This is a genomic window from Aequorivita vladivostokensis, assembly GCF_000952855.1.
Classification (GTDB): domain Bacteria; phylum Bacteroidota; class Bacteroidia; order Flavobacteriales; family Flavobacteriaceae; genus Aequorivita; species Aequorivita vladivostokensis.
Genome location: NZ_JSVU01000009.1, coordinates 1 through 57,671 on the forward strand (window position 1 = coordinate 1; position 57,671 = coordinate 57,671).

Consider the following 57,671-nt stretch of genomic DNA (forward strand, 5'->3'; position numbering starts at 1 on the left):
TACAGAGGGGCGATTAAGGAACAGTATGTGTGTGAACGTCTATGAGAATCCCCATGCGGAGCGGATCAATGGCACTATAAAGAACAACTATCTGAAAGGATATAACCCCATAGGTTTTGAAGGATTAGTAAGAAGTTTAAATAAAGCAGTATATATGTACAACCATGAAAAACCCCATAGTTCAATCAACCATAAAACTCCCGTACAATTTGAAAAGGAAATAAAAATGAAAAAAGAATTAGTAACTTTAAATTAAATAACCAACTTCAAAAAAGGTCAACCTTATTTAGTACTCTACACTCTACAAACCACAAACCTGCAACCTGCAACCATCAACCTGCAACCTACACCCTACAACCCTCAAACCTCAAACCTCAAGCCTCAAACCTAAAACCTGAAACCTGAAACCTACACCCTACAACCTACACCCTACCACCTGCAACCTGAAACCTGAAACCTGAAACCTGAAACCTACAACTTGCAACCACAAACCACAAATCACAAACCTGCAACCTGCAACCATCAACCTGCAACCTACACCCTACAACCCTCAAACCTCAAACCTCAAGCCTCAAACCTAAAACCTGAAACCTACACCCTACAACCTACACCCTACCACCTGCAACCTGAAACCTGAAACCTGAAACCTGAAACCTACAACTTGCAACCACAAACCACAAATCACAAACCTGCAACCTGCAACCTGCAACCTGCAACCTACACCCTACAACCCTCAAACCTCAAACCTCAAACCTCAAACCTAAAACCTAAAACCTGCAACCTACAACCTGCAACCTGCAACCACAAACAATCAACCCCCAACCCCCAAAACCTCCACCCCAAAAGCATTCGCACTCTTAAATAAATAATAAGTATTCTCCACCTCCTGGTAAAACTTCAACCCCAAAACCGCCAAAGCAAGTCCACCCACCTCAGGTAGGCCAGTATTCATATCAAAGGAAGTTGCACTGTAGTGCTTATCCATATAAAGCGGTGTGCTATTTTTTAAACTGAACTCCAAAGTATCAAAATCAAAGTGCAGACGCCCAACAGTAAGTGCCATATGTGTCGCTCCAGCAGGAAAACCAACATTCTTTATATCAAAATTTGTAACACTAAGTGTTTGGGTATCAAAATCATAGTTTAAGGAACAAGCCAATACTTCTGTAATAATACAAGAAGGGGTAAAAGCAAAATCCCTTAGTAACTGCTTACCCTTAGATGTGTCCAATCCACGCCCCACCCTCCTTTCACCTCGCTTATTCACAGCGTCCAAATCCTTCAACTTGGTAAACAATTGAACCATCCGTCCATGAAGTTCTCCATCCTTGCGAACACATAAAAAAGGAGCAAGTGCATTTTTAAAAACCCGCTTTGTAGTACTACAACGGCCAAACTCCGTAGCATTTTCCATAGTTCGTACCATACTTTCCTTGTGCATGCCTCCTTTCTGAAACCCACCCCCAGCTGCACGCGCCAAATGTCCTCCATTTTTGGATTTGTAATAATTGATATCCCCAATAGTTCCCTTTAACTTAATAGTACCTGTTTGCTTTGCCATAATACCTGAGTGTCAATCACTAAGATAATCAAAATTACTAAATAAGAACACTATAAAGTATATTTGTAGTATATATAAAGTATATATATAGTAACTTTATAGTATGTTTAAACCGTACAAAAGTTAAATAAACCAGTATACAATAAGCCAAAGCACCGCATATCATCTCGGTGACCGAATGAATTTCAAAGAGCAAAGCGAAGTGAAATTAGACTGTTGGCTTTGATATAGAGGTTGGGAGGTTGAGATATTGATTTATTACAAAGGCTAAATTACTTTTTGATTTTTGTTACTATCTGAAAACCTGGGATCTGGGATAGGTGGAATTTTTATTAATTGTGATGTTATAATGGAATAATAACCCAAATCTTCAGCAACGGTGCCTTTAATCCAGTAAATACCTATTCCAGAAATAGGATATTGTTCCTTAATCTTTGGAAATTGTACCGAATCAAAACATTCCCCGTTTTTATCCAGAAACGTTGAGAACGCCATAAAATCGCCTTTTGAGGTTTGTGTACTTTTTGAAGTAACCAGTTTTCCAATTATGGTAAATTCCTTGTTTACAAATGATTTTAAATCGGCTGCCACGTATTTAGGATAATTTCCGGGTTTAATAAGCTGGAAATCATCTTGGAGGGTAAAGCCCAATAGTTCCAGATTATCATAAGCATCAATAAGGTTATTCCCATTTAATGCCGGCAATGTATAATTGGTTCTTTTGGGTTTAAAAAGTTGCGGATGGGGATTGGGGGTTTTTTGTTTATTTCCGTTTATATGGGCATACCACATTAAGTTGTGTTTATTGGGTTCAAAAGTTCTAAAGACATTGAGGCGAATAAGCAGTAAAATCTGTTCCAAACCTAGTTTGCAACGATCTAAAAAGTCATTAAAATTTTTAAACTTTCCATAGAGTTGTCTTTCATTTAAAATTTTCTGTATGCTGCGGTGCTCTAAATCCTTTATCATTCCAAAACCTAAGTACACGGTTTTGCCTTTTATGCAATTAGCGTGGTCGCTATTGTTTATGCAGGGATTTACAACCGTTCCCCCACATCTAAAAATTTCATTGATATAGGTGTCCAGGTTATAAAAGCCACCGCCATTATTTAAAACCGCTGTCATAAACTCCAGGGGGAAGTATTTTTTGAGATAGAGGCTTTGGTAGCTTTCCACCGCATAGGATGCGGAATGCCCTTTGGCAAAAGCATAGCCTGCGAATGCCTTAATCTGTTCCCATACCTCAGCAATTACCTTAGGGGTGTACCCTTTTTTGGTACAATTGGAATGGAATTTTTTTTCGAGGGCATCAAACTGTTCCTTGGAACGGCCTTTACCGCTCATACCTCTTCTGAGCACATCAGCCTCTGAAAGGGTAAGACCCGCAAAATGATGGGCTACCTTTAAAACATCTTCCTGATATACCATAACCCCATAGGTTTCAGGCATTATTTCCATAAGTACGGGGTGAGAATCCTTTCGTTTTTCGGAGAAACGATGACGCTCTATGTAAGCGTTTTTCATACCGCCATTGGTAACGCCGGGACGAATTATGGAACTTGCAGCCACTAGCCCAAGATAATCCTGCGTCTGTAATCGGGTCATCAATGTTCTCATTGCAGGGGATTCCACATAGAAAACACCCATGCAATCCCCTACTTTTAATAAATCGTTTATAGCAGGATCGTTTTTAAAGGGTTCGGTATCATCAATATCCTTTAGATGGGCTTGGGGTTGGTTTTCCTTAATGAGCTCAATGGCGTCCTTGATTTTTGAAAGTCCGCGTTGGGCAAGGATATCAAACTTAAAGATGCCCACGGATTCGGCAATGTGCATATCGATTTGGAGGGTTTGAAAACCTTTAGGAGGCATAAAGGTGGCGCAATATGATTGTATTGGATTTTTAAGTATTACAATACCTCCAGAATGCACACTTAGGTAATTGGGAAACCCGTGAATAAGTTTACCATACTTCATTACCAATTTGAAATAATGGTCGTTTTTTTTGTTTTGCACATTCCCTTTTAAAAAATCATCTATCTCGGATTTTGGAAGGCCGAAAACCTTGGCAAGCTCACGGACCACTGCACGATATTTAAAAGTTACATAAGTACCCATTAATGCGGTGTTGGGAAATCTTTTAAAAATGTAATGCGTAACATCATCCCTATCCTTCCAAGAGAAGTCAATATCAAAATCAGGTGGAGAGGAGCGATAGAGGTTTATAAAACGTTCAAAATATAAGTCAAGTTCAATAGGGTCTACATTGGTAATGCCCAGAATATAAGCCACCACGCTATTTGCTCCACTACCCCTACCAATATATGGGTATTCATTTTTAATTGCATACTGGATAATATCATAATTTATAAGAAAGTAGGAGACAAAATCCATTTGCCGAATTGCCTGTAGTTCTTTTTCAATGCGGGTTTTAATAATTTGGTCAACGATTCTATATCTTTTGCTTATTCTTTCATAAACCAACTTTTCCAAATATTTATAATCCTCTTCCTTATTGGAAAAGTAAGTAGCTTGGTTTTGGTTAATCCGCACATCATCAAACGCAAAAGAAATTTTACAATCATCCAATAGGGATTGGGTGTTTGAAATTATATGCTCAAAACCTTCAAAACGCTCTCTTATTTCGCTTTGCGAATACATTCTATCCTTTTGGCTTCCCTGTTCCAATTCGGGCAATTTACTGAGTACTATATTGAGGTCTATGCAACGAAGGAGGCGGTGTATATTTAGGTGTGACTGACTGGAAAAGGTTACTGGTTGCAAGAGCACCAATTTTGAAGTATGGGACTTTAAATGGGAGAACTTTAATTTGTTGAGGTCTGCTACGGAAATACCGATGTGCCAATCTTCTGCAAAAGATTCCATTTCAAATTCAAGTACCTTTTCAAAGGGAAAAATTGTTATGACATTTGAAAATTGGGGTGGTATTTCTGGAAAGTCCTTTTGTGGGTGTAGGTGTTGGGTAAGGAATTGATTAATTTCCAGATAGCCCTTATTGTTCTTTGCCAAACATACATAACATCTATTGCTGCCATTGCGAATATCTGCGCCCACAATTGGTTTTATATTTTTTTTGGTAGCTTCCCTAATAAATTCAAGACAGGCCGAGGTATTATTAATATCGGTAAGTGCAAAAGCTGTGAGGTTATTTTTAAGTGCCAATTCCAATAATTGCGGTACGGAAAGTACCCCATAGCGGAGAGAATAATATGAATGGCAATTGATATACATTATTGATTTCTATGTGCGAGTAAAACCGGGGGTTCCCCATCAAATGGATTACGCCCGGAAATAACAGTGCGGACATCAAGCGTTGAGGCCTTTAAGACACTAGCTGCACCAAAACGATTGCGGATATGGTCCAGCGATTTGTAAAGGTTGAGGGTTTTCTCATTGTCATCAAAGAGGTTTATTTGATAATGCCCACCGACCAAATGGGAAAATTTTACCCCAATCAAGCGTACCAATACTCTGCGATCATACAGCTTATTGAAAAGCTCCATTACGGCGGGAACAAGGATATGGTCTGCGCTTGTATATGGAATACGGACTTGCTTGTTATAAGTCTGAAAATCTGAATACCTAATTTTGACGGAAACACAGCCCGTCATTTTTTTGCCCAACCTAAGTTGATAACAGAGGGTGTCTGCCATAGCAGTAAGGGTGTCTCGCAATTTTTGGACATCTATGGTATCTAAATGGAATGTGCGCTCATTGGAAATTGATTTGCGCTCGGAATAGGGAATAACGGGAGTATTGTCGATTCCATTTGCACGGTTCCAGATGGTCTGTCCGTTTTTACCCATTACGGATGTAAGCATTTCCACTGGCATATCCTGTATTAATTTAACCTTATCTATGCCAAGATGTATTAAAGTTTGGGCTGTTGCCTTTCCAATCATTGGGATTTTGCGGATGGGAAGGGGTGCCAAAAAGGATTTTTCAAAACCCTGGTCAATTTTCAATTGGTTATTGGGTTTTGCCTCTCCGGTTGCAACCTTACTGACAATCTTATTTTGGGAAAGCCCAAAAGATATGGGTAGACCTGATTCATTTATAATCCTTTTGCGAAGTTCGGTTGCAAATTTATAATTGCCAAAAAACCTGTCCATACCCGTAAGGTCCACATAAAACTCATCTACACTGGTTTTTTCAAAAAGGGGAACGGAATCGCGGATGATGTCAGTAATAAGACTTGAATATTTCATATAAGTTCCCGCATTCCCCCTTATGACTATTGCCTGTGGGCATAATTGCCTTGCCATTTTCATTGAAATGCCAGAGCGGATACCATATCTTCTGGTTTCGTAACTACAAGCTGCCACTACCCCACGATTGCCCGTGCCACCTACCAAAACAGGTTTTTTAAGCAACTCGCTATTAAGCAAGCGCTCTACGGAAACGAAAAAGGTGTCGAGATCGAGATGTAGGATTGATTTGTTCATCAATACAAAATTATGGAATATTTCCTATAATATGGAAATATTCCATTTAATTAATTAATTTTATTTGGAAAGGGAGAGGTGTGAGGCGTAATAGTAGCAGGTGAGGGTGAGCGCAGTGGGACTCGTTTAACCATAAAAACCAAGTTGTTAGTTAAGGCTCTTCAGCTCCGCTCAGGCAGGCTACTTAGGATGTATTGTTCAGGGTTACGATTATGCTCCTACTAGGGCCTATTTATTCAGATTTTTTTGATTTTATAAAAACCCAAAAACAAAAAAGCCTCTCCATTCGGAAAAGCTTCTCATCGGTTATTGTAAATGCAAAGAATTAATTCTTTATAATCTTTTTTATTACCAATTTTTCTTTTGTCTTGAATTTTAAAAAGTAAATACCACTCTTTAACATAGAAATATCTATTGTCTGATAATTGTTATGTTTGGTAATTACTAATTCACCCAATGTGTTGTATATCTGAAGTGTTTCAACTTTTAATTCGGAATTGTATTCCAAATGTAATATTCCATTTTCAACTGGATTTGGGTAAAAAGAAATCGAATCGTATGTATAATTATTCGTGCCGAGTATACAATTTTCACTGTAATTTGCCCAAGAATCTATACACCATCCATTATAAAATGGAGGACTAATGTCACAAATTTGTGCATTTGCATATTGTACATCGTCCACATTCACACAAAATAAATTGGGATTGTTAATTGCAATCATTTCCGTCATAATTTGATTATTACCATTTCTAATATTCAAGTTTGTCAATAAATTTTCTGAACAGAATAATGCAGTTAAATTTGAAAGGTTGCTTACATCTAAGTTTATTATTTGATTATCTCTACAATCCAAAAGTCCTAAATTATGATTTTGCGAAACATCTAAACTAGTAAGGTTGTTATAAATTAATCTAAGTTCAGTAAGGTTTGGACTTTGAGATATATCTAAACTTGTTAATTGATTATTTAAGGCAGATAATATTTCTAGATTTGGATTTAATAATTCCAAATTTGTCAATTGGTTTGATTCACAATATAAAAACTCCAAAAGAGGATTTTCAGAAACATCTAAACTTGTTAATTGATTGGAGACACAGGATAAAACTTTTAGATTAGGATTTTGGGTTAAATCTATACTCGTAATTTGATTGTAAGAAAACCATAAAATTTCTAAATTAATATTATGGGATATGTCGAGGCTGCTTAATTCATTACTTCCACAATCCAATTCAATAAGATTGGGACTTTGGGGTATTAAAAGACTCGTAATATTATTAAAATAACAATCTAAAATCGTAAGATTGGTGTTTTGTGATAAATCTAGATCAGTAAGTTGGTTGACTTCACAGTTTAAATATTCAAGATTTGAAAAACTCTGAATTCCCTCCAGGGAATGTATTGCTTTATAAGAAACATTCAACCCGATTACAGCCTCAGCTTCGGCTTGTTGAATCTCTCCATCATTATTGCTGTCAGCATCAATATCACCATTTCCATCACCGTTAATATCTACGCAATTAGAATTAACCAACGTATTTTTAAAATTTGCATCTGGTATACTTACAATTTGAGCCTGTGAAAAACAAAAGGTCATGAGTGTAAGAACGATAAAGTATAGATTTTTCATAAAGAGTCGGATAAATATTAAGATGGATTAAATATACCCAAAAACAAAAAAAGCCCATCCATATGGATAAGCTTCTCATCGGTCTAATTACTTAAACCACAAAGTATTAAACTAAATTTAATACTTCAACACAACATCTTGTTGCGGTCTGGACGAGACTCGAACTCGCGACCCCCTGCGTGACAGGCAGGTATTCTAACCAACTGAACTACCAGACCAAGTTTTCAACCTTTCTTGCGAAAGATCCCAACAACAGTTGGGCAAAGTGAAAAATTGTTACCATACTTTTTGGGATTGCTCCCTTGCTGTATTAAGCGGTGGCAAATATACCACTCCATTTCATTTTCGCAAACTATTTTTTTAAAAAATAATAAATTTTATCCAAACTTCTGACGTTCCACTAGATATGTAGTCAAAATCTTGTTGAAACTTTCATTTATATCGGTTAAAACATACTTTATTCTATATTGGGCACATCGCAATTGTAGCTCGTGGAAGTATTCCTGCACAGCTTCTTCATATTGCTCCTTAATATTATCGGCATACAGATTTATATGTTCACCTGTTTCAACATCCACAAATCTCTTGGGGCGGTTGCTGAAATCGAAATTTACTTCGCGTTTTTTATCGAAAGTGTGAAAAAGGATTACCTCGTGCTTGTTGTATTTTAAATGCTGAAGCGCTTCAAAAAGTTTTTCCGCCTCTGTATCGCTTTGGAACATATCTGTAAACAGAAAGACCAAGGATCGGCGTTTTAGCTTTTCAGCAATTAAATGGAGGTGCTCATAGGTTCTGGTCTGCGATTTTTCTTCGGAAGAAAGCAAGGCCTCATTCAACTTTTGAAGTAGCATTTGGTGGTGGCGCTCACTGCCTTTTTCCGAAGCGTAAAATTCATATTCGCCACTGTAAACACTAAGCCCAACAGCGTCGCGCTGCCGCTTCATCAAATTCATAATTGCGGCGGAAGCCAAGACCGAAAACCCAATTTTGTTCAAAGAATTTATATTGAACTGCTTCAGTTTCGGGTAATGCATCGAGCTACTATTATCCACGATCAAGTGGCACCGAAGGTTCGTTTCCTCTTCGTAACGTTTGGTATAAAGTTTATCGGTTTTGGCGAAAAGTTTCCAGTCTATATGTTTTGTGCTTTCGCCGTTGTTATAGATTTTATGCTCCGCAAATTCCGCTGAAAACCCGTGGAATGGGCTTTTATGAAGTCCAGAAATAAAGCCCTCCACCACTTGTTTTGCAAGCAGCTCCAGATTTTTAAAACCTGTTATCTCATTTATTTCTTTCTCTATATTCAACGGCCAACCTATTATTGAAGCGTTTTTTTCAAAATATAAAATTCCGCTAAGTCGCCTTCTACCATGTTGCCGGAACTGTCGAGCATCCACAGTTGGTTTTCGCCTACCTTATACTGAAGGGTGTCGCTTTCGGATTTTAAAAGTACTTTGGAGCCACTTTCGTCCCAAACAAAATTGCCAGTCTGCACAAATTCATTTTCGCCTTCCATCTTCCCTAAATAAGTTTGGGAAAGGGTGTAGGTTTTGTCGTCTCTCAACTCCAATACAGTTTTAATTCCCTCACAATCGGCGCAGGGCGTTGTTCCTTCATACACGCCCGCCCAATCCAGCGAGTTTTCGGAATTGTGTGAATCTACAACATTGTTGTCCGTCGTTTCCATTGTTTCATCGGAAACATTCTCCTTGTTTTCAACGTTTTTGCAACCAATAAAGATGGTTGTTGCAATTCCAAATGCCAAAAATATTTTTTTCATACTCCCTATTTTAAAATACCATCAACAATTCCATAATCTACAGATTCTTCGGCATTCATCCAATGATCGCGATTGAAATCCTTCATCACTTTTTCGAAAGATTGTCCGCAATTTTCGGCCAAAATACGTGCGCTAATTTCCTTGGTTTTTAAAATTTCCTGCGCCGTAATTTCTATATCGCTCGCTACGCCCCTCGCACCGCCACTGGGCTGGTGGATCATAACACGGGCGTGCGGCTGGATAAACCGTTTTCCTTTTTCGCCAGCGGAAAGCAAAATACTTCCCATGGAAGCTGCCAGGCCGGTACAGATGGTTGAAACCGGACTTTTAATTTCACGCATGGTATCGTAAATGGAAAAACCCGAAGTTACATATCCTCCGGGACTGTTTATATATAATTTAATTTCGTCGTGGTTCAAAGCATCGAGGTACATTAGTCTGTCCACAACGTGTCGCGCACTTTTGTCATCCACCATTCCCCAAAGGAATACTTTGCGTTCCTCCAATAATTTACCATCTATTTTATCCTGTACTTTATTTGTTTTTTCCATAGTCATGCCCGCGAAGGCGGGTATCTTTTTAATTCAAGTTCAAAATTTGTTCGAAAAGACCCCGCTATGTAGCGGGGTTAGTTCAATAAGATAAATCTGCGATTTACTATTTCACTAAAATAACAAAAGGCCCAGCAATGCGCCAAGCCTTTTATTGTTTAATTTTTCTTTTTTGAAATATTTTACAAAAGTGAATCAATCGCTTCCGCATAAACATTCTTTGGAGCAACGCCTACTTGACGGCCCACTACTTCGCCATTTTGGAACACCAAAACAGTCGGAATGTTTCGCACTCCATATTTTGCGGCAAACTCTTGGTTTGCATCCACATCTACTTTTCCTACTACGGCCTTGCCTTCGTATTCTTTGCTTATTTCTTCAATGATGGGCCCTACCATTCGGCAAGGTCCGCACCAGGCTGCCCAAAAGTCAACCAGTACCGGCTTGTCACTTTTTAAAACCGTTTCTTCAAATGTTGCGTCTGTTATTTCTAATGCCATAATCTTTGTTTTTAATGATTGTCAAAAATAGTTAAATTTTATTCGTTTTGCCCTAGCGTTAATATATGTTTAGGAAATGATTGTATTGGTTAATTCTATTATTAATTCAACTTATAATGCAACTGCTCTCTGTCCAGTTCATCCAGCAATTCCTTTGATATGTTTATTTTATGTTTTCTACTGGGCATAGTGAGATGTATCTTTTCCTCATTCTCATAAACCACAAAAAACAGCTGCTTTTCACCTTTGTGGGTTTTTACAAGGTTTTTGAGCGAATCAATCTTTCCTTCCCTTAAGTCATTTAAAGGCATGGTTATGGTTAATTTTTTGCCGTGGGTTTCCATTACATCGTGAAGCAATTGGATGCTGTTGTATTGAAGTCGCGGTTCGCCCTTTTTACCAGTATCACGGTTCGTCCAACCTTCTTTTACAAAAACGCGCCCATAAATAAAGCTATTCGGAACCAAGAAATGGCGCCACTTTAGATACTCTTCCCCAAAAATTTTGAAATCGTAACTGTCCTCATAATCCTCCACGGTGAAAATGGCCCAGCCCTTTCCAGCCTTCGATTCCCTGTGCTGCACATCGCTCACCACGCCGCCGAAACACAGTTCTTTATTGAGGTAATCCTCCAAATGGTTAAAATGCGAAACCTTGCAATTGGTAAAGCTTTCCATCTCTATTCTGAAATCGTCCAGCGGATGGCCCGAAATATAAACGCCCACCACTTCCTTTTCCTGCTTCAGTTTTTTCATGGTGCCCCATTCCTCGCAGGGCGGTACTCCAGGTTCGGGAATTTGCACTTCGCTGGCATCGCCAAAAAGGCTTACCTGTGAAGAATTCTGCGTTTCCTGATATTTTGCCGCATAGCGAAGTACTTTTTCAATAAACATCACTCCGTCGCCATCGTCATGGAGATATTGCGCGCGGTGGGTATCAAAACTGTCGAAACCGCCTGCAAGTGCTAAATTTTCAAAAGCTTTTTTATTTGCGGATCGCAGGTCAATCCGCTTTGCTAAATCAAAAACCGATTTGTATTTTCCGTCCTTTCTGTTTTCAACAATCGTTGCCACGGCACTGCTGCCCACGCCTTTTACGGCGCCCATCCCAAAACGGATGGCGCCTTGGTCGTTTACCGTAAATTTGTGGAAGGATTCGTTGACATCGGGACCCAAAACGGTCAATCCCATCCGCTTGCATTCGTCCATAAAAAAGGTTACCTGTTTTATGTCGCTCATATTATTTGAAAGCACCGCTGCCATATATTCCGCGGGATAATGCGCTTTTAGATAGGCCGTTTGATAGGCAATCCAAGCATAGCAGGTAGAGTGCGATTTATTAAAAGCGTAACTAGCAAAGGCTTCCCAATCCTTCCAGATTTTTTCAAGTTTTTCGGGGTCGTGGCCTTTTTCGGCGGCTTGGGCTACAAACTGCGGCTTCATTTTGTCGAGTACCGCTTTTTGTTTTTTCCCCATCGCCTTTCGCAGAACATCAGCTTCGCCTTTGGTAAAACCTGCCAATTTTTGTGACAAAAGCATCACCTGCTCCTGATAGACCGTGATTCCGTAGGTTTCCTTCAAATATTCCTCCATCGCGGGAAGGTCGTATTCAATTTCCTCCTCACCGTGTTTCCTGCGAACAAAACTTGGAATGTATTCCATCGGGCCCGGACGGTACAGCGCGTTCATTGCAATCAGATCCGCAAAGACCGTTGGCTTCAGTTCCTTCATATATTTCTGCATTCCGGCAGATTCATACTGAAAAATCCCAACGGTATCCCCTCGTTGGAAAAGCTCGTAGGTTTTCTCATCATCGAGCGGAAAGTTATCCGGATCCAGATCAACGTTGTGTTTGTGTTTTACAAGTTTTACCGTGTCCTTAATAAGCGTCAAGGTTTTCAGACCGAGGAAATCCATTTTCAAAAGGCCCGCACTTTCCACCACCGAGTTATCGAATTGCGTTACGTACAGATCGGAATCCTTTGCCGTGGCAACGGGCACAAAATCGGTAATATCACTGGGCGTAATGATTACACCACAGGCGTGGATACCCGTATTGCGGACAGAACCTTCAAGAATTTTTGCCTGGTTTATGGTTTGGGCTTCCAAATCGCTTCCTTCGGAAAGGTTTAAAAGTTCATTTACCTTCGGCAGCTCATCACTTCGGAAACGGCTTCGCAATTCCGCATCGCTCAAACCGAAAATTTTGTTCAGTTTGGTCATATTCGGAATCAATTTTGAAATACGATCGGCTTCATTCAACGGCAAATCCAAAACCCTTGCGGTATCGCGAATGGAGGATTTTGCTGCCATGGTACCATAAGTGATGATCTGCGCCACTTGGTTGCTACCGTATTTGTTGATTACGTAATCCATAACCTTGCTTCGGCCCTCATCGTCAAAATCGATGTCGATATCGGGCATGCTCACACGGTCCGGATTTAGGAAACGCTCAAAAAGCAAATCGTACTTAATCGGGCAAATATTGGTAATTCCCAAACAGTACGCCACGGCGCTTCCCGCCGCCGAACCACGGCCCGGCCCAACGGAAACGCCCATTTTTCGGGCTTCCGCAATAAAATCCTGCACAATCAAAAAGTAACCGGGATAACCAGTGTTCGCAATTACTTCCAGCTCAAAATCGAGACGTTGCTTAATCTCCTTTACGCGCTGCGATGCATTTTCGGGAATTTCAAAATCGGTCAAGGCTTCGTAGGAAACCTCCAATAATTCCGGGTAGCGTTTCTTGGCGCCTTCGTAGGTTAAATGGCGCAGATAGGCATTTTCACCACGCTTGCCGCCATCGATATCCTCGGGGTTCAAAAATTCCTGCGGTATGCCGAAATTGGGCAGCAAAACATCGCGGTGCAAAGAGAAGGGCTGGATTTTTGAAACCACTTCCTCAATATTCAAAATGGCTTCGGGAAGGTCCTTGAACAAGGCCTTCATTTCATCCTGCGATTTGAAATAATATTCCTGGTTTGGCAAACCGTAGCGATAGCCACGGCCACGGCCAATGGGCGTTGCCTGCTTTTCGCCGTCCTTTACGCACAGCAAAATGTCGTGGGCGTTGGCGTCTTCCTTCTTTATATAATAGGTGTTGTTGCAGGCTACGATTTTTACATTGTTACGCCGCGCCATTTCAATAAGCACGTCGTTTACACGCCTTTCATCTTCCTGATTGTGGCGCATAATCTCAACATATAAATCTTCCCCGAACTGTTCCTTCCACCACAACAAAGCTTCCTCGGCCTGGTTTTCGCCAATGTTCAAAATCTTTCCGGGCACTTCGCCGTAGAGGCTTCCCGTGAGAACGATAATGTCCTCTTTGTATTTTTCAACTATATTTTTATCGATTCGCGGCACGTAATAAAAACCCTCGGTGTAAGCGATGGAAGCCATTTTTGCCAAATTGTGGTAGCCGTTTTTATTTTTGGCAAGCATCACGATTTGGTAGCCGTTGTCTTTATGATTTTTGTTTAAATGGTCCTCGCAGACAAAAAATTCACAGCCAACAATTGCTTTTATGGGTTGCGGGGGATTTTCATCCTCTTCATTTTTCGGCAAATCGGCGAGCGATTTGTTGTAATTGGCAACAGCCTGCACAAAGTGGAATGCGCCCATCATATTGCCTGAATCGGTGAGGGCGACGGCAGGCATGTTGTTTTCAACGGCGGCGTTTACCAAATCCATCGTGCTGGAAGTGGATTGCAGAATGGAAAACTGCGAGTGGTTATGAAGATGAACAAAAGGTGCATCCTCCAGCGTGGCGATGTTCTCCTTTATTTCTTCGGAAGAGATTTCCTGTGTGTCAGAATCAGCCTGCATTTGCTTTCGGATGCTGTCCGAAGCCTTTTTCAGATTTATATGCTCCAGCCCAATCAATTCTACGGTCTGCGGATTTGCTTCGGAGAAATTTTCGAAGTAATCCGGCTGCACATCGAGTTCTTCCTTCGTAAAAATCTGACGGCGCACCAATTCCAAAAAGCAGCGAGTGGTTGCTTCAACGTCGGCGGTGGCGTTGTGCGCTTCGGCGAAAGGCTCGTTAAACAAAAACTCGTGAAGCTCAGTAAGAGTGGGCAATTTAAACTTCCCGCCGCGCCCGCCGGGAATTTGGCAGAGCTGGGCGGTGGTTTCGGTACAGGTGTCCAAAACGGGTAATTTGGGCAGTGGGTTTTCAATTCCCAATCGGAAAAATTCCGCGCCCATAATGTTTACGTCAAAATCTACATTTTGGCCGACGATGAACTTGGTTTTTGAAAGTGCGTCCTGAAATTTTTCAGCGACTTCTTCCAAGGAAATTCCTTCGGCCGTGGCCAATTCGGTAGAAATTCCGTGGATTTTTTCGGCATCAAAAGGAATGTTGAAACCATCTGGTTTTACCAAATAATCCTGATGCTCTATCAAATTCCCCATAGCATCGTGCAACTGCCAGGCAATCTGGATACAGCGTGGCCAATTGTCGCTATCGCTTACGGGCGCGTTGTAGCGTTTGGGAAGGCCTGTGGTTTCTGTATCGAAGATTAAATACATTGGGATTGACGATTTTAGATTTACGATTTACGATAGACGATTTACGATTTACGACTAACCATTAACGATTGTTGATTTCAGTATTTTGGGTTAAGAGCCGTGAACACTTAACTCTTAACTCTTAACTCTTCAGCGAGGAAGTAAAAATAGAAAAACCAACAGCTTTTGGGAAGTTAAATTATCACGAGTTGTTCACAATAAAAAAACCGCTTTCGGAAATTCCGAAAACGGTCTTTTGGTCTTCTTTTTCAAATTATTAGGATACTACGGCTTCAAAATTTTTGGCACTTTGCCAAGCGTTTTGAATGGTATCACGCTGCTTGGTCAGGATTTGCTGTGTGGTTGGAGGCAATGTAGTATCTTTAATCACTTCATTGTACTCTTCAACAGCGGCTTTTTCACCTTTTTGCACTTCTTCTAAAATGGTTTCTTCGTTATTTGAAGAAAACGCGGTCTCAATATCCATCCAAGTTCGGTGCAGAGCTCCGGTGGTACTTCCGCCTTTGTCTGGCGTTTCACCGTAGTTTTTGATTTCAGTCTTAATTTCGTGACCGAAGTCATATCTTTTTTGGGCCTGTTCGTTGAAGAATTGCTTCAGTTTAGTGTTATCCACTTTTTCCGCAGCTTTCTTATAACCCTTTTCGGCGTCATAATTCTTCTCTAACAATTCATTTAATTTGTTCGACATTTTTTCAGTAAACTTCATAATCTCTTTCGTTTTAAATTATACAGTTGTTTTTCTTCATCATAATTACTCCTCTAAAGACAACTGTTCAACTTCATTCGGATATATCCTAATATACCATGAATAAAGGGGTTTCGACGAATTATTAACCTAAGTTTAGTGTAAATTAACAAGGTTTAACCTTTCAACGTGGAGAAGACCACGAAATGTTAATTGTAGGTAACGTCAAACTGACCTTCTGTAACTTCCGTTCGATTCGTTATAAAGGAAAATGTGCCTTTTATGGTTTTTTCAGCAGTATTATGCTCAATAATCGTGAGGAGACCGTCTGTTGTATCCTCGGGTCCGGAAAGTCCTTGGAACTTAGCGCCGAAACCACCGCGTGGCAAGGTATATTCTCCCGGTTCCACATTTGCAGTAACAGAAATTACTATTGTTGAATTTACGGTACTCCCAGAAGTTATAATGGTATTCCCCGTATTTCGGGAAGAAACCGTCACCGGTATAAACGGATTGCCATCTACCTTTGCACTAAAAAGACCTGCATTGGTGGGATCTACAATTTCTCCTCCCGCATATGAAACGTTATACAACGTGCCCCGTGAAACATATATGGTATCTATACCTGGCAAAAATGCGTTAAAATTAAATGTGCCCGTTAGTGTTTTATTGGTTTCGTTGAGTTCTGAAATGGTTACTACACCCTCCCCATTCGGATTGGTGGTGTAAACATTTCCACCCATATCCTCGAAAATTGCTTGGTTAGCGGTGCCTTCGCCAATGGCAAAGTTTCCTTCGTCCAACCTAGAAAGTCTTAGCGTTATAGATTCCTCATCATTAAATCCCTGTATGGTTACGGTGCCATCCGCATTGATTGCGGCGCGGGCATCGGTTGACGTATAGAGCCTGTCATCTATCTTTGCTTGTAAGGCCACTTCATTGGTTTGGGTATCTTCACAGGAAATTAGCGACATGATGGCAAAAAGAACAAATAGGAATTTTTTCATTTGGCAAGGGATATTTAGGGTTTTGACAAATGTAAAATAAAAACTTTAATTGGTTGAATTTCAAAAAGAAAATATACTATCTTTGCCGTCCTTAATTATAACCGGGGTCGGGAACCCCAAAAATTAATTTAAATATGCCTGTAAAAATCAGACTACAAAGACACGGAAAGAAAGGGAAACCTTATTTCTGGATCATCGCGGCAGACAGCCGTAGCAAAAGAGATGGTAAATTCCTAGAAAAGATAGGATATTACAATCCTACAACCAACCCTGCACAGATTGACCTTGATGTGGACAGCGCTGTAAAATGGCTTCAAAATGGAGCACAACCTACAGATACTGCCCGCGCTATTCTTTCTTACAAGGGAGCTTTGATGAAAAACCACCTTGCTGGAGGCGTTCGTAAAGGCGCTTTGACCGAGGAGCAAGCCGAGGCAAAATTCAACGAGTGGTTGGAAAGCAAAAAAGGATCTATCGATCACAAAAAAGCAACACTTTCTGAAGCTAAAGAAAAAGAAAAAGCTGAAAAACTTGCTGCTGAAAAAGCCGTAAGCGATAAGCGTGCTGCTGAGGCCGCTGCCGCTGCCGCTCCTGCTGAGGAGGAAGCTGCAGATCCTAACTATGAAGGCGCTGCCGTAACCGAAGAAGGTGAGCCAGAGGCTAACGTAGAAAAAGAAGTGGATGCCGAAACTGCTGAAGAAGCTAAGGCAGAAGAGAAAAAAGATTCAGAAGCATAATATTTATAACGATGCAAAAGGAGAATTGCTTCTACTTGGGCAAAATCGTTAGAAAATACAGCTTTAAGGGGGAACTGCTCATAAAACTTGATACGGACGAACCCGAACTTTTTACTGAAATGGAATCGGTTTTTGTGGAACAACGCAAAAACCTGATTCCATTTTTTATTGAAGAAAGTTCACTTCACAAAAGCGAACTCTTGCGCGTGCGTTTTGAGGAGGTAAAAGCCGAAGCCGAAGCAGATGCCTTGATTGGCGCACATCTTTATCTGCCTTTGGAATTTCTTCCAAAACTTACGGGCAATAAATTCTACTATCACGAAATCGTCGGTTTTACTGCCGAAGACGCAACTTTTGGAAAAATTGGTGAAATTACGGGCGTTAACGATACCACATCACAAGCACTTTTTGAAATTGATCGCAACGGAAAGGAAATCTTGATACCGATGATTGACCATTTCATTAAAAAAGTGGATCGCGAAAAGAAAACCATTCTTTTGGATGTGCCCGAGGGGTTGATTGAAATGTACTTGTAAAGAAATGAGGTATGAGGTTTGAGGAGATTGGAATTCTATAAAATCAATAAAAACTCAACCCGCCACACACCTCATACCTCATACCAAAAATGAACAAGCCTTTTAAATTCAAACAATTCACCATTGAGCAAGACCGTTGCGCCATGAAAATTGGCACGGATGGAGTTTTGCTGGGGGCTTGGGTTTCCATAAAAAACAATCCGTTCTCAATTTTGGATATTGGCGCTGGCACAGGAATTATCGCTTTGCAATTAGCGCAACGCTCCAACGCTGAACTGATTGATGCCCTTGAAATTGACCCAAACGCCTATGAACAGTGCGTGGACAATTTTGAAAACTCTCCTTGGGGCGATCGGCTTTTTTGTTACCACGCTTCTTTGGAAGAGTTTGTTGAAGAAATTGAGGACAAATACGACCTTATTATTTCCAATCCGCCGTTTTTTCAGTCCCCCTCTCCGCCACGGCGGATCTCCCCCGAGGGAGGAGAGCCCATAAATAATACATCAAGAGAATTGGCTCGGTTTAACGATGCGCTTCCTTTTGATGAATTGATTGAAAGTGCTTCCCAATTACTTTCCGATGAAGGGATTTTTGCGGTTATCATTCCGCGGATGGAAGAAGAAAATTTTATAAAAATGGCTTCAGAAGTAAATTTGTTTCCGAATAGAATCTGTAGGGTTCGTGGCAACGAGTTATCTGAGGAAAAACGGAGTATGCTTGAGTTTTCCTTTGAAAATACCTCGCCGAAAATAGAAAATCTTACTATTGAAATTTCACGCCATAATTATACCGAAGCGTATAAAAAACTAGTGGCGGAATTTTACCTGAAAATGTAGGTCTTTATGGTTGTGATTTCTACATTTGTATTCCTTTTAAATACTTATAGATGAAACCAGATTTATTCGAAGCTCCCGATTATTACAATCTTGACGAATTACTTTCAGACGAACACAAATTGGTACGCCAAGCCGCCCGTGATTGGGTAAAGCGCGACGTATCGCCCATTATAGAGGAATACGCCCAAAAAGCTGAATTTCCGGAACAAATAATCAGCGGCCTTGCTGAAATTGGTGCTTTTGGCCCGTATATTCCCGAGGAATATGGGGGGGCGGGGCTCGACCAAATTAGCTACGGATTGATTATGCAGGAAATTGAACGTGGCGATAGCGGCGTTCGCAGTACGGCTTCCGTGCAGTCTTCGCTGGTAATGTATCCTATTTACAAATACGGCACCGAGGAACAACGCAAAAAATACTTGCCAAAACTGGCCTCGGGCGAGTGGATGGGCTGTTTCGGCCTTACCGAGCCGGACCATGGAAGCAATCCGGGCGGGATGACCACCAACTTTAAGGACAAGGGCGACCACTATCTTTTAAATGGCGCCAAAATGTGGATCAGCAATGCTCCTTTTGCACAGGTTGCCGTAGTGTGGGCGAAAAACGAGGAAGGAAGAATACACGGTTTAATTGTGGAACGTGGGATGGAAGGTTTTTCAACTCCTGAAACACACAACAAATGGTCACTCCGTGCATCGGCAACGGGTGAACTTATTTTTGACAACGTAAAAGTGCCGAAGGAAAATTTACTTCCGAATAAATCAGGCTTGGGGGCGCCACTTGGGTGCCTTGATTCCGCACGATACGGAATCGCTTGGGGCGCCATTGGTGCAGCAATGGATTGTTATGATACGGCGCTTCGTTATTCCAAAGAGCGAATGCAATTTGGCAAGCCAATTGGCCAGTTCCAACTTCAGCAGAAAAAACTGGCCGAAATGATTACCGAGATTACCAAGGCCCAACTTTTAGCTTGGCGTTTGGGCGTTTTGCGAAATGATGGCAAGGCAACTTCCGCACAAATTTCAATGGCAAAGAGAAATAATGTTGAGATGGCAATTAACATAGCCAGAGAAGCAAGACAGATATTGGGTGGAATGGGCATTACTGGCGAGTACAGCATTATGCGCCACTCGATGAACCTGGAAAGCGTGATTACCTATGAGGGAACGCACGATATCCATTTATTAATTACTGGGCTTGATATTACTGGTTTAAATGCATTTCAATAAATGAAGAATATCCTAATAGCCCTTTTTGTTCTTTGCGGCATCCCAGGTTTTTCACAAGAAAAAGACATAAAGGATGTGAGCATTGACGGTATGTTGAATGAGACCCAGTTCAGCAGTGATAATCCGAAAATGATGGAGTTTGTTTGGTGGTTGCCTCGTGAATTTTGGGAAGCATCGTATGCACAAGACCCTACATCAAGTGAGGCCGATTACGAGGAACTGAATAAAATGTTTCAGGATTTTGAACTTTTCGGAATCATCCAAGGAGAAATTGGACACTTTGGAGGCATAACTTATTATACCAAAGATACCATCTTAAAAAACTTAAATATTCAATACAAGGGCGAAAATTTGATGGTTGTTTCCGAAGAGGAAATATCAGCAGATTTTTTAAATTTCCTTATGATAATGCAACCCATGCTCGGAAATATGTTAGGACAGATGGGCAATAATATTCACTTTGTACTTCTGAAAAGCATTCGGGGGAATGAGGTATTGCCTATAAATCCTTTAAAGTCAGATGAACTTACCATAAAGCTTGGCGATTTTGAAAAAGTTATAGACCTACCATTAAGCAGTCTATTGATGGAGAAAAAATGTCCAGAAGATGAAAAATTATATTCCGGAAAATGGACGTATTGCCCGATTCACGGAAAAAAATTGATTTCGAAATAAAAACCCAATCTTCTTAGAAAAAGCTTTCCAAATCTTGGAAAGCTTTTTTGTTTCTTCACTTTCCGTAAACTAATTACTAATTGTATATTTAAAGAAAGATTTAAGGAATGTCATCAAAATCCCGCATGTACCGCGCCTATAACACCGCCCGCCGGGTTTCTTTCAATGACGCTTCAAAATTTATAATTTTCAGCGACTGTCACCGTGGCGACAACAGCTTTGCGGATGATTTTGCCAACAACCGAAACATCTATTTCCACGCTTTACAGGATTACTATAAAAACGGTTTTACCTATTGCGAAATTGGTGATGGCGATGAGTTGTGGGAAAACCTATTTTTCAAGGATATTTTTGAAGCACATCAGAATGTGTATGAATTGATGAAACTCTTCTACGCGGAAAACAGACTTTACAGGTTGGTGGGAAACCACGACATGGTCTATATGAACCAAAAATTTGTTGAAAAAACGCTCTATACTTATTTTGATAAAATCACAGGAAAAGACGCACCACTTTTCCCCGGTATTAAATTTACCGAAGGCCTTATTTTGGAGCACGAAAAAACGGGACAGGAAATTTTTATGATGCACGGCCACCAAGCCGATTGGATGAATTATGTGGGCTGGAAATTCAACCGGTTTATGGTTCGGGCGCTGTGGCGACAACTTCAAATTTTCGGCATTGGCGATCCCACGAGTCCCGCAAAAAATTACAAGGAGCTCATAAAAGTTGAAAGACGGACCAAGCGCTGGATTGTGGAGAACAAAAATATTTTTACCATAATTGGCCATACGCACAGACCACGTTTTCCAGAGCCGGGAGATATTGCCTTTTTTAATGATGGCAGTTGCGTCCATCCGCGGAGCATAACCGGCTTGGAAATTGAAAACGGTGAAATATCACTCATAAAATGGCAGATTGCCACTACGGAAGATGGCATTTTAAAAGTGGTAAAAATGCTTTTGGAAGGTCCCCAAAAATTAATTGAATATAAAACTGAGTAGCTCTTTTTATCGTATTTTAAATTACACAGCATTGTTATGACACATCTAAAAATGACCATATTTCTACTCGCGCTTCTTTCCATTTCATGCGGGGTTTCCAAAACACAAAATATTTCCGAAGAAACGCCTTATAAATATCTTGCCCTTGGCGATAGTTACACCATTGGCGAAAGCGTTTGCGATGACTGTAATTATCCAAAGCAACTCACGGATAGTTTAAATAGAAGTTTAAAAGAAAAAACTTCAGTAAAGATAATTGCCAAGACAGGTTGGACCACTGCGGATCTGCTTGCCGCAATAGCCCGTGAAAAGCCTACAAAAGATTATGATTTGGTCACGTTGCTCATAGGTGTAAACAACCAATACCAAGGGAAGCCATTTTCGCTCTACGAAGAAGAATTTCCAAAATTGCTCGATATGGCCATAGCTTTCGCCAAAGGAAAAAAGGAAAATGTAATTGTACTATCCATTCCAGATTATGCCTTTACGCCATTCGGACAAAAATCTGGCAAGGCCGAAAAAATTACTTCGGAACTGAAAAAATATAATGCTTTCGCGGAAAAGATTGCGAGACAAAAAAACGTGCGGTTTACAAATATAACCCCTATAACGCAGCAAGGGTTGGAAAATCCAGCACTGGTCGCTTCAGATGGTTTGCACCCTTCCGAGGTTGCCTATAAAAAGTTTGTAGAAATGCTATTTAACAATGCCTTGAAAATACTCCGCTAAACTTCGGGCGCTAATTCTACCTCTAATCCGTCGAGTTCTTCCCTTATAAAAATCTGGCAACCCAAACGGCTGTTATCTCTTACGTTAAAAGCTTCGGAAAGCATCAAATCCTCATCATAGCTCATTTCGGGGAGCTCGTGATCGCTCAACACATAACATTGGCACGACGCACACATTGCCATACCTCCACATATACCAATGGTTCCTTCGGGAGCCAATTCGTAGGAACGGACAATCTCCATCAAATTCATATTCATATCCGTTGGAGCATCAACATTGTGTTTTACTCCTTCACGGTCAATGATTGTTATTTTGATGTCTTTCATAAAAAAGTCGATGAGTCGATGAGTTTAGTAGACCTAACAGGTTTCTGAAACCTGTTAGGTCTGGAGTGTTTTAATCAATAGATTTAATTACGGCTTTTGGCGCTTCCTTTTTACTACCGTCAAAACCTTCCACACCTCCAACCGTGGTATATTTCATTACATAACGCTTATCTGGAAAAATTCGCTGGTAGGCGCTTTGGCACATTAAGGTTGCCTCGTGGAAACCGCAAAGAATAAGTTTCAGCTTTCCCGGGTACGTATTTACGTCGCCGATGGCGTAGATTCCGGGGATGTTTGTTTGATAGTCTAAAGCATTGTTGACTTTAATCGCATTTTTTTCAATTTCAAAGCCCCAATCGGCTATGGGACCGAGTTTTGGTGACAATCCGAAAAGCGGAATAAAATGGTCGCATTCACGATTGAAAACCTCAGCTCCCTGTTTAATAACTACTTCTTCCAAACGATCTTTTCCCACCAAGCCAATTACTTCGGCAGGGGTTATCAATTCAATCTTTCCGAGGTTCTTTAATTCCTGTACTTTTTCCACACTGTCCAAAGCGCCGCGGAATTCATTCCTGCGATGCACAAGCGTGACGCTTTTAGCAACATCTGTTAAAAAAATGCTCCAATCCAAGGCCGAATCACCCCCTCCGGAAATAACTACATTTTTATTTCGATATAATTCAGGATCGCGGATGATGTATTCCACTCCTTTATCTTCAAAGTCTGAAAGATTGGTAATTGGAGGTTTTCGTGGCTCAAAACTTCCCAATCCACCTGCAATCGCAACAATTGGGGCATGATGTTTTGTACCTTTATCTGTAGTAACTATGAAAGTGCCATCTTCCATTTTTTCAATTGTATCTGCACGTTCACCGAGGGTAAAACCAGGCTGAAATGGTTCAATCTGCTTCATCAGGTTTCGCACCAAATCACCTGCCAAAACTTCTGGAAAACCGGGAATATCGTAAATGGGTTTTTTGGGATATATTTCGGCACACTGCCCGCCTGCTTGCGGGAGCGCATCGATTAAATGGCATTTCAACTTTAGTAATCCTGCTTCAAAAACGGCGAAAAGACCCGTAGGTCCCGCACCGATTATAAGAATATCTGTTTTAATCATGAAAGACTATTTCTTTATTGAGTTCAAAAATAGTTTTGAAATTGGGGTTATAAAATGACCGTTGTCACTATTGTGAAATGCTAACAACTCTTTCAATTTGTGGGGCGTATTTCTTAATGGTCATCTCCACGCCGCTCTTAAGGGTCATTTGGTTCACCGAACAGCCCACGCAAGCACCTTGCAACTGAACATTTACTATTTTATCATCCTCAATTGAAACAAGGGAAATATCGCCACCGTCATTCTGCAAAAACGGACGGATCTCATCCAATGCCTGCTCTACCTTAGTTGTAAGTTCCTGCGTTGTCATATTATTTTTTTACGGCGCTGCAACCTGCCATTGTTGTAATTTTAATTGCTTCGGTTGGTGGAAGGTTCTCGTTTCTGCGCACGGTTTCCTCCACCACATTCCTCGTGATTTCCTCAAAGGCTTCCTCAATGGGGGTTGCGGTCTGCAATGCTGCCGGTCTACCCGCATCGCCTGCTTCGCGAATGCTTTGCACTAAAGGCACTTCACCTAAAAATGGCACTTCCAAATCTGCGGCCAAATGTTTGGCGCCCTCTTTCCCAAAGATATAGTATTTATTTTCGGGAAGTTCACCAGGTGTGAAGTAAGACATATTTTCAATGATACCCAAAACGGGAACATCAATATTTTCTTGGCGGAACATCGCCACTCCCTTTCGAGCATCGGCCAAGGCCACGTTTTGTGGCGTACTAACCACGACCGCACCCGTAATTGGCAACGATTGCATAATGCTCAAGTGAATGTCTCCCGTTCCCGGCGGAAGGTCTATCAGCATAAAATCGAGCTCGCCCCAAGCGGCGTCAAAAATAAGTTGGTTCAATGCCTTTGCGGCCATCGGGCCACGCCATATAACGGCTTGGTCGGGTTGGGTAAAAAAGCCTATGGAGAGAATTTTTATTCCATAGTTTTCTACGGGTTTCATCTTGCTCTTGCCGCCCACATTTACCGAAAGTGGCTTTTCCATTGCCACATCAAACATAATCGGGATGGAAGGTCCGTAAATATCTGCGTCCAAAATACCGACCTTGAAGCCCATTTTTGAAAGCGTTACCGCCAAATTTGCCGCAACCGTAGATTTGCCCACGCCACCCTTTCCGGATGCTACGGCAATTATATTTTTGATACCCGGAATGGGTTTTCCTTTTATTAAGTTGGGATTTTGCGGTTTTGCAGGTGCCTCGACCTTTATATTTACCTGTACTTTGGCATTGGCATCCACTTTTTCGTGAATGGTTTTAATAATATCTGCCTCCGCACGTTTTTTAATGTGAAGTGCCGGTGTGGAAAGTTTCAAGTCCACGATAATTTCATCTGCAAAGGTTACCACATTTTGCACGGCACCACTCTCTACCATATTTTTTCCTTCCCCAGAAACTGTAATCGTTTCAAGGGCTTTCAGGATATCTTGTTTTGAAATGCTCATTTTTTATTACAATATTTAGATTCATTCTAAAGTGCAAATATACTAAAATAAGTTGGCAGTATTCAGTAGCGGAACGCAGTAAGTTTTATGGAAAATGATTTCCTATTATTTGTAAATTTTTCAAAAATTAGGAAATATTCAAAACGTAAAAATTCTGACTATTTAATCCCTTCTTCTCTCAAATTATTAGGCGTGGTTGGAATTTGGAGTTTTAAATTTGAAAATTCTAATCAAAGTTCCTTCATCGGGTCCCAAAAAAGAGTCTCAAAATTTTGGATTTTATTATCAACAACCTCAATGCCCTCGCTTTCCAAAAGCTGCTGCATCAGGTTTGTTCCCTGAAAATGGTGCTTGCCGGTTAATAAGCCGTTTCGGTTTACCACCCTGTGGGCGGGAACCTCCTTTTTATTGCTTCCGTTCAGGGCCCAACCTACCATTCTGGCGCTGCCGGCTGCCCCCAGATAGTTTGCGATTGCACCGTAGGATGTTACTCTTCCGTAAGGGATTAATTTTGCCACTTGATAGACTTTCTCAAAAAAACCTTCATTCGCCATTTTATATTTCCCTTAAAATTTTAATGAAAGTAATTATCGAAATTAGGGCAGTTATTATTCCAATTACATAATTCATATTCAACTTCAACTTTGGTGCATGTTCCTTTGGCCTAAAAAATTGGACGTACAATGCGAGGCTCGAGTAGGTGCCAATGCCCGATGCCACTACCGCGAAAAAAAGCTCGGGCTCGGTAAATGAAAATGCGCCAAAGGCAGCAAAGGTTATGCTCAGGTACATCCAATACGGCAACGGGAGCAGATTGAGCATGGCGATAAACATTCCTAAAAAGAATCTATTTTTTTTTGAATTTTCGCCGTGATCGCGAATTTCGCGCCGTGTGTCCTTAGCAATGAAGATAAAATATATGGTAAGGCTTATAAAAATGCCCAAGGCCACTTTTTGTAGCATGCTTACTATTTCGGGGTGCTTCCCAATATAACGCGCAAAGAGCAGTGCGATGTAGGTTTGGAGCATCACGATAATACACACCCCAATGGAAAACAAAAGGCCCCGCTTTCGGCCTTCCCTCATACTTATCTTGGCAGCATACATATTGATTAAACCCGGGGGCAGCACTCCAATAAATGACCCAAAAAAACCAACAAGTAAATTGTAAATTATTGCCATTTAGGGCCGTTGTTTTTTGTGAATATACTGAATTTTCAACTAACGGAACTTAAACCGAATGTAAGTTATCTTTTTTCCCATTTCCAAATATTGCCGTTCATAAAAGGTTTGGATATTCGTTACGGCATCTGGAGCGCCTTGGCTTCCATATACGTCGTGATGGGCATATTCTATTTCTTCATCCAAGCCGTGCAATAGCCCCAGCGTGTAGCCATGCATAAACTCGCTGTCGGTTTTTAGATGAACAACGCCATCGGGCTTCAATATTTTTCTGTATTTCTGAAGAAAATCTTCGTTCGTCAACCTATGCTTGGTGCGTTTGTATTTTATCTGTGGGTCGGGGAAGGTTATCCAGATTTCATCTACTTCGTTTTCCTCAAAAATGTTGTCCACGAGTTCAATCTGGGTTCTTAAAAAACCTACGTTCTTCAGGTTTTCTTCCAATGCGATTTTTGCTCCACGCCAAAAGCGCGCACCCTTTATGTCTATTCCCAAAAAGTTTACTTCGGGATGTGCCTTGGCAAGATTTACGGAGTATTCGCCCTTGCCGCAGCCCAATTCCAAAACCAAGGGGTTTTCGTTTTTGAAGAATTCCTTTCGCCAGTTTCCCTTTAATTTCAGCGAATCGTCCAGCACTTCCTCGCGCGAGGGTTGCACTACATTTGCAAAAGTTTCGTTCTCCTTAAAGCGTCTCAGTTTGTTTTTACTTCCCAAAGTTTAAAATTTTCGGTAAAATTAAGGAAATATAACACCGCTGCAATTATTGCTACCTTTGTTTTTATGCCAAAAAAGAAGACCATACTGGTTGCGCCGCTCAATTGGGGCTTGGGCCATGCCACCCGTTGCATCCCTATAATCCGCGCCCTTTTGGACTATAATTTCAAGGTACTGATAGCTTCCGATGGAGCGGCGCTGCTATTGCTCCAAAAGGAATTTCCCGAACTGGAAACCGTAGAATTGCCTTCATACAATATTACGTATCCAAAAAAGGGAAGCCATTTTAAATGGAAGCTTCTTTTAAAACTGCCTCAGCTAAGAAAAACGATGAATTCTGAAAAGAAAATCATTCGCCAAATGGTTGCTACCGGAAAAATTCACGGCATAATCAGCGATAACCGTTTGGGGGTAAGGAATAAAGCCGTTCCTTCGGTTTACATTACGCACCAACTTAATGTTTTAACGGGCAGCACTAGCTTTTTCAGCAGCGCGATGCATCAAAAAATTATTAAAAAATTTGACGTGTGCTGGGTGCCCGATGTGGATGATGTGGTTATGAACCTCAGCGGAAAACTGGGCCACTTAAAAAAAACGCCGTTTCCTATTAAATATATAGGTATTCTGGGCCGAATGGAAAAAAAGGAGCTTCCCAAAACCATAGATATCCTGCTCCTGCTTTCAGGCCCTGAACCTCAACGTACGCTTTTTGAGGAAAAACTGAAATATGCCTTTAAAAAAAGTAATAAGAAAATTTTATTGGTTCGTGGTCTGGTTGAAAAGGAACAGCACTGGGACAATTCTAAAAACATAAAAACGGTGAATTTTCTGCAGCGCGCCGAATTGGAAGAGGTTATCAATAAAAGTGAAATGGTGATTTGCCGTTCGGGCTACACTTCAATAATGGATTTAACCCTATTAGAAAAAAACGTATTCTTCGTTCCCACCCCCGGCCAATACGAACAGGAATATTTGGCAAAACGACTCAAAAATTTAGGAATCGTCCCATACTGCAAACAAGAAAAGTTTAAACCGAAAAAGTTAAACAAAGTCGCGGTTTACAAAGGGCTAAAAAGCTTAGCGCAGGAACCCGTGGATTTTTCGGAATTATTTTCCCTTTTCGAGCGTGAATGAAAACTCGGAGCCAATGCCCAGCTGGCTTTCTACATATATTTTTTCGTTGTGGGCCTCTACGATGTGTTTCACAATAGAAAGCCCCAAACCGCTGCCGCCCTCTTTACGCGAGCCGCTTTTGTCCACACGGTAAAAACGCTCAAAAATTCGCGGCAGATTCTCTTTTGAAATGCCCTCGCCATTATCTGTTACGCGTATCAGGACCTTATTCTTCGCAAGACTTTCAACACCCACTTCGGTGGTTCCGTCCTGCTTGCCGTATTTTAGGGAATTCACGATAAGGTTTGTAAGCACCTGCTCTATCCGTTCCTTATCGGCATTCACCAGTATCTCGCCTACATATTCCTTATCAAAGACGAGCGAAATATTCTTCTTTGCCGCTTTCATTTCAAGCAAGTCGAAAATATTTTGGATCAATAGCAAAATGTTGAAATTTTCCTTGTTCAGGATTAAGCCGCCCACCTCCAATTTAGCAATCATATCCAATTCCTTCACGATATAAATTAGGCGTTCCACACCTTTATTGGCCCGGCGCAGGTATTCTTTCCGCACTTTTTTATCTTTCATGGCGCCGTCCAGTAGCGTGAGGATATAGCTCTGTACAGTGAACAACGGCGTTTTGAGCTCGTGCGAAATATTTCCCATAAATTCCTTTCGGTAGTTTTCGCGGATGTTTAGGGTTTCTATCTCCAGTTTCTTGTTCTGCGCAAAGCGTTCCACCTCTCGGGTCAATTCCTCCATATTTGTAGTTACGGACGGTTTTGGGATTATCTTTTCGTCCAGTATCCGCACGTCTTCGTATATTTTTTTTATGCGGGAATAGATGAATTTTTCAATTCGATATTGAATCAGTAAAAAACAAATCGCGAAAAGAAAGAGAAAGAATATGAATAGCCAAAGAATAACAATATCAGCAACCGAATACATAAAAATGCCCACGGCCACGGTCGTGGATGCGGCAATGAGCAAGGCGGTGGACGCTGCGAAACTGTATTTCTTTGAAAATTTCATCGTGATTTAAACTACAAATTTATAACCCACTCCCTTTACGGTCTTAAATCGATCGTCGCCTATTTTTTCGCGCAGCTTTCTAATATGTACGTCGATGGTGCGGCCGCCAACTATTACTTCATTTCCCCAAATGGAATCCAAAATATCCTCGCGTTTAAAGACCTTTCCCGGTTTTGAAGCAAGCAATGCCAAGAGTTCAAATTCCTTTCTCGGTAGGACCATTTCCTTTTTGCCCAGCATAATTTTATATTCCTCGCGGTTTATCGTTAGGTCGCCAAGCTTTATTTTTTCATCTCCCGCTTCTTCCTTAAACCTGCGCAACAAAGCTTTCACTTTGCTCACCAACACCTTTGGCTTGATGGGTTTTGTAATATAGTCGTCAGCGCCAGCTTCAAAACCGGCCATTTGGGAGTAGTCCTCGCCGCGAGCCGTTAAAAAGGTAATTACGGTTTCGGAAAGTTCGGGGATCTTCCTGATTTTTTCGCAAGCCTCTATGCCGTCCATTTTAGGCATCATCACATCCATGATGATTAATTGGGGCTTTACATTTTTGGCTTGTTCTATTGCTTCCAGTCCGTTTTCGGCGGTTTCAACTTTATAGCCTTCAGAATTTAGGTTGTAACGTATTATCTCAAGGATATCCGGCTCATCATCGACCAATAAAATTGTAATGTCCTTTTTTTTCATCTGGTTTTTATGTTTAAAAAAGTAAAAATTTCTGATTGCCCATCTTTGCGCTGTCTTACTATTTAAGGACGCTCACATATTTTTTAACGTTTTCAAAGATACTATTATTTACCGTGGCTATAGTTTAGCACGCTTATTGTTAACCATTGCATAACGTTTTGATAATATATCTCTTTAGGAAATTTTAATGCGAGGTTATCATTTCGTTAAATTAAGAATTTGATTTAAAATCAATTCTTTAAACCTAAAACATTTATTTATCTTTGTACAATAATTATTAAAATAACTGAAATGAAAAAAATTACTTTATTGGCGGCTCTTTTTGTGGGCGCCGTTTCTTTTGCGCAAATTGCGGGAACCAGTTTTGAGGAGCCAGAGGCGTTCCCCGGAAAGTATACCGATACCGGTGACCCGAACGTAGCGCACGATTTAATAAACAACAGTGGAGAGCCCTTGGTGAATTTTACCACTACAGGTGGCGAAATGGGCTTTAATGCTTCATACGTGCCTTACGATACCCCGGATGTAGGTCTTACAGATGGTGATTTTGTGGGCGTTACCGATTTCACGCCTTCTCCAACAGTAGTTTTTACTGACGGCGATAAGGGTTACCAAATGAACGACATTGACGGCAATATGATTGTTGAATTTGATCAAGTAAATTTAACCGCGGTTCCGAACCCAACTATTTCTTTGGATTTTCTTTTGTCTATTAATAGTACTCCTGCAAACGGAAACTACGAAGGCGATGGTACTTCTAACGAATCGGGATCTGACAGATTGCGTATTTATGTAAGAGACATTACCAACAGTACGGAGATTGATCTATTCAATTCAACGGGGTCTGATCTTGATGATTTTGTACCTTTTGATTCTGGAAGTGGGGAGTACCAATTGCAATGGCAAACCGCTACGGAAAATCTTCCAAGTAGCCTTGTACAGCTTGTTATTGAAGGAAGAACCAATGCTAGTGCCGAGTCCTTTTGGTTTGACAATATAGTTATTGATGGTACCATTGGGGTAAACGATCGCACAGCCGATCAATTCTCCATATACCCCAACCCAACAAGCAAAGGTTTCGTAAACATTACTTCTAAAGTAGCCGGTGCCAAGAGCGTTGCTATCTTTGATGTACTTGGTAAGCAAGTTGTAAATACTACGCTTATGGGCGACAGATTGGACATTTCAAAATTGAACAGCGGTGTTTATATCGTGAAAATTGAGCAAGGAAAGACTTCAACTACCAAAAAATTGGTTGTTAAGTAATCCTGCCTTTTAAATATTTTTAGAGCTCCTGTTTCGGCAGGAGCTTTTTTATTTACCTACTTTTGAAAAGATTTTTTTGATTGGTAATTATGCTCGAAAAGGAAATTTTTAACATCAAATCCGAAGCGGAATTGCAGCGACTTGCTATTGAAGTGTTCCGTTTCCAGTATGGAAATGTTCGCGTTTATCGCAATTTCTGCGACCTGTTGAATACGAAAATTTCCGAGGTAAAAACAATTGCGGACATACCCTTTTTACCCATTCAATTTTTTAAAAGCCATAAGATACTTGCCGAAAATAGTTTAGAGGAAACGGTCTTTACCAGTAGTGGCACAACCGGCAGTATAAACAGCAGGCACTACGTTTCCGACATAGGATTATACGAAACCAGTTTTTTGAAAGCTTTTGAAAGCAACTACGGCAAAACCGAAAATTTTGCAATCCTCGCATTGCTCCCTTCCTATTTGGAGCGCGAAGGGTCGTCACTTATTTATATGGTTGAAAAGCTGATTGAAAAAAGCAACAACCCCCACAGTGGCTTTTATTTATATGAAATGGACGCGCTCATTGAAAAGCTGGACGTTTTGGAAAAAAGCGGGCAAAAAACCTTACTTATAGGAGTGTCTTATGCCCTGCTCGATTTAATTGAAAAAAGAAAATTTCAGCTGAAAAACACCATTGTGATGGAAACCGGCGGCATGAAAGGCCGAAGAAGGGAGATGATAAAGGAGGAACTGCACGGAATTTTAAAAGAAGGTTTTGGTGTAGCCAAAATACACAGCGAATATGGAATGACCGAACTCCTTTCGCAAGCCTATTCCAATGGGGATGGAATCTTTAATTGCCCGCCTTGGATGAAAATCATGACCCGCGATACGGAAGACGCGCTCGCCTATACCATGGGCAGGACGGGGGGCATAAACGTTATCGATTTGGCCAACCTTTATTCCTGCACCTTCGTTGCGACGCAGGATTTGGGAAAAACATTTCCCGATGGCTCCTTTGAGGTTTTGGGGCGGTTTGACAGCAGCGACATCAGAGGGTGCAATCTCATGGTTTTTTAAACAAATATTTAACACAGTTGGCTGAAATTCAGCGTAAGTATTTGTGTAATCCCACGACCAAACCATTGTGAAAAACTGATGATTTTTCATAATTTGGTTGGTTAGTTAATTGAGAAATCCCCGTGCAAGCTTTGCCGGGGATTTTTTTTATTCAAAAGATTTTCAACTAAACGGCCTTTATAATAAAGTAATTCTTCTTTCCGCGCTGCAACAATACGAACTGTCCGTTAATCAAATCACTTTCAGAAACCGTGAAGTTCTCTTGTACTTTTTCCTTATTTACCGAAATTGAATTTTCCTTCAAAGCACGACGGGCCTCACTGTTTGATTTTAAAAATCCAGTCTTTTCAGATAAAGCGTCAATAATATCAATTCCACTTTTAAGTTCCTCTTTTGAAATTTCGGCCTGCGGCACGCCTTCAAAAACATCGAGAAAGGTTTTTTCGTCCAGCGTTTTTAAATCTTCGGAAGTAGAATTTCCAAATAATATCTCGGATGCTTTTACGGCTTTCTCAAATTCTTCGGCACTGTGTACCGTGGTGGTTACTTCCTGCGCCAAGCGTTTTTGAAGCAGGCGCATGTGCGGCGCCTCTCTATGCGCAATAATTAAATCGTCGATGGTTTCTTTATCCAAAAACGTAAAAATCTTGATGTATTTTTCGGCATCCTCGTCAGTTGAGTTCAGCCAGTATTGGTAAAATTTATAGGGTGAAGTTTTACTCGCATCCAGCCATACGTTTCCGCCCTCACTTTTCCCAAACTTGCTGCCGTCACTTTTTGTAATCAGCGGGCACGTTAAGGCATAGCCTTTTGTGCCGTCCATTCTTCGTAGAAGTTCCGTGCCGGTGGTAATATTTCCCCATTGATCGCTACCGCCCATTTGAAGGGTGCAGTTTAGGTTTCTGTTTAAGTGGACAAAGTCGTAGCCTTGAATCAATTGGTACGTAAATTCCGTGAATGAGAGCCCGTCGGCACTCTCGCCGCTCAACCTTGTTTTTACCGAATCCTTGGCCATCATATAATTTACGGTTATGTGCTTCCCTACATTTCGAATAAAATCCAGAAACGAAAATTCCTTGATCCAATCATAATTATTTACCAGCACGGCCTGGTTTTCGGCACCGGAGGAAAAATCCAAAAATTGGGAAAGTTGGTTTTTTACACATTCCTGATTATGGCGCAGGGTGGCTTCGTCCAGTAGATTTCTTTCACTATTTTTCATGGACGGATCGCCGATCATTCCCGTGGCCCCGCCAACCAATGCCACCGGCTTGTGGCCGGAGCGCTGATAGAACGACAAAAGCATTATAGGCACCAAATTGCCGATGTGAAGCGAATCTGCCGTAGGGTCAAACCCCACATAGGCCGACCGCATGGTTTCCATAAGGTGTGCTTCGGTATCGGGCATCACATCGTGTATCATGCCGCGCCATTGTAGTTCTTCAACGAAATTTTTCAGCTTCATTTTTATAAAATTTCTGCAAAGATAGGGTTCTCATTTCAGATTGAGGAATTCAAAATTCAAAATTCAAGGTTTAGGATTGAGGCTTCTTTAGGTGTTTATCGAGTATTCAAAATTATTTATCGGGTCTCTACCCGTTTTCAGTCTCGATTTCGTTACGATAGCTATCGGAATCGATTTCAAAAAGATTATTTTCGCTGTATGATATTAGTAACCGGCGGCACAGGCATGGTAGGTTCGCACCTATTGTATTTTCTGTTGAAGGAAAACGGGAATGTGCGCGCTATTCACAGAAAGGATAGCGACGTAGCTGCCGTAAAGAAAGTTTTTGCGCTTTACACTGCGGAAGTGGATCCACTCTATAACAAGATAGAATGGGTAGAAGCAAATATTACCGATATTCCCGCCCTTACGGAAGCTTTTAAGGGAATTACGGAAGTTTACCACTGTGCGGCATTTATAAATTTTGACCCTTCAAAATACAAAATACTCAAAAAGGCCAATGTGGAAGGCACGGCGAATGTGGTGAACCTCTGCTTGGCGAATTCCATAAAAAAAATCTGTTATGTGAGTTCTGTTGCCACTTTGGGCAGCAATTTGAAGAGCGAATTAATTTCCGAAGAAACGCCGTGGAATGCAGACGAAAAAAATAATGTTTACGCCATTACTAAGTACGGCGCCGAAATGGAGGTTTGGCGCGGCACCCAGGAAGGACTGGATGCCGTAATCGTAAATCCGGGTATCATTCTCGGCACATCCCCGGATGGAGGCGGCAGTGGAGTAATTATTTCACTGGGCAAAAGCGGTATTCCTTTTTATCCCTCGGGAGCTATGGGCATTGTGGACGTGGTGGATGTAGCAAAAGCTATGGTGCAGTTGATGCGTTCTAATATAAAAAACGAACAATTTGTTTTAGTGGGAGAAAATTTGAGCTATAAGGAATTGCTTTCCAAATTGGCGCCCTTATTCGGAAAGAAGCCCCCAACCAAAAAACTGCCAAAGCAACTGATGTATTTTTTAAGCGGTATGGATTGGCTCTCCAATAAACTTTTCGGCACAAAAAGAAGACTTGTAAGGGCCACGGTACGCTCTATGTTTACGAAATCCAGATACGATTCCCAAAAAATAAAAAATGCAATTGGTTTTCAATTTACACCTACGGAACAAACCCTTAAACGCATTGCGAAAGAAAACAAAACACCTTAGATTAAACTATCCCTTTTAGGTTCAGCAATTGTCCTTTCTTTATTCTGCTGTGATTCTACACTATCGTTACGCTTTCTGTCCAGATCGCGTATGCTATCCAATTTTTTCTCCATTGCAACCAGTCTGGCCTCGACTTTTTGAAAAATATCCAGATACATATTTATATCTGCAGCATAATAATCATTGCTTTTTGCGAATTGGACGCTGTCCACTTCAAATTTTTTGAAAATCAACGAATCTACCTGGATTCCCTTGTCAATAATAGCCTGATTGTTTACGCTGCGGGCGGCGTTTGCCAGATAGGCCTCGGTAAGCACATCTACCATCTTTTCTTTGGAAATAAGATTTTTTGGCTTCTCCGGCCGCTCTACATTTTGGCAGCCTAAAATGCTTAGAATCAATACAAAGATGGGAACCCAATGTTTCATTATCTGTTAAAGGTAAGGCGTTCGGGATTGCTTTTATTCGGAAATTTTGAATTTTCATAAACCACTACTCCGTTCACCAAGGTATGCGTAACCCGCGATTTGAAGATGGTTCCCTCAAATGGCGACCAACCGCATTTGTAAAGCAGGTTTTCCTTTTTAACGGTCCAGGGAGAATTGAGGTCGACCAAAACCAAGTCTGCCTTGTACCCTTTGCGGATATATCCACGTTCCTTTATCTGAAAGAGGATTGCAGGGTTGTGTGCAAATTTTTCAACTATTTTTTCCAAAGAAATTTTTCCCTTGTGGTGCATTTCCAAAAGAGCTACCAGTGCATGCTGCACCAACGGTCCACCCGAGGGGGCATTTAGATATTTATTGTTCTTCTCTTCCAGGGTATGCGGCGCGTGGTCGGTAGCTATCACGTCTATTCGGTCGTCCAGCAACGCTTTTAGCAACCCGTCCCTGTCTTTTTCGGTTTTTACCGCGGGGTTCCATTTTATTTTGGTGCCCTTTGTTTTGTAATCTTCTTCGGTGAACCACAAATGGTGAATACACACTTCGGCAGTAATTTTCTTTTCCGCCAGCGGTTTTTTATTGCTGAAAAGATGCGTTTCCTTTTCCGTGGAAAGATGAAAAACGTGGAGTCGTGCCCCTGTTTTTTGGGCCAGTTTTATAGCATTTGACGATGAAATATAACATGCCTCCTCGCTCCGAATTTTTGGGTGGAGTTCTATTGGAATGTCCTCGCCATATTCCGATTTATATTTTTCAAGATTGTTTTTTATAGTTGTTTCATCCTCGCAGTGTGCGGAAATGAGCAATTTGGTTTTGCTGAAAATTTCTTCCAAAATTTTTGGATTGTCCACCAACATATTTCCTGTGGAAGAGCCCAAAAACAGTTTTAATCCCGCTACTTTTTGGGGATCTACTTTTAAAATTTCATCCAAATTATCATTGGTCCCGCCAAACATAAAGGAATAATTGGCCCACGAAGTTTTGGCGGCAATATCAAATTTTTCTTCCAGCAATTCAATGGTCGTGGCCTGCGGCACGGTGTTCGGCATCTCGATAAAAGAAGTAATCCCCCCCGCCACGGCAGCTTTCGATTCGGTTTCAATAGTGGCTTTGTGGGTCAGTCCCGGCTCGCGAAAATGAACTTGGTCGTCAATCATTCCCGGCAGCAGATAGCTTCCATCGGCATCAATCACCTTGGTATCGGCAGATTTTGCACTAATGGTTTCGGAAATTTCGGCAATACGACCATCCTGCACCAGCACATCGCCCTTTATGATTTTACCTTCGTTTACAATATTTGCGTTTTTAATTAAAACTGCTTTCATTTGGTTTTTATATGCTTCTTTTAAAGACAATTCAGAACATTTTAATCAATGTTCCCCGCTTTATAAAAAATTAGTGAAAAGATGTTTTATTAAATCTTTTCTTATTAAATACACTTTTAAATTTCATTGCAATTACTCCAAAAATAGCTTCGGAAATAATGCCCGAACTCATTTTTGACTCGCCTTTGGTACGGTCGGTAAAAATTACCGGCACTTCCTTTATCTTGAATTTGCTCAAGTAGGCCTTAAATTTCATTTCAATCTGAAATGCGTAGCCCACAAAACGAATGTTGTCCAAGTTTATTTTCTCCAGCACGCGTCTTCGGTAACAAATAAATCCGGCGGTGGTATCGTAAATATCGATTCCCATTACAAACTGCACATATTTTGAAGCCAACCACGACATCAGCACGCGGCTCATAGGCCAGTTTACCACATTTACGCCCTTCACGTAACGCGAGCCTATGGCTACATCGTTCCCTTCTTTGTGGCAGGCGTTGAAAAGCCTTATCAGGTCGTTGGGGTTGTGTGAAAAATCGGCGTCCATTTCAAAAATGTAGTCGTAGCCGTGCTGCAATGCCCACTTAAATCCTGCTATATAGGCCGTTCCCAGACCGGTTTTTTCGGCTCTTTTCAGCAAAAAAAGTTTTTCGGGATAGGTTTTGAAATTTTCCTCAACCACAGTCGCCGTGCCGTCCGGCGAATTGTCGTCCACCACCAAAACGTGAAATTCACGCTGTAATGAAAAAACCGTACGCAGCAGCCGCTCTATATTTTCAATTTCATTGTAGGTTGGCACCACCACTACCGCCTTGGACATACTGCAATTTTAGCGCAAATGTACCGTTTTTTGAAGAAATAAATGTGAAGTAAATTCTAATTGAGTCCTAAAAAAGGAAAATTATTTTACAGTACCTTTACCGGAAAAATTGAAGGTGGATTTCAGCGAAAGACTTATTGCGCCTACTGACTTTGCAACCTATTTGTTGGCGGCATGCTTCATTCTCTATGCCCTGGCCAAATATTTTTACCCCAAACGCTTCCACGAATTTTCCATGTTGCCCATTACCAATCAGTACTTTTTTGTTCACGGCAAAAATGACGAATTGAACCATCCTTTTAACATCATGCTGTTCGCGGCACAGATACTATGCGTTTCCATTTTTGTCTTTTTGCTTTTTAAGGTTTTTAACCCTTCGGAAATAGAAAGCAATGAATGGTTGTTTCTTCAAATTTGTACGGCCTACAGTGTTTTTGTACTGATAAAATTTTCTTTGGAAAAAATTGTCGCAAATATTTTTTCGATGGATGCCCTTATCAACAATTATCTGTACCAAAAATTGAGTTATCGCAACTTTTTGGGAATTTTGTTCTTTGCGGGCAATCTTTTTTTCCTGTACGTATATCCGCCCACCGCAACAGGCTTGCTCATTTTTGGCGGATGTTTGTTGGCCCTAAACGCTATTGCGCTGCTTTACAGCTACAAGAAAAACGGAAAATTGATATTAGGCAATTTCTTCTATTTTATTTTGTATCTTTGCGCACTTGAAATTTCCCCTTATATTATTCTTTATAAAAGCTTTGTATAAGGTATATTATTCTAAAAAAATCAGGACTATCTATGAAAGTGAAAACTATTTTGGTTTCCCAGCCCGAGCCTAAAATTGAAAACTCTCCTTATTTCGATTTGATCGAAAAACAAAAGGTAAAAATAGATTTTCGGCCTTTCATACACGTAGAAGGCGTATCTGGTAAAGATGTCCGGGCCCAAAAGGTTGATCTCAATAAATATACTGCTATAATTCTTACAAGCCGAAACTCTGTGGACCATTATTTCAGAATCGCAGAAGAGCTGCGTTTTAAGGTGCCGGACACTATGAAGTATTTCTGCTTGAGCGAGGCTGTAGCCTACTACCTTCAAAAATATGTGGTTTACAGAAAGCGCAAGATTTATGTGGGGAAAAGGACTTTTTCTGAACTTGCGCCACTTATAAAAAAATATAAAAACGAGAAATTCCTACTTCCCTCTTCTGATAAATTGAAGCCTGAAGTTCCCGAAGTACTCAACGAACTGAAGGTGGATTGGAAAGAAGCTACTTTTTACAAAACCGTAATCAGCGATCTTTCAGATCTGCGCGATGTGTATTATGATATTTTGGTGTTTTTCAGCCCCAGTGGAATACAGTCGCTTTTGGAAAACTTTCCAGATTTCAAACAGAACGAAACGCGCATCGCGGTTTTTGGAAATACTACCGTAAAAGCCGCCACCGAGGTAGGCCTGCGTGTAGATATACAAGCCCCAACCCCCGAGACACCGTCTATGACGATGGCTTTGGAAAAGTACATTAAAGAGGTTAACAACAAAAAATAAGCTCGATTTAATTGCAATAAAAAAAGGCTTGCCGCACTGGCAAGCCTTTTTGTTTTAAGCTATTTTGATTTTAAGCCGAAGCGGGAGCCCCTGAAAGGATTTCTTCATTGGCATAGGACTCAAACTTGGTGAAATTCTCTTTAAACGAATTCGCCAATTCCTTGGCTTGAATGTCGTAGGCCTTTTTGTTTTTCCACGTTTCCTTTGGGTTTAATATTTCCGAAGGAACGTTGGGGCAAGATTTAGGCATCATCAAATTGAAAATAGGGTGCTTTTCAAATTCCACATCCTTCAACTTTCCTTCCAACGCAGCAGCAATCATTGCTCTTGTGTATTTCAGTTTCATTCTGCTACCTACGCCGTATGGCCCTCCGGTCCAACCGGTATTGATCAACCAAACATTCACGCCGGAATCTTTCATCTTTTTGCTCAACATTTCAGCATATTCCGTAGGGTGAAGCGGCATAAACGGCGCTCCAAAACACGCGGAAAAGTTTGGGGTCGGCTCGTTGATTCCTTCTTCCGTACCCGCAACTTTAGCCGTATAACCACTTATGAAATGGTAAGCAGCCTGCCCCGGAGTAAGTTTTGAAATGGGAGGCAAAACGCCAAAGGCATCTGCCGTCAAAAAGAAAATATTCTTCGGATTGTAGCCAATGGAAGGCACTTGGATGTTCTTTATGTGATAGATAGGATAACTTACCCTTGTATTTTGCGTGATGGAAGTATCGGCAAAGTCAACTTCGCCATTTTCGTCCATCACTACATTTTCCAACAATGCTCCAGGTTTTATTGCATTGTAAATGTCTGGTTCCTGTTCTTCGGTCAAGTTTATAACCTTTGCGTAGCAACCGCCTTCAAAGTTGAAGATTTTATTATCCTCAGTCCAGCCGTGTTCGTCATCGCCAATCAATTTACGGTCTGGATCTGCGGATAGCGTTGTCTTTCCCGTTCCGGAAAGACCGAAGAAAATAGCGGTCTCGCCATCGTCGCCAACGTTTGCCGAGCAGTGCATTGGCATCGTATTTTTATCAACCGGAAGTATGAAATTAAGCGCAGAAAATATACCTTTTTTAATTTCGCCAGTATAACCGGTACCGCCAATTAAGGCAATTTTTCGGGTAAAGTTCAGGATAGCGAAGTTATGCTGGCGCGTTCCGTCAACTTCAGGATCGGCTGTAAATCCCGGGGCATTTACAATAAGCCATTCTGGGTCAAAAGACGCCAATTCCTCTGCCGTAGGGCGAAGGAACATGTTGTGGGCAAACATATTGGACCACGGCGTTTCATTGATAACACGTATGTTCAATTTGTATTCCTCGTCGGCGCAGGCATAACTGTCGCGCACGTAAATTTCCTTTTCGGAAAGATAATCAACAACCTTATCATAAAGTCTATCAAACATATCGGGAGGAAATGGAATGTTGATATTTCCCCACCACACCTTTTCGCGTGTAACATCGTCCTTAACAATAAATCTGTCCTTGGGGGATCTTCCTGTAAATTCTCCAGTATTTACAGCCAAGGCGCCGCTCGCAGCTTCTTTTCCTTGACCTTTTTGCAATGTTTCGTTGTGAAGTTCTTCAGAAGAAAGTTGATATTTAACTTTTGCATTCTTGATTCCGTATTTTTCAACTGAAATCGTTTTTGTAGCTTGGTTTTTATCGACCATACCTTTTTTAAATTTTGTAGAGTACAAAAGTAGCAAATCTAAAAGAGATTGAAGAAAATATGAAACAGATTTATTGCTTCTTTAACGTAAGCATTCTATAAGCAAACAAAAACCACCCGAGAATAAACATAAGCCCGCCGATTGGGGTTACAAATCCTATTTTAGCTGCATTAAAAGGCAAAATAGCATTCAGCGCAAGCAGATAGATAGAACCCGAAAAAAGCAGTATGCCAAGGATAAAAAACCAAAATACGGTTTTTTTTATTTTTTCCGGAATGGAAGGCGCCAAGCCCACGGCCAAAATAGCGAGGCAATGGTACATTTGGTACCGTATTCCGGTTTCAAAGGTAGTGAGTGCGGCAGCGTCAACCATATTCTTTAATCCGTGGGCGCCGAAAGCTCCCATTGCTATTGTAGCGGCGGCAAGAAATGAAGCCGTGACCACCATATTTTTATCGAAAACCGTCATTTTTAAAATTTGGAATTAGTAATTTCGTCCTTTACAAAATCTATCTCCAAAGTTAACAAAAAACTCCCCCAATGAGAAACATATTAATTATCGGCGCAGGAAGATCTGCCACAAGTTTAATCCGTTATTTGCTGGACAAAAGCGAAAAAGAAGACCTTTTTATAACCATTGGGGACATATCCATTCAATCTGCGCAGAAGTTCACCTCAAACCACCCAAACGCCCGCGGGATTATGCTCGACGTTTTTAACGATGTGCAAAGAAAGGAAGCGGTAGAAAACAGCGATTTGGTAATCTCCATGCTTCCCGCACGCTACCATATTGAAGTCGCCCGCGACTGTATTGAATTTGGAAAACATATGGTTACGGCCTCTTACGTGAGCAAAGAAATGCAAGCGCTGAACCACAAAGCCGAATCAAAAGGACTGGTTTTTATGAATGAAATCGGTCTCGACCCCGGAGTGGACCATATGAGTGCGATGCAGGTAATAGACAGAATACGCGCCAAAGGCGGAAAAATGCTGTTGTTTGAATCGTTTTGTGGCGGGTTGATTGCGCCGGAAAGCGACGACAACCTTTGGAATTACAAATTCACTTGGAATCCGCGAAACGTAGTTTTGGCAGGACAGGGCGGCGCTGCGGAATTTATTCAGGAAGGAAAATACAAGTATATTCCATATCACAGACTTTTCCGAAGAACAGAATTTATCAATATTGAAGGGTATGGCAAATTTGAAGTGTATGCCAACCGAAATTCCTTACAATACCAATCAATTTATGGGCTGGATAATATTTTAACGCTTTACCGCGGAACCATTCGCCGTGTTGGTTTCAGCCGCGCGTGGAATATGTTTGTTCAATTGGGAATGACCGACGACAGCTACACCATTCCCGATTCGGAAAACATGAGCTATCGCGACTTTGTAAACCTATTTCTTCCCTATTCGCCTTCAGATACGGTGGAATTGAAACTTCGCCACGCCCTGAAAATAGACCAGGACGATTTAATGTGGGAAAAACTGGAAGAGCTTGATCTTTTCACCAAGGAAAAAAAGTTGGGAATTAAAGATGCTACACCCGCCATGGGGCTTCAAAAAATATTGGAGGACAAATGGACACTGGCACCGCACGATAAGGATATGATCGTGATGTACCACAAATTTGGATACCAACTGAATGGAAAAAAATATCAAATAGACAGCCACATGACTCTTATTGGCGAAGACCAGACCCATACGGCAATGGCAAAAACCGTGGGGCTTCCGGTAGCAATTGCCGCCCTGAAAATTTTAAATGAGGAAATAACCACGCCCGGCGTACAGCTTCCAATCGCGAAAGAAGTTTACGAACCAATACTAAAGGAACTGGAAGAAAACGGAATTATCTTTCACGAGAAAGAAGTGGATTATTTGGGATACAATCCAGACAACCTTCATTAAAAGCATCTTCTTTAAACACCAAACCCGCCCATAAAAATAGGCGGGTTTGTTTTTGCATTAAATTTTTCTTCTAATCGCGACTTCCCAAGAAGATAGAAATAAAATATAGTAGTGTTGCCAAGGAACCAATTGCCGCCACCACATAGGTTCTAGCTGCCCATTTCAACGCATCCTTTGCGCCTTCGTGTTCCTGTGGCGTAACCATATTATTGGTTTCCAACCAGACTAGCGCACGCTTACTGGCGTCAAATTCCACCGGCAGGGTGATGAAGGCAAAAGCCGTGGTTACCGCAAAAAGTAAAATACCGATCCCGAAAACCCAGCTGCCAATTGCCGAACCTGTGGCAAACAAAATAAGGCCAGCCATGATTACAAAGTTGGAAAGTTTGCTCGAAACGCTTACCGCGGGAACGATGGTGGAGCGCAATTTCAGCCAACTGTAAGCAGTAGCGTGTTGCACGGCGTGGCCGCACTCGTGGGCCGCAACCGCTGCCGCCGCAGCATTTCGCTGCATATAAACTGGCTCGCTCAAATTCACCGTTTTCTTTGATGGATCGTAATGGTCGGTCAATTGACCGGGGACCGAAATAACTTGCACATCGGTAATGCCGTTGTCGGCGAGCATTTTTTCGGCAATTTCCTTTCCGCTCATTCCATTTTGAAGGTGGATTTTGCTGTATTCCTTAAACTTGCTTTTCAATTTGTGGCTTACGTACCAACTCACCAAAAAGATTAATCCTGCAATTATATAGTATCCAAACATAGGTTTTATTGTTTAAAGTTTGTTGTTTATAGTTTTTCTCTGTGTTCTTTGTCTTTGTGGTAAAAATTTTAATAACCACAGAGACACAGAGGCCACAGAGATTTTTTTTACAATATAGCAAATAGTGTGCAAATTTTTAACCCACGATATTTACGATTTTTCCGGGCACGATAATTACCTTTTTCGGCGTGCGCCCCTCTAAATACTGGGCTGTTTTTTCATGTGCCATTACGGCAGATTCTATTTCCTCCTTGCTTAAATCGAGTGGCAGTTCCAACGTAAAACGCATTTTTCCGTTAAAGGAGATTGGATATTCCTTGCTGCTTTCTACCAAATATTTCTCCTCAAATTTTGGAAAAGGTGCTGTGGAAATACTTTCCGAATGGCCCAATTTCTCCCAAAGCTCTTCTGCAATGTGTGGCGCGTAAGGCGAAATTAATATTGCCAACGGCTCCAAAACCTCACGTGAATTGCATTTTTCTGCCGAAAGCTCGTTCACCGCAATCATAAAAGAGGAAACCGAAGTATTAAAACTAAAGTTCTCAATATCTTCCTGTACTTTTTTAATGGTTTTGTGAAGTGTTTTCAAGGCCTCCCCCTGCCCCTCCGAAGGAGGGGTGTCCGTTACGTAAAAGCTTTCATCCGGCCCGGAATGGTACAATTTCCAAAGTTTTTTTAGGAAACCATGTACGCCCGTAATCCCGGCGGTGTTCCACGGTTTTGCCTGTTCCAGCGGACCAAGGAACATCTCGTACATTCTTAAAGTATCTGCGCCATATTGGTTGCAAATATCATCGGGGTTTACCACGTTATATTTGCTTTTGGACATTTTTTCTACTTCTCTCGAAACTTTGAAAGTGCCGTCTTCTTCGGTTATAAATTCTGCGTTTTTATATTCTTCTCGCCAATTTTTAAAGGTTTCAAAATTTAATTCATTATGAATATTAACAAATGAAACATCAGAATGAATTTGATTTATATCAAAAGTTATATTCCCAATTTCAATTTTATTGAGATAATTATTATTTAGAAGAAAATCTTTTATAAAATTTTGGTTATGCACTTTAGATGAACTGATAAATAATGTTGGTATTTTATCAGTCTTTTTTAAAATATCAAATATAATCTCGTTAGCATTTTCTCCCCAAGCAGAAACATTGAAACTTACTCTATTCACAAACGCACTCTCCCCCAAAATCATCCCTTGGTTTATCAGCTTTTTAAAAGGTTCGTCCACGGGCACCAAGCCGCGGTCGTGCATAAATTTTACCCAAAAACGGCTGTACAACAAATGGCCCGTGGCGTGCTCGCTTCCTCCAATATACAGATCCACGTTTTTCCAATAGTTTAATGCTTCCTTTGAGGCGAAAACCTCATCGCGTTTTTCGGCTTCCATATATCGGAAAAAGTACCAACTGCTTCCCGCCCAACCTGGCATCGTATTCAATTCCAAAGGAAAAACGGTTTTATGGTCAATCAAATCGTTGCTGACCACTTCCTTGGTTTCGGTATTCCACGCCCAAACATCGGCACGGCCCAACGGCGGTTCGCCTTCTTCGGTTGGTAGGTATTTTTCAACCTCGGGGAGGCGCAACGGCAAACATTCCGTAGGGATAATTTGCGGCATTCCATCTTTGTAATAAATCGGGAACGGCTCGCCCCAATAGCGCTGACGACTAAAAACAGCATCGCGCAAACGGTAATTTATCTTTCCTTTTCCAACACCTTTTTCTTCCAAAGCCGCGATTATTTTTTCCGTGGCTTCGGAATAGTTTAAATCATTTAGAAAATCACTATTTGTGATAATTGTATTTTCCTTATCGGAATAGGCTTCCTCAGAAATATCCGCATCCTTAAAAATATTCGGAATTGGCAGATTGAAATGTTTCGCAAAATCGTAATCGCGCTGGTCGCCACAGGGAACGCTCATTACCGCGCCTGTGCCGTAGCCCGCCAAAACGTAATCGCCAATCCAAATTGGGATGGGTTCCTTTGTAAATGGATGCTCGGCATACGCGCCCGTGAAAACACCTGTAATGTGCTTTACATCGGCCATTCGTTCGCGCTCGCTGCGTTTTGCGGTGGCTTCCACATACTTTTCAACTGCATCTTTCTGTTCGGCAGTGGTGATTTTTGAAACCAAATCGTGCTCCGGCGCCAAAACCATAAAACTTACTCCGAAGATGGTATCGGGGCGGGTTGTGAAAACTTCAATTTCGAGGGATGAGGGATGAGGTATGTGGGATGAGGTTTCGCCAACTCCTAACTCATAACTCATAACTCTAAACTTTACGCTCGCTCCTTTGCTTCTACCAATCCAATTGGTTTGCGAATCCTTCAAAGGTTGCGGCCAGTCTATTTTATCAAGTCCGTCAAGTAAACGCTGGGCGTAGGCTGTGATGCGCATACTCCACTGTTTCATCTTTTTTCGCACAACCGGATAGCCACCGCGTTCAGAAACGCCGTTTACTATTTCATCATTCGCCAAAACGGTTCCCAGATGCGGGCACCAGTTTACTTCGGTTTCGGCTAAATATGTCAATCTATATTTTAGAAGAATTTCCTGCTTTTTCGTTTCAGAAAAATCCAGCCATTCCGAAGCGGTGAAATGCGCAATTCCCTCATCGCAGACTGCATTTACGTGTACATTTCCTTCCGAAGAAAAAATGGCACGCAGTTCTTCAATGGAACGGGCTTTGTCTGCATCTTTATCATACCAACTTTCAAAAAGCTGTATGAAAATCCACTGTGTCCATTTGTAATATTCAGGATTTGAGGTACGCACCTCGCGGCTCCAATCGAAGGAAAACCCTATTTTGTCAAGCTGTTCGCGGTAACGGGCAATATTTTCTTCAGTAGTTTTTGCAGGATGTTGCCCCGTTTGGATGGCATATTGCTCTGCCGGAAGTCCGAAAGAATCATAGCCTTGCGGATGCAGCACATTATATCCTTGGTGGCGTTTGTAGCGCGCATAAATATCACTGGCAATGTACCCCAGCGGATGCCCAACGTGCAAGCCCGCGCCGGACGGATAGGGAAACATATCCAAAACATAATATTTCGGTTTGTCGCTTTTGTTCTCGGCCTTAAAAGTTTGATTTTCGGCCCAATGTTTTTGCCACTTTGCTTCTATCTCGTTGAAGTGATATTTGCCCATCTTCTTGTATTTCTTTTGAAAGTTATTTCCATTGGTGGAAAGAGCCGCAAATTTAAGGTTTATTGGAAGAAGTAAAACCCTATATTTTAAAAATTTGGATGCAGCAGATTTCCGGAATAAAGCACCCAAATCATCGAAAGAATTGCGGAAACGTTGATGGCAATTCCAAAGATTTTCATTTGCGTTACCGAATAGGGTCTGTCTTTGAAGAAAACGAAAATATCCAAAATAAGCCAAAGCGAAAAAACCGCCAAAAAGCCCGACAGCACCCAGTCATCAAACCAGAATTTCAGGATATACGCTTCAAATAATAGTAGAAAAAGCATTAAAAACTTCGCATTTTTTCTTCCTATTAAAACTGCAGTGGTTTTCTTTCCGACCAACTTATCGGGTTCAATATCCATAATTTCCCCAGCAATATGGGCTTGAAAAGCAAAGAGTGTGAGGTAAAGCATTGTTTGCCATGGAAGCATTTCCAAATTGTTCAGCTGAATACTGAAAAGTGCCGTGAAAACATATCCAACTTGTATTAAAATCTCAAACGGCGGGCGTTCTTTTAGTCGAAACGGTTTGTAGTTGTAAATGATATTAATAACAATCATAAACAATAAAAGAATGAAAAGTTCGACGCCGCCAACGTAAGCGAAATATGCCAAAAAGGGCACCATTACACAGCAGATGTGCCACGGTACGTTGGTTAGTTCTTCTTTGCTCAATTTGGCGCCAAAAAGATAGTTTCCCTTTCGCGGGTTTAAGGAATCTGCTTTGCCATCAGTAAAATCATTCAATCCGTAAACCAAGAAATTCAAAGGAAAAGTAACAAAGAAGAGTCCAACCCAAAAAAGTGGTTTTTCCCAAAAGTTTGAAGCTAGTTGGAATGGAACCAAATAAATCCAAATTGTTGGAAACCAAAGTCCCGGTCGGGAAATTTTTAGGGATTTTAGCAAATTTTTTATGATAATACCGAAATTTAGGGCACCCCAAAAATAATCTTATTATAACAAATTGGAAACTTTCGGCGTTGTTTAACACAAGATGCAAAATTACTTGTATTTTTACGGCAAAATTCAGCAAACCCTATGAGTTCTTCTTTTGAAAAATATCAAAAACGCAGATTGATTTCTTCCTATTTTTCAGTGGTCATCAGTATTTCGCTGGTGCTTTTTCTACTGGGATTGTTGGGCTTGTTGGTTTTGAATTCAAAAAAAGTTGCCGATTATTTTAAGGAACAAATTGCGATCACCGTTTTTTTGAAAGACACGGCGAAGGAAGTTGAAATCACCCAATTGAAGCAAAGTTTGGCGCTGGCTGAATATACAAAGTCTGCCACTTTCGTTTCAAAGGAAGATGCCGCAAAGGAGCACCAAGAAACTTTGGGCGAAAATTTCATTGAATATCTGGGCGAAAATCCACTTCAAAATAGCATTGACGTTTACATTTTGGCAGACTACGTTACGCCCGCAAAAATGGAGGAAATAACAAACGAGCTGAAAAGCAAGGATTTTGTGGACGATGTTATTTACGACAAGCCTTTGATTGCGCAGCTTACTGAAAACGTGAAACGCATTAGTTTTTGGGTTTTGGTCATCAGTGGAATTTTTACGTTTATCGCGGTATTGCTTATAAACAGTAGCATTCGATTGAGTATTTACGCAAAACGGTTTACCATAAAAACCATGCAGATGGTGGGCGCGACCAAGAAATTTATCCGCAAACCCTTTGTCTGGAAAAGTGTTCGATTAGGAATTGTGGGGGCCATTGTGGCAATGATCGGGATGGGCGTAGTGCTTTACTACCTCAATGAAAGTTTTCCACAGTTGCAATTATTGGGCGATCCGCTGCTCTTGGCGGTTTTGTTTATATTTATATTTTTAATGGGCGTTTTGATAACCTGGATAAGTACATTTATAGCTACGCAACGCTTTTTGAACCTGCGAACGGATGATTTGTATTATTGATAGTTTCTTTACAAATCAGTGAAACCTGTAACTTTGAACTTGAAACCTGAAACTTTTTAAACAATGGGAGAGAAAAAACGAAAAGAAGACTATAAGCCCGAATTTGTTTTTGAGCGAAAAAACTACAAATTCATGCTCATTGGCGTGGCGTTTATCGCCTTGGGTTTTATACTAATGACGGGTGGCGGCAGCGACGACCCGAACGTTTTCAATCCTGAAATTTACAATTGGAGAAGAATACGCTTGGCTCCCGCAATGGTGCTTTTGGGCTTTGCGATTGAAGTATATACCATTTTGTTGAAACCCGATAGCAAAGAAGAAAATTAGTGGATTATATAGACGCCATTATTCTTGGTATTATACAAGGTTTTACGGAATTTTTACCCGTTTCCTCCAGCGGCCATCTCGAAATAGGAAAAGCAATTTTGGGAGATACTTCGGTGCCCGAGGAAAGTTTGCTTTTTACGGTAATTCTCCACTTTGCTACGGCGGTCAGTACGCTCGTGGTTTTTAGAAAAGATATTATTCAGATTTTTGGGGGCATTCTGAAATTTCAATGGAATGAAGAGACGCAATTTGCTTTTAAAATCGTTCTTTCCATGCTGCCGGCCGTTATAATCGGTTTGCTTTTTGAAGAGGAGTTGGAATCATTTTTCGGCGGAAGCATTGCTTTCGTAGGAGCTATGCTCATAATTACCGCTGTCCTTTTGTGGTTGGCAGATCGTTCCAAAAACACTGGAAAGCCAGTAACCATTAAGGATTCCATTATTATAGGAGTAGCGCAAGCCGTGGCTATGTTACCCGGAATTTCCCGAAGTGGCGCCACAATTTCTACCTCCGTACTTTTGGGCAATGACAAAACCAAAGCCGCCCGGTTTTCATTCTTAATGGTCGTTCCCTTAATCTTTGGGAAAATAGCAAAGGATCTTTTGAGTGGTGAAATATCAACCCACAACACAAATTTGGGCGTTATGGGCGTAGGTTTTTTGGCCGCATTTATCTGCGGACTTATAGCCTGCACTTGGATGATTTCACTCGTTAAAAAAAGCAAGCTGCGCTACTTTTCAATCTATTGTGTACTCATTGGCCTTATTGCCATCATTTCAAGTTTTTACGTGTAATGACTGCAGAGGATTACAAAGAAGGCCAAGTAATTTTGATAGATAAACCCTTGGAATGGACATCTTTCCAAGCGGTAAACAAAGTGCGTTGGTTAATTCGGAAATCCTTCGGAATAAAAAAAATAAAAGTGGGCCACGCTGGCACGCTCGATCCTTTGGCCACGGGGCTTTTAATTATTTGTACTGGAAAATTCACAAAAAAAATAGACGCGTTCCAAGCGCAGGAGAAGGAATACACGGGTACTTTTACACTTGGCTGCACTACGCCGAGTTACGATTTGGAAACGGAGATTGATCAAACTTTTGATATTTCAGAAATAACTTCAGAAAAAATACACGAAGCCACAAAACAATTCATTGGTGAAATTCAACAGCAACCGCCCGTTTTTTCGGCCTTGAAAAAAGAAGGAAAACGTTTGTATGAATTTGCCCGAAGTGGCGAAGAAGTTGAAATTCCTTTTCGAACCATTACTATTTCAGAATTTGAAATAACAAAGATTGCGCTTCCAAAAGTAGATTTCAGAGTGGTTTGCAGCAAAGGCACGTATATCCGCTCCTTGGCAAATGATTTTGGCAAGGCATTAAATAACGGCGCACATCTTTCTGCCCTGCGCAGAACCCGAATAGGTGAATTTTCTGTGGAAAAAGCCGTCGGTATTGAAGCTTTCGAGGCCTCGCTTCCAAGTTAAAATATCTTTAATACCATCTTAATTTTCAGCAGTTTTGTGGAATTTTGCACAAAATTTCGGTACTTGCAATAATGAATTTCAATTATTCATACAGAGCGTTCCTTATCACTTCCCTGCTTACGGGCAGTTTGGTGCTATTCCTATTCAGCGTGAAACTTTCAAAAGAACAGGAGGAAAACACTGAAGAAACCTATGATGTAGTGATGGCTCCCGAGGAATTGCTTCCCGAAGATCTCGCCATTGCCGAACTCACCCCTGAAAAAGTAAAGATTGAAACCAATCGCGCTTATAACGAAGCCGAAAAATTTATTTCCTCGGTTGAAAATGAAGACGAAGAAATAACCGAAACCACCGAAGGTAAACTTCAAGAAATGAACGAGGCTTTGGAAAATTCAAAAAGCGACAACGGGAACGGAGCTACAGTAACAACAAAGCCAGAAAAAGAAAAAAAGAAAAAATTCTCCAATAGCGAAACCGGAAAAGAGGGCGAGGCAGTTGTAAAAAGCGGTAATCGCAACACCACCATTAGCTACCAGTTGGTAAACCGCAAGGATATTGACCTGCCAAATCCCGTCTATACCTGTTATGGCTCGGGAAAAGTGGTGATAAACGTGGAGGTGAACAATCTGGGAAAGGTTGTGAAAAATTCATATAACAAAACCGCTTCCACAACATCCAACGAGTGTTTGATTGATGCTGCGCTGGAATATTCCGAGCAGGCGCGTTTCAGTACGGATGCCTCCAAGGCGAAACAGTTGGGTACGATTACCTTTAATTTTCCCGGGCAACAATGAAAAAAGTTTTCAGTTGGCAGTTGCAGTTGACAGTTTAACCCCCAACCCTTAAAGGGGTGCAGGAGTTGGCTTCCACCGGGGCGGACTGGGGTAGGAATATTTGTAAAATATGAAATATGAATTCAGAAAAAGTGCGCTGCGGATGGTGCGGCACCGATCCGCTCTACGTAACATACCACGATGAGGAATGGGGCGTGCCCGTGAAGGATGACAAAAAAATGTTTGAATTTCTGCTTTTGGAAACCTTTCAGGCAGGACTGAGTTGGATTACCATTCTTCGGAAACGTGAAAATTTTAGAAAAGCCTTTGACAATTTCGACTATAAAAAAATAGCCAAATACGACCAATCCAAAATTGACGCACTGCTGCAGGACGAAGGGATTATTCGCAATAAACTGAAAGTACATTCCGCAGTTACAAACGCGCGAGCTTTTATGGAAATCCAAAAGGAATTTGGAAGTTTTAACCAATATATCTGGGGTTTCGTAAACCACAAACCCATTAAGAATATCTGGAAGACCCACAAAGATGCGCCAGCAACGAGCCCCGAAAGTGATGCCTTGAGCAAGGACCTAAAAAAACGGGGATTTAAGTTTGTGGGCAGCACCGTGGTTTACGCCCATATGCAGGCCACCGGAATGGTGAACGACCATATCGAGAGTTGCTTCCGCTTTCACGAAGTATGATTTTTTTCAGAAAATATCTTTCAGCGAATTTTTAGAACTGGTAGCCGCAACAGCTTTTAGAGCTTGATTATATTGTGTAGCAAGCTCTGGGTCGGTATTTTTTTCCTCAGAGAATAATTTTTGGAACCAAGTGACTGCCTTATCATATTCGCTCTTGTAGTAATAGGCGGTAGCCAATTTCTTATAAATAAAGGGCGTACCATAGCCTTCTTTAACCACCTGTTCATAAACGCGAACCACATCAATATCTTTGTTTACGTCTGTTTTGTGTGTGGCCGATTGCGCGATGGAAAGAGAGGAAATTCCGGCAAATAAAATCAAAGTAAGCAAAAAACGCTTTGTAATCATTGGGGATATCAGGTTTTTACAAACGTATGCAGTTAATTTGGGATTGCACGTGTTTGTGAGGTTTGTTGTTCAAAGAAACTATAAAAATTAAATATTATTGCAGTTTGGACTAAAAATGAAAAAATTTAACTTTTAATCGGCCGAACTTTCGGGAGCCGTTTCTTGGTTCAAAATCGCCAAAAATGTATCTCTCTCTATTTCCTCCGCGCCTAAACTCTCCAAATGTGCATTATAAATCTGACAATCTATAAATTTATAGTTTTTCAATTTTACATATTCTGAAAGGTAAAAAAAAGCTACTTTGGAAGCATCGCTCACCAAGCTGAACATACTCTCGCCACAAAATACTTTTTTCTGTGAAAGATCAACCCCGTAAAGTCCGCCAACCAGTTTATCGTTTTTCCAAACCTCGACGGAGATAGCGTGTCCGGCTTTGTGCAAGGCAATGTAGGTATTTTGCATTTCTGCGGTAATCCACGTTCCGGCCTGTCCCTTTCGTAGAACTGTTGCACAGTTTTTTATAACTTCCTCAAAATTTTGATTAAAAGTAATTTTGAATTTTTCACTGTTTAAAGTTTTCCGAAGACTTTTTGAAACCTTAAAATTTTCTGGAAACAAAACCATTCGCGGATCCGGGCTCCACCAAAGAATGGGCTGATCATCTTCAAACCAAGGAAATATACCGGAATGGTAAGCAAACAGAAGGCGCTCCACAGAAAGATCGCCGCCAATGGCGAGCAAGCCATCTTCAGTCGCTTCTTTGGGATTTGGGAACCAAAGTTTGTCGGTTACAAAGTGCATATCTCAAAATTGCTGAAAATTTTCGCATAAAAAAACCCCGAAGGAAATTTAATTCCTTCGAGGCCAATTTTAGTTATGGGTAAAATTCCTGCCCTTGTTTAAAAGGGAAGATCGTCGTGTTCTTCTTCGTTAAAATCGTTTGCAGGTTCAAAAGCTTCCGCCGGAGGCATTGGAGGCATATCGCCACTACCCGTGGTTTGAGATACATTTTCAATACGCCAGCCTTGAATGCTGTTGAAATATTTGGTCTCGCCCTGCGGATTCACCCATTCGCGGCCGCGGACGTTGATGCTCACCTTTACGTCTTGCCCTACTTTATAACTGTTCAGTAAATCTGTTTTGTCCTGCACAAACTCAATCATTATATGTTGTGGATATTGCTCTTCGGTAGTAATTACCATCTCACGTTTCCGAAACCCGTTATTGCCGTAGGTTTTGGTTTCATCTATCATTTTTATTTTTCCTTGTAGTTCCATTTTTTTTACTTAAATATTTATTGTTTTTCTTTTATTTTCTGCTTAAAAGCACTTTCCAAGCTTCCTCAATTTTTCCTTCGCAAAGAAAGTCTTGGGCTTTTTTATGAATTTCTAAAACATTACCCTCATCCCGCAACCATTTCAATTCGTCGGATTCATTTATAAAGGTATTAATTTCTTCGGAATTTGGGAAATTTTCTACGTTGCCCAGCATTCCCAAATCATTGCCCGTCAAAACTTTGCTACGGCGGATTTCTTCGGGAAGACTATCCACGCCCATTCCCAAAGTTGTCAATGGTTTGGGAACTTCAAAAAGACCCTCTTTTGCACGGCTGTACCAATTGCCACCGAGCCGTGAAACGGTGTCAATCTTAAAAGGATCGATGCTGCCATCTTCACTTAAAATTTCCTCTTTTATATGAATTTTTACAACTTCGCAAATTACTAAATTTCCTGCGCCGCCTTCGGTGCCAAGTTTAATTACGTCGTTCACTTTACATTCCAGCTGTACGGGCGCTTCGGCAACGCGGGGTGGTTTTACCAGTTCTGAAGGAATTTCAGTAAAGCCTGCCTTTGTGAATTCATTTACGCCCTTGGCATATTCCGTGGAAGAAAGCGACACTTGCTGCACCATTTCAAAGCTCACAATGTTTATAACCACTTCGGGCACTTCCAAAACATTTTCATAGGTATGTTTCGTGGTGTTGTCGCGGCCGCGGCGCGCTGGCGAAAACACCAGGATTGGCGGCCGTGCGCTAAAAACATTAAAAAAGCTAAAAGGCGAAAGGTTTACGTTTCCTTCTTTATCAACAGTACTTGCAAAGCAAATAGGTCTAGGCGCCACCGCGCCCAAAAGATAGCCGTGCAGTTTTCCGGTGGATAATTCGTGTGGTTCAATAGAGATCATTGCTGCAAATGTACCCAAAGATTATAGCTTGTAAAAACTTGATTATACAATAATATCAACATATTTGCTTTATATTTAAACCTGCTTTTGGAAAGCATCGCTGCAATTAATATTTATGTATGTTTCGCAATAAATCACTCTCCCGCTGGGGTTTTATTTTGGCTTCGCTTATCGTTATCAGCCTTATTTTGTGGAATACTTATGCGTTCTTTACCCAATTAAAAGCAAACGAGCGGGCCAAAATGGAGATTTGGGCGGCTGCCCAAGGCGAATTGGCTCAGAGTCTTGCTGGAGAAGGGAATACGGTTAGTGAAACCGCCCTTGCTATAATCCAAAGCAACAGTACGACTCCAATGATTCTTCACACTTTAAAAGAGGATTTCTATGACGGAAGAAATATTGACCCGGAAATTTTAAAGAACGAAGTCGCTAGACAAAAACTCATTGATCGTTTTACGTCAGAGTATAAACCGTTGGAGGTAAAGTATAATGATCAAGTTCTTTCTGTGATTTATTTTGGCAATTCACCATTGATAAACAAATTAAAATACTATCCCGCAGCCTTAATCCTAATTATCTTTCTTTTCATATTAGCCGTTTATCTTTTTTACAAAACCTCAAAATCTGCCGAACAGAACAGGCTCTGGGCCGGGATGGCAAAGGAAACGGCACACCAAATTGGCACGCCCCTTTCCTCCTTGGTGGGCTGGACAGAAATTTTGAAAAGTGAAAATGTAAATTCCGAATATATTGCCGAAATGGAAAAGGACATCTCGCGCTTGGAAAAAATTACAGACCGGTTTTCAAAAATAGGTTCGGTACCAAAATTGGAACGCTGTGATCTGGTTGCTGAAACCAAAGCCACTTTTCATTATTTGCAGAAACGGACTTCGAAACTCATCGATTTTCAACTCGATATTCCTGAAAAGCCTGTGTACGTTCAGATGAATCCCCAACTTTTCAGCTGGACCATTGAAAATTTGGTGAAAAACGGAATTGACGCGATGAAAGGAAAAGGAAAGATTACCATTTCAATAGAACAAAACTCAAAGTATGCGCTAGTGCATATAGCCGATACGGGAAAAGGCCTTACAAAAAGTGTGTTCAGAAGAATTTTTACACCTGGCTATACCACCAAAAAACGCGGCTGGGGCCTTGGACTTTCCCTCGCAAAAAGAATTATCGAGGAATATCATAATGGTAAAATACGTGTACTTAAAAGCGCACCAAACCAAGGCACAACAATGGAAATAGCCTTAAAGACAGAAAGTTAATTATGGAGACCAAAACACATATTTTACACACGGGGCGCTTAAAAAACAATTGCCCCACTTGTTTTGGGACCGATGGCCTGGAATTTACATTTACCCAAGTAGAAAAAGAAAACTCTTTTTTTAAAAAACCAGCTTCCGAAATAGAAAGCAATTTATACTGCCATACCTGCAAAAACGATATTTACCCCGTAAACTGGACGGAAGACATTGAGCGCGTTTTTGATTACAACAAAAAAATAGCGGAAACCAATAAACAATATTTAAAGGTAAAACCGCTATTTTATATTTTAGTAATCGCAGCAATTGTTTTGATTGCAGCGGTAGTGTATCTACTAATTCCTACGATTTAAGTTTTTCGGCAATGGCTTCGGCCAACATTTCAAATTCTTCCGAAGTCATTTTTACCTTTTTGGTAAATCGCATATCGTCCATTTCATTCAAAGGAATAAGATGGACGTGCACGTGCGGCACTTCCAAGCCCACGACGGCCATTCCCACACGTTTGCAGGGAACCGTTTTTTCAAGCGCGCGTGCAACTTTTCGTGAAAACTGCATCAATTGAAGGTACATATGCTCGCCCATGTCAAAAATCTTGTCGATTTCCTCTTTCGGCACACAAAGCGTATGGCCTTTTGCGTTTGGATTTATGTCCAAGAACGCAATGAAATTGTCGTCTTCTGTCACTTTATAAGAAGGAATTTCACCTTCAATAATCTGAGTGAAAATTGATGCCATAGTTAATCTCTTGAAATTTCCAGTATTTCGAATTTAAGCACGCCATTGGGGACCTGTATTTCGGCTATCTCGCCTTTTTGCTTGCCCAGCAATCCCTTTCCGATGGGGGAATCTACAGAAATTTTTCCCGTTTTTAGGTCAGCTTCACTTTGGGCCACGAGCTTATAGCTCATTTCCATGCCATTGTTTTGGTTTTTTATTTTCACTTTGGAATGTACCAAAACCTTGCTCAAATCCAGTTGCGATTCATCTATCAAACGGGCGTTTGCAAGTACTTCTTCCAGCTTTGCAATACGCATTTCCAGCATTCCTTGGGCCTCCTTGGCTGCGTCATATTCCGCGTTTTCGCTGAGGTCGCCTTTATCGCGAGCCTCGGCAATGGCATTAGAGGCTTTTGGGCGCTCCACATCGCGTAGATAATCTACTTCATCCCTTAACTTTTTCAATCCCTCGGCGGTGTAATAAGATACTTTACTCATAACTTCATCGTTTGCGTATTACAAACCCTTTTTTTAATTCTTAAATTCCATATAATAAGATTCCCGCCAGCGCGGGAATAGAAAAATCCCATACGGCGACGGGATTATGTTTAACAAATATACTAAAAATTTAGTTGTAGTATAATTTGTTGTAATTTCGGCCTTAAAATTTAGTAGTTTCCATGAAGAATATAATTATTTTCCTTTCAATAATTTTCACACTGGTATCCTGTTCAAAAAATGATGACCAAAAAGAACGAAATCCCTATTTAACCGATCCTGTTGTAAATCTGAACTTAAACTTAAATTTGCCTGAGTACAACGGTCTTCGATTTCCCGGAAATTATGTTATTACTTCCCAGGGAATTAAGGGAATTGTGGTTTATTGTGTGAGTGAAACTCAATATTTTGCGTATGACCTCACCGACCCAAACCACGTGCCGAGCAATTGTTCGCGAATGGAGGTGGATGGCCCAATTGCGACCTGTCCTTGCCCGGATGACGACAATAAGTATAATATCGTAAATTTTGGAAGGCACACCACCGAGCCCGACACCCAATACCCAATGCAATCCTATCGGGCGGTGCGAAACGGCAATACCATTAACGTGAGCAACTAATACCTAAATATCCATTAGACTTAATTTTTGCTACCCTCATTCCTTCCACTCCATCTGTCC

Annotated in this window: 59 protein-coding genes and 1 tRNA gene; 24 read left to right on the forward strand and 36 right to left on the reverse strand. The window is 41.0% G+C overall.

The annotated features are described in order from the left end of the window. Positions 1-256: integrase core domain-containing protein (locus MB09_RS12680; protein WP_165586702.1), on the forward strand; the 256-nt coding region annotated here is incomplete at its 5' end. 555 nt (positions 257-811) lie between these two features. On the opposite strand, the gene MB09_RS12685 is transcribed toward MB09_RS12680, so the two are convergent. The 12 genes from MB09_RS12685 to MB09_RS12740 all read right to left on the reverse strand — a co-directional run bounded on the left by MB09_RS12685 (position 812) and on the right by MB09_RS12740 (position 16,712). Further along, positions 812-1,561 (reverse strand): hypothetical protein, encoded by a 750-nt coding sequence (locus MB09_RS12685; protein WP_045081300.1) that lies wholly within the window; start codon positions 1,559-1,561, stop codon positions 812-814. Positions 1,562-1,828: 267 nt separating this feature from the next. Beyond that, entirely contained in the window at positions 1,829-4,813 is a 2,985-nt protein-coding gene (locus MB09_RS12690; protein ID WP_045081301.1) for a DNA polymerase III subunit alpha, read from the reverse strand. After that, positions 4,813-6,027, reverse strand: coding sequence for a DNA polymerase IV (gene dinB / locus MB09_RS12695; RefSeq protein WP_045081302.1), 1,215 nt, complete (start codon positions 6,025-6,027; stop codon positions 4,813-4,815). The genes MB09_RS12690 and dinB overlap by 1 nt, the downstream gene beginning before the upstream one ends. 325 nt (positions 6,028-6,352) lie before the next feature. Next, complete coding sequence (locus MB09_RS15610) at positions 6,353-7,657, reverse strand: leucine-rich repeat domain-containing protein (RefSeq protein ID WP_084709122.1); 1,305 nt, start codon at positions 7,655-7,657, stop codon at positions 6,353-6,355. Positions 7,658-7,801: 144 nt separating this feature from the next. Then, a tRNA-Asp gene (locus tag MB09_RS12705) sits at positions 7,802-7,875 on the reverse strand. Positions 7,876-8,034: 159 nt separating this feature from the next. Next, a complete protein-coding gene (locus MB09_RS12710) occupies positions 8,035-8,964 on the reverse strand; it encodes a DUF58 domain-containing protein (protein WP_045081303.1) in 930 nt (309 codons plus the stop codon). Between the two features lie 11 nt (positions 8,965-8,975). Beyond that, positions 8,976-9,437: a copper resistance protein NlpE gene (locus MB09_RS12715; protein WP_045081304.1), complete on the reverse strand. Its 462-nt coding sequence runs from the start codon at positions 9,435-9,437 to the stop codon at positions 8,976-8,978. Between the two features lie 5 nt (positions 9,438-9,442). Continuing rightward, a complete protein-coding gene (locus MB09_RS12720) occupies positions 9,443-9,988 on the reverse strand; it encodes a ClpP family protease (RefSeq protein WP_045081409.1) in 546 nt (181 codons plus the stop codon). A 182-nt stretch (positions 9,989-10,170) separates the two neighbouring features. Beyond that, positions 10,171-10,488, reverse strand: a complete 318-nt coding sequence (gene trxA, locus MB09_RS12725) for a thioredoxin (RefSeq protein ID WP_045081305.1) — start codon at positions 10,486-10,488, stop codon at positions 10,171-10,173. Positions 10,489-10,589: 101 nt separating this feature from the next. Then, positions 10,590-15,020, reverse strand: a complete 4,431-nt coding sequence (gene dnaE, locus MB09_RS12730) for a DNA polymerase III subunit alpha (RefSeq protein WP_045081306.1) — start codon at positions 15,018-15,020, stop codon at positions 10,590-10,592. 256 nt (positions 15,021-15,276) lie between these two features. After that, complete coding sequence (locus MB09_RS12735) at positions 15,277-15,726, reverse strand: ferritin-like domain-containing protein (RefSeq protein ID WP_045081307.1); 450 nt, start codon at positions 15,724-15,726, stop codon at positions 15,277-15,279. A gap of 188 nt (positions 15,727-15,914) precedes the next feature. Next, a complete protein-coding gene (locus tag MB09_RS12740; protein WP_045081308.1) occupies positions 15,915-16,712 on the reverse strand; it encodes a DUF6252 family protein in 798 nt (265 codons plus the stop codon). A gap of 134 nt (positions 16,713-16,846) precedes the next feature. Between MB09_RS12740 and MB09_RS12745 the strand changes: the two genes are divergently transcribed. From MB09_RS12745 to MB09_RS12775, 7 genes are all read left to right on the forward strand, one after another. Continuing rightward, on the forward strand, positions 16,847-17,449 hold the full coding sequence (locus MB09_RS12745) for a 30S ribosomal protein S16 (protein WP_045081309.1): 603 nt from the start codon (positions 16,847-16,849) through the stop codon (positions 17,447-17,449). A gap of 11 nt (positions 17,450-17,460) precedes the next feature. Further along, entirely contained in the window at positions 17,461-17,985 is a 525-nt protein-coding gene (gene rimM, locus MB09_RS12750; RefSeq protein WP_045081310.1) for a ribosome maturation factor RimM, read from the forward strand. 89 nt (positions 17,986-18,074) lie between these two features. Then, positions 18,075-18,821: a tRNA1(Val) (adenine(37)-N6)-methyltransferase gene (locus tag MB09_RS12755; protein ID WP_045081311.1), complete on the forward strand. Its 747-nt coding sequence runs from the start codon at positions 18,075-18,077 to the stop codon at positions 18,819-18,821. A gap of 50 nt (positions 18,822-18,871) precedes the next feature. Next, complete coding sequence (locus MB09_RS12760) at positions 18,872-20,050, forward strand: acyl-CoA dehydrogenase family protein (RefSeq protein WP_045081312.1); 1,179 nt, start codon at positions 18,872-18,874, stop codon at positions 20,048-20,050. Then, on the forward strand, positions 20,051-20,725 hold the full coding sequence (locus MB09_RS12765; RefSeq protein ID WP_045081313.1) for a hypothetical protein: 675 nt from the start codon (positions 20,051-20,053) through the stop codon (positions 20,723-20,725). A gap of 107 nt (positions 20,726-20,832) precedes the next feature. Then, on the forward strand, positions 20,833-21,729 hold the full coding sequence (locus tag MB09_RS12770) for a metallophosphoesterase (RefSeq protein WP_045081314.1): 897 nt from the start codon (positions 20,833-20,835) through the stop codon (positions 21,727-21,729). A gap of 36 nt (positions 21,730-21,765) precedes the next feature. Beyond that, positions 21,766-22,458 carry an SGNH/GDSL hydrolase family protein gene (locus MB09_RS12775; protein ID WP_045081315.1) on the forward strand — a complete coding sequence of 231 codons (693 nt, stop codon included), beginning with the start codon at positions 21,766-21,768 and terminating at the stop codon, positions 22,456-22,458. Here the strand turns inward: MB09_RS12775 and MB09_RS12780 are convergent. From MB09_RS12780 to trmB, 7 genes are all read right to left on the reverse strand, one after another. Further along, a complete protein-coding gene (locus tag MB09_RS12780; RefSeq protein WP_045081316.1) occupies positions 22,455-22,784 on the reverse strand; it encodes a 2Fe-2S iron-sulfur cluster-binding family protein in 330 nt (109 codons plus the stop codon). The genes MB09_RS12775 and MB09_RS12780 overlap by 4 nt on opposite strands. A gap of 70 nt (positions 22,785-22,854) precedes the next feature. Then, complete coding sequence (locus tag MB09_RS12785; protein ID WP_045081317.1) at positions 22,855-23,907, reverse strand: NAD(P)/FAD-dependent oxidoreductase; 1,053 nt, start codon at positions 23,905-23,907, stop codon at positions 22,855-22,857. A 67-nt stretch (positions 23,908-23,974) separates the two neighbouring features. Then, complete coding sequence (locus MB09_RS12790; protein ID WP_045081318.1) at positions 23,975-24,217, reverse strand: NifU family protein; 243 nt, start codon at positions 24,215-24,217, stop codon at positions 23,975-23,977. A 1-nt stretch (position 24,218) separates the two neighbouring features. Further along, positions 24,219-25,358: an Mrp/NBP35 family ATP-binding protein gene (locus MB09_RS12795; protein ID WP_045081319.1), complete on the reverse strand. Its 1,140-nt coding sequence runs from the start codon at positions 25,356-25,358 to the stop codon at positions 24,219-24,221. A gap of 230 nt (positions 25,359-25,588) precedes the next feature. Beyond that, positions 25,589-25,912, reverse strand: a complete 324-nt coding sequence (locus MB09_RS12800; protein WP_045081320.1) for an MGMT family protein — start codon at positions 25,910-25,912, stop codon at positions 25,589-25,591. A gap of 1 nt (position 25,913) precedes the next feature. Then, on the reverse strand, positions 25,914-26,540 hold the full coding sequence (locus MB09_RS12805; protein ID WP_045081321.1) for a LysE family transporter: 627 nt from the start codon (positions 26,538-26,540) through the stop codon (positions 25,914-25,916). Between the two features lie 39 nt (positions 26,541-26,579). Then, a complete protein-coding gene (gene trmB / locus MB09_RS12810) occupies positions 26,580-27,254 on the reverse strand; it encodes a tRNA (guanosine(46)-N7)-methyltransferase TrmB (RefSeq protein WP_045081322.1) in 675 nt (224 codons plus the stop codon). Between the two features lie 66 nt (positions 27,255-27,320). Between trmB and MB09_RS12815 the strand changes: the two genes are divergently transcribed. Further along, positions 27,321-28,388: a glycosyltransferase gene (locus MB09_RS12815; RefSeq protein WP_045081323.1), complete on the forward strand. Its 1,068-nt coding sequence runs from the start codon at positions 27,321-27,323 to the stop codon at positions 28,386-28,388. On the opposite strand, the gene MB09_RS12820 is transcribed toward MB09_RS12815, so the two are convergent. Both MB09_RS12820 and MB09_RS12825 read right to left on the reverse strand, forming a co-directional pair. Next, on the reverse strand, positions 28,362-29,399 hold the full coding sequence (locus MB09_RS12820) for a sensor histidine kinase (protein ID WP_045081324.1): 1,038 nt from the start codon (positions 29,397-29,399) through the stop codon (positions 28,362-28,364). The two genes, MB09_RS12815 and MB09_RS12820, sit on opposite strands and share 27 nt — an antisense overlap. A 6-nt stretch (positions 29,400-29,405) precedes the next feature. Then, complete coding sequence (locus tag MB09_RS12825; protein WP_045081325.1) at positions 29,406-30,086, reverse strand: response regulator; 681 nt, start codon at positions 30,084-30,086, stop codon at positions 29,406-29,408. Between the two features lie 291 nt (positions 30,087-30,377). On the opposite strand from MB09_RS12825, the gene MB09_RS15615 reads away from it, so the two are divergent. Together MB09_RS15615 and MB09_RS12835 are read left to right on the forward strand one after the other, a co-directional pair. Beyond that, positions 30,378-31,352, forward strand: coding sequence for a T9SS type A sorting domain-containing protein (locus MB09_RS15615; protein ID WP_052671391.1), 975 nt, complete (start codon positions 30,378-30,380; stop codon positions 31,350-31,352). An 86-nt stretch (positions 31,353-31,438) separates the two neighbouring features. Continuing rightward, entirely contained in the window at positions 31,439-32,416 is a 978-nt protein-coding gene (locus MB09_RS12835) for a LuxE/PaaK family acyltransferase (RefSeq protein WP_045081411.1), read from the forward strand. Positions 32,417-32,582: 166 nt separating this feature from the next. Here MB09_RS12835 and tyrS read toward each other — a convergent pair whose 3' ends face one another. Further along, positions 32,583-33,881: a tyrosine--tRNA ligase gene (gene tyrS / locus MB09_RS12840; protein ID WP_045081326.1), complete on the reverse strand. Its 1,299-nt coding sequence runs from the start codon at positions 33,879-33,881 to the stop codon at positions 32,583-32,585. 198 nt (positions 33,882-34,079) lie between these two features. Between tyrS and MB09_RS12845 the strand changes: the two genes are divergently transcribed. Next, on the forward strand, positions 34,080-35,084 hold the full coding sequence (locus MB09_RS12845) for an NAD-dependent epimerase/dehydratase family protein (protein WP_045081327.1): 1,005 nt from the start codon (positions 34,080-34,082) through the stop codon (positions 35,082-35,084). Here MB09_RS12845 and MB09_RS12850 read toward each other — a convergent pair. The 3 genes from MB09_RS12850 to MB09_RS12860 all read right to left on the reverse strand — a co-directional run bounded on the left by MB09_RS12850 (position 35,081) and on the right by MB09_RS12860 (position 37,672). Further along, positions 35,081-35,512: a DUF4296 domain-containing protein gene (locus MB09_RS12850; protein WP_045081328.1), complete on the reverse strand. Its 432-nt coding sequence runs from the start codon at positions 35,510-35,512 to the stop codon at positions 35,081-35,083. The two genes, MB09_RS12845 and MB09_RS12850, sit on opposite strands and share 4 nt — an antisense overlap. Next, positions 35,512-36,852, reverse strand: a complete 1,341-nt coding sequence (locus MB09_RS12855) for a dihydroorotase (RefSeq protein WP_045081412.1) — start codon at positions 36,850-36,852, stop codon at positions 35,512-35,514. Before MB09_RS12855 ends, MB09_RS12850 begins: the two co-directional genes overlap by 1 nt. A gap of 70 nt (positions 36,853-36,922) precedes the next feature. Then, on the reverse strand, positions 36,923-37,672 hold the full coding sequence (locus MB09_RS12860; protein WP_045081329.1) for a polyprenol monophosphomannose synthase: 750 nt from the start codon (positions 37,670-37,672) through the stop codon (positions 36,923-36,925). A 115-nt stretch (positions 37,673-37,787) separates the two neighbouring features. Here MB09_RS12860 and MB09_RS12865 point away from each other — a divergent pair, with 115 nt between their 5' ends. Both MB09_RS12865 and MB09_RS12870 read left to right on the forward strand, forming a co-directional pair. Continuing rightward, a complete protein-coding gene (locus MB09_RS12865) occupies positions 37,788-38,441 on the forward strand; it encodes a DUF4271 domain-containing protein (RefSeq protein ID WP_045081413.1) in 654 nt (217 codons plus the stop codon). Positions 38,442-38,473: 32 nt separating this feature from the next. Continuing rightward, complete coding sequence (locus MB09_RS12870) at positions 38,474-39,223, forward strand: uroporphyrinogen-III synthase (RefSeq protein WP_045081330.1); 750 nt, start codon at positions 38,474-38,476, stop codon at positions 39,221-39,223. A 70-nt stretch (positions 39,224-39,293) separates the two neighbouring features. Here the strand turns inward: MB09_RS12870 and pckA are convergent, their stop codons facing one another. Both pckA and MB09_RS12880 read right to left on the reverse strand, forming a co-directional pair. Continuing rightward, positions 39,294-40,895 (reverse strand): phosphoenolpyruvate carboxykinase (ATP), encoded by a 1,602-nt coding sequence (gene pckA, locus MB09_RS12875; RefSeq protein ID WP_045081331.1) that lies wholly within the window; start codon positions 40,893-40,895, stop codon positions 39,294-39,296. 70 nt (positions 40,896-40,965) lie between these two features. Continuing rightward, positions 40,966-41,364 carry a DUF423 domain-containing protein gene (locus MB09_RS12880; protein WP_045081332.1) on the reverse strand — a complete coding sequence of 133 codons (399 nt, stop codon included), beginning with the start codon at positions 41,362-41,364 and terminating at the stop codon, positions 40,966-40,968. Between the two features lie 71 nt (positions 41,365-41,435). Between MB09_RS12880 and MB09_RS12885 the strand changes: the two genes are divergently transcribed. Continuing rightward, on the forward strand, positions 41,436-42,803 hold the full coding sequence (locus tag MB09_RS12885) for a saccharopine dehydrogenase family protein (protein ID WP_045081333.1): 1,368 nt from the start codon (positions 41,436-41,438) through the stop codon (positions 42,801-42,803). Between the two features lie 70 nt (positions 42,804-42,873). Here the strand turns inward: MB09_RS12885 and MB09_RS12890 are convergent, their stop codons facing one another. The 3 genes from MB09_RS12890 to MB09_RS15620 all read right to left on the reverse strand — a co-directional run bounded on the left by MB09_RS12890 (position 42,874) and on the right by MB09_RS15620 (position 47,670). Further along, positions 42,874-43,566 (reverse strand): zinc metallopeptidase, encoded by a 693-nt coding sequence (locus tag MB09_RS12890; protein WP_045081334.1) that lies wholly within the window; start codon positions 43,564-43,566, stop codon positions 42,874-42,876. A gap of 136 nt (positions 43,567-43,702) precedes the next feature. Then, entirely contained in the window at positions 43,703-46,723 is a 3,021-nt protein-coding gene (locus MB09_RS12895; protein ID WP_045081414.1) for a leucine--tRNA ligase, read from the reverse strand. A gap of 86 nt (positions 46,724-46,809) precedes the next feature. Further along, the gene (locus MB09_RS15620) at positions 46,810-47,670 is read right to left on the reverse strand and encodes a UbiA family prenyltransferase (protein ID WP_165586709.1); all 861 of its coding nucleotides are present in this window, start codon (positions 47,668-47,670) and stop codon (positions 46,810-46,812) included. A 132-nt stretch (positions 47,671-47,802) separates the two neighbouring features. Between MB09_RS15620 and MB09_RS12905 the strand changes: the two genes are divergently transcribed. The 6 genes from MB09_RS12905 (at position 47,803) to MB09_RS12930 (ending at position 51,971) form a co-directional block, all read left to right on the forward strand. Next, positions 47,803-48,681, forward strand: a complete 879-nt coding sequence (locus MB09_RS12905) for a cell division protein FtsX (RefSeq protein WP_045081335.1) — start codon at positions 47,803-47,805, stop codon at positions 48,679-48,681. 63 nt (positions 48,682-48,744) lie between these two features. Beyond that, a complete protein-coding gene (locus tag MB09_RS12910; RefSeq protein ID WP_045081336.1) occupies positions 48,745-49,008 on the forward strand; it encodes a DUF3098 domain-containing protein in 264 nt (87 codons plus the stop codon). Beyond that, positions 49,008-49,802, forward strand: a complete 795-nt coding sequence (locus MB09_RS12915) for an undecaprenyl-diphosphate phosphatase (protein ID WP_045081337.1) — start codon at positions 49,008-49,010, stop codon at positions 49,800-49,802. Before MB09_RS12910 ends, MB09_RS12915 begins: the two co-directional genes overlap by 1 nt. Beyond that, positions 49,802-50,491 carry a tRNA pseudouridine(55) synthase TruB gene (gene truB / locus MB09_RS12920; protein WP_045081338.1) on the forward strand — a complete coding sequence of 230 codons (690 nt, stop codon included), beginning with the start codon at positions 49,802-49,804 and terminating at the stop codon, positions 50,489-50,491. Before MB09_RS12915 ends, truB begins: the two co-directional genes overlap by 1 nt. A 71-nt stretch (positions 50,492-50,562) precedes the next feature. Continuing rightward, a complete protein-coding gene (locus MB09_RS12925; RefSeq protein WP_045081416.1) occupies positions 50,563-51,285 on the forward strand; it encodes a hypothetical protein in 723 nt (240 codons plus the stop codon). 116 nt (positions 51,286-51,401) lie between these two features. Beyond that, positions 51,402-51,971, forward strand: coding sequence for a DNA-3-methyladenine glycosylase I (locus tag MB09_RS12930; protein ID WP_045081339.1), 570 nt, complete (start codon positions 51,402-51,404; stop codon positions 51,969-51,971). A 6-nt stretch (positions 51,972-51,977) separates the two neighbouring features. Here MB09_RS12930 and MB09_RS12935 read toward each other — a convergent pair whose 3' ends face one another. The 4 genes from MB09_RS12935 to MB09_RS12950 form a co-directional block, all read right to left on the reverse strand. Next, a complete protein-coding gene (locus MB09_RS12935) occupies positions 51,978-52,319 on the reverse strand; it encodes a hypothetical protein (RefSeq protein ID WP_045081340.1) in 342 nt (113 codons plus the stop codon). A 132-nt stretch (positions 52,320-52,451) separates the two neighbouring features. Beyond that, entirely contained in the window at positions 52,452-53,120 is a 669-nt protein-coding gene (gene aat, locus MB09_RS12940) for a leucyl/phenylalanyl-tRNA--protein transferase (protein WP_045081341.1), read from the reverse strand. 98 nt (positions 53,121-53,218) lie between these two features. Further along, complete coding sequence (locus MB09_RS12945; protein WP_045081342.1) at positions 53,219-53,596, reverse strand: DUF3127 domain-containing protein; 378 nt, start codon at positions 53,594-53,596, stop codon at positions 53,219-53,221. Positions 53,597-53,627: 31 nt separating this feature from the next. Next, entirely contained in the window at positions 53,628-54,503 is an 876-nt protein-coding gene (locus tag MB09_RS12950; RefSeq protein ID WP_045081343.1) for a flavin reductase family protein, read from the reverse strand. 119 nt (positions 54,504-54,622) lie between these two features. Here MB09_RS12950 and MB09_RS12955 point away from each other — a divergent pair, with 119 nt between their 5' ends. Then, positions 54,623-55,777: a sensor histidine kinase gene (locus tag MB09_RS12955; RefSeq protein WP_045081344.1), complete on the forward strand. Its 1,155-nt coding sequence runs from the start codon at positions 54,623-54,625 to the stop codon at positions 55,775-55,777. Positions 55,778-55,779: 2 nt separating this feature from the next. Further along, complete coding sequence (locus MB09_RS12960; RefSeq protein WP_045081345.1) at positions 55,780-56,127, forward strand: hypothetical protein; 348 nt, start codon at positions 55,780-55,782, stop codon at positions 56,125-56,127. Here MB09_RS12960 and MB09_RS12965 read toward each other — a convergent pair. After that, positions 56,117-56,512 (reverse strand): HIT family protein, encoded by a 396-nt coding sequence (locus MB09_RS12965; protein ID WP_045081346.1) that lies wholly within the window; start codon positions 56,510-56,512, stop codon positions 56,117-56,119. The two genes, MB09_RS12960 and MB09_RS12965, sit on opposite strands and share 11 nt — an antisense overlap. Positions 56,513-56,514: 2 nt before the next feature. After that, a complete protein-coding gene (gene greA / locus MB09_RS12970) occupies positions 56,515-56,991 on the reverse strand; it encodes a transcription elongation factor GreA (protein WP_045081347.1) in 477 nt (158 codons plus the stop codon). A 182-nt stretch (positions 56,992-57,173) separates the two neighbouring features. On the opposite strand from greA, the gene MB09_RS12975 reads away from it, so the two are divergent. Then, positions 57,174-57,611, forward strand: a complete 438-nt coding sequence (locus tag MB09_RS12975) for a hypothetical protein (RefSeq protein ID WP_045081348.1) — start codon at positions 57,174-57,176, stop codon at positions 57,609-57,611. The last annotated feature ends 60 nt before the right edge of the window (positions 57,612-57,671 follow it).

What these genes read in the sequence shown, in the direction of transcription:
- MB09_RS12685 (WP_045081300.1), bottom strand. Translation starts at nt 1,561, where the DNA reads ATGGCAAAGCAAACAGGTACTATTAAGTTAAAGGGAACTATTGGGGAT.
- MB09_RS12690 (WP_045081301.1), bottom strand. Translation starts at nt 4,813, where the DNA reads ATGTATATCAATTGCCATTCATATTATTCTCTCCGCTATGGGGTACTT.
- dinB (WP_045081302.1), bottom strand. Translation starts at nt 6,027, where the DNA reads ATGAACAAATCAATCCTACATCTCGATCTCGACACCTTTTTCGTTTCC.
- MB09_RS15610 (WP_084709122.1), bottom strand. Translation starts at nt 7,657, where the DNA reads ATGAAAAATCTATACTTTATCGTTCTTACACTCATGACCTTTTGTTTT.
- MB09_RS12715 (WP_045081304.1), bottom strand. Translation starts at nt 9,437, where the DNA reads ATGAAAAAAATATTTTTGGCATTTGGAATTGCAACAACCATCTTTATT.
- MB09_RS12720 (WP_045081409.1), bottom strand. Translation starts at nt 9,988, where the DNA reads ATGGAAAAAACAAATAAAGTACAGGATAAAATAGATGGTAAATTATTG.
- trxA (WP_045081305.1), bottom strand. Translation starts at nt 10,488, where the DNA reads ATGGCATTAGAAATAACAGACGCAACATTTGAAGAAACGGTTTTAAAA.
- dnaE (WP_045081306.1), bottom strand. Translation starts at nt 15,020, where the DNA reads ATGTATTTAATCTTCGATACAGAAACCACAGGCCTTCCCAAACGCTAC.
- MB09_RS12735 (WP_045081307.1), bottom strand. Translation starts at nt 15,726, where the DNA reads ATGAAGTTTACTGAAAAAATGTCGAACAAATTAAATGAATTGTTAGAG.
- MB09_RS12740 (WP_045081308.1), bottom strand. Translation starts at nt 16,712, where the DNA reads ATGAAAAAATTCCTATTTGTTCTTTTTGCCATCATGTCGCTAATTTCC.
- MB09_RS12745 (WP_045081309.1), top strand. Translation starts at nt 16,847, where the DNA reads ATGCCTGTAAAAATCAGACTACAAAGACACGGAAAGAAAGGGAAACCT.
- rimM (WP_045081310.1), top strand. Translation starts at nt 17,461, where the DNA reads ATGCAAAAGGAGAATTGCTTCTACTTGGGCAAAATCGTTAGAAAATAC.
- MB09_RS12755 (WP_045081311.1), top strand. Translation starts at nt 18,075, where the DNA reads ATGAACAAGCCTTTTAAATTCAAACAATTCACCATTGAGCAAGACCGT.
- MB09_RS12760 (WP_045081312.1), top strand. Translation starts at nt 18,872, where the DNA reads ATGAAACCAGATTTATTCGAAGCTCCCGATTATTACAATCTTGACGAA.
- MB09_RS12765 (WP_045081313.1), top strand. Translation starts at nt 20,051, where the DNA reads ATGAAGAATATCCTAATAGCCCTTTTTGTTCTTTGCGGCATCCCAGGT.
- MB09_RS12770 (WP_045081314.1), top strand. Translation starts at nt 20,833, where the DNA reads ATGTCATCAAAATCCCGCATGTACCGCGCCTATAACACCGCCCGCCGG.
- MB09_RS12775 (WP_045081315.1), top strand. Translation starts at nt 21,766, where the DNA reads ATGACACATCTAAAAATGACCATATTTCTACTCGCGCTTCTTTCCATT.
- MB09_RS12780 (WP_045081316.1), bottom strand. Translation starts at nt 22,784, where the DNA reads ATGAAAGACATCAAAATAACAATCATTGACCGTGAAGGAGTAAAACAC.
- MB09_RS12785 (WP_045081317.1), bottom strand. Translation starts at nt 23,907, where the DNA reads ATGATTAAAACAGATATTCTTATAATCGGTGCGGGACCTACGGGTCTT.
- MB09_RS12790 (WP_045081318.1), bottom strand. Translation starts at nt 24,217, where the DNA reads ATGACAACGCAGGAACTTACAACTAAGGTAGAGCAGGCATTGGATGAG.
- MB09_RS12795 (WP_045081319.1), bottom strand. Translation starts at nt 25,358, where the DNA reads ATGAGCATTTCAAAACAAGATATCCTGAAAGCCCTTGAAACGATTACA.
- MB09_RS12800 (WP_045081320.1), bottom strand. Translation starts at nt 25,912, where the DNA reads ATGGCGAATGAAGGTTTTTTTGAGAAAGTCTATCAAGTGGCAAAATTA.
- MB09_RS12805 (WP_045081321.1), bottom strand. Translation starts at nt 26,540, where the DNA reads ATGGCAATAATTTACAATTTACTTGTTGGTTTTTTTGGGTCATTTATT.
- MB09_RS12815 (WP_045081323.1), top strand. Translation starts at nt 27,321, where the DNA reads ATGCCAAAAAAGAAGACCATACTGGTTGCGCCGCTCAATTGGGGCTTG.
- MB09_RS12820 (WP_045081324.1), bottom strand. Translation starts at nt 29,399, where the DNA reads ATGAAATTTTCAAAGAAATACAGTTTCGCAGCGTCCACCGCCTTGCTC.
- MB09_RS12825 (WP_045081325.1), bottom strand. Translation starts at nt 30,086, where the DNA reads ATGAAAAAAAAGGACATTACAATTTTATTGGTCGATGATGAGCCGGAT.
- MB09_RS15615 (WP_052671391.1), top strand. Translation starts at nt 30,378, where the DNA reads ATGAAAAAAATTACTTTATTGGCGGCTCTTTTTGTGGGCGCCGTTTCT.
- tyrS (WP_045081326.1), bottom strand. Translation starts at nt 33,881, where the DNA reads ATGAAGCTGAAAAATTTCGTTGAAGAACTACAATGGCGCGGCATGATA.
- MB09_RS12845 (WP_045081327.1), top strand. Translation starts at nt 34,080, where the DNA reads ATGATATTAGTAACCGGCGGCACAGGCATGGTAGGTTCGCACCTATTG.
- MB09_RS12850 (WP_045081328.1), bottom strand. Translation starts at nt 35,512, where the DNA reads ATGAAACATTGGGTTCCCATCTTTGTATTGATTCTAAGCATTTTAGGC.
- MB09_RS12855 (WP_045081412.1), bottom strand. Translation starts at nt 36,852, where the DNA reads ATGAAAGCAGTTTTAATTAAAAACGCAAATATTGTAAACGAAGGTAAA.
- MB09_RS12860 (WP_045081329.1), bottom strand. Translation starts at nt 37,672, where the DNA reads ATGTCCAAGGCGGTAGTGGTGGTGCCAACCTACAATGAAATTGAAAAT.
- MB09_RS12870 (WP_045081330.1), top strand. Translation starts at nt 38,474, where the DNA reads ATGAAAGTGAAAACTATTTTGGTTTCCCAGCCCGAGCCTAAAATTGAA.
- pckA (WP_045081331.1), bottom strand. Translation starts at nt 40,895, where the DNA reads ATGGTCGATAAAAACCAAGCTACAAAAACGATTTCAGTTGAAAAATAC.
- MB09_RS12880 (WP_045081332.1), bottom strand. Translation starts at nt 41,364, where the DNA reads ATGACGGTTTTCGATAAAAATATGGTGGTCACGGCTTCATTTCTTGCC.
- MB09_RS12885 (WP_045081333.1), top strand. Translation starts at nt 41,436, where the DNA reads ATGAGAAACATATTAATTATCGGCGCAGGAAGATCTGCCACAAGTTTA.
- MB09_RS12890 (WP_045081334.1), bottom strand. Translation starts at nt 43,566, where the DNA reads ATGTTTGGATACTATATAATTGCAGGATTAATCTTTTTGGTGAGTTGG.
- MB09_RS12895 (WP_045081414.1), bottom strand. Translation starts at nt 46,723, where the DNA reads ATGGGCAAATATCACTTCAACGAGATAGAAGCAAAGTGGCAAAAACAT.
- MB09_RS12905 (WP_045081335.1), top strand. Translation starts at nt 47,803, where the DNA reads ATGAGTTCTTCTTTTGAAAAATATCAAAAACGCAGATTGATTTCTTCC.
- MB09_RS12910 (WP_045081336.1), top strand. Translation starts at nt 48,745, where the DNA reads ATGGGAGAGAAAAAACGAAAAGAAGACTATAAGCCCGAATTTGTTTTT.
- truB (WP_045081338.1), top strand. Translation starts at nt 49,802, where the DNA reads ATGACTGCAGAGGATTACAAAGAAGGCCAAGTAATTTTGATAGATAAA.
- MB09_RS12925 (WP_045081416.1), top strand. Translation starts at nt 50,563, where the DNA reads ATGAATTTCAATTATTCATACAGAGCGTTCCTTATCACTTCCCTGCTT.
- MB09_RS12930 (WP_045081339.1), top strand. Translation starts at nt 51,402, where the DNA reads ATGAATTCAGAAAAAGTGCGCTGCGGATGGTGCGGCACCGATCCGCTC.
- MB09_RS12935 (WP_045081340.1), bottom strand. Translation starts at nt 52,319, where the DNA reads ATGATTACAAAGCGTTTTTTGCTTACTTTGATTTTATTTGCCGGAATT.
- aat (WP_045081341.1), bottom strand. Translation starts at nt 53,120, where the DNA reads ATGCACTTTGTAACCGACAAACTTTGGTTCCCAAATCCCAAAGAAGCG.
- MB09_RS12945 (WP_045081342.1), bottom strand. Translation starts at nt 53,596, where the DNA reads ATGGAACTACAAGGAAAAATAAAAATGATAGATGAAACCAAAACCTAC.
- MB09_RS12950 (WP_045081343.1), bottom strand. Translation starts at nt 54,503, where the DNA reads ATGATCTCTATTGAACCACACGAATTATCCACCGGAAAACTGCACGGC.
- MB09_RS12955 (WP_045081344.1), top strand. Translation starts at nt 54,623, where the DNA reads ATGTTTCGCAATAAATCACTCTCCCGCTGGGGTTTTATTTTGGCTTCG.
- MB09_RS12960 (WP_045081345.1), top strand. Translation starts at nt 55,780, where the DNA reads ATGGAGACCAAAACACATATTTTACACACGGGGCGCTTAAAAAACAAT.
- MB09_RS12965 (WP_045081346.1), bottom strand. Translation starts at nt 56,512, where the DNA reads ATGGCATCAATTTTCACTCAGATTATTGAAGGTGAAATTCCTTCTTAT.
- greA (WP_045081347.1), bottom strand. Translation starts at nt 56,991, where the DNA reads ATGAGTAAAGTATCTTATTACACCGCCGAGGGATTGAAAAAGTTAAGG.
- MB09_RS12975 (WP_045081348.1), top strand. Translation starts at nt 57,174, where the DNA reads ATGAAGAATATAATTATTTTCCTTTCAATAATTTTCACACTGGTATCC.